This is a genomic window from uncultured Streptococcus sp. (assembly GCF_938036805.1).
Lineage (GTDB): Bacteria > Bacillota > Bacilli > Lactobacillales > Streptococcaceae > Streptococcus.
The window spans coordinates 1-47806 of the sequence record NZ_CALHWC010000225.1; the positions used below are offsets into that span (position 1 = coordinate 1).

General features: G+C 40.6%; 43 protein-coding genes, 1 pseudogene and 1 riboswitch. Of the genes and pseudogenes, 36 read left to right on the forward strand and 8 right to left on the reverse strand.

What is annotated here, in order from left to right:
- Positions 1–302: 50S ribosomal protein L7/L12 (gene rplL, locus Q0191_RS09940; RefSeq protein ID WP_297666112.1), on the forward strand; the 302-nt coding region annotated here is incomplete at its 5' end.
- A gap of 220 nt (positions 303–522) precedes the next feature.
- On the opposite strand, the gene Q0191_RS09945 is transcribed toward rplL, so the two are convergent.
- Positions 523–732, reverse strand: a complete 210-nt coding sequence (locus Q0191_RS09945; protein WP_005589770.1) for a helix-turn-helix transcriptional regulator — start codon at positions 730–732, stop codon at positions 523–525.
- 114 nt (positions 733–846) lie between these two features.
- On the opposite strand from Q0191_RS09945, the gene Q0191_RS09950 reads away from it, so the two are divergent.
- Both Q0191_RS09950 and Q0191_RS09955 read left to right on the forward strand, forming a co-directional pair.
- Entirely contained in the window at positions 847–1881 is a 1035-nt protein-coding gene (locus Q0191_RS09950) for a hypothetical protein (RefSeq protein ID WP_297666113.1), read from the forward strand.
- A 20-nt stretch (positions 1882–1901) separates the two neighbouring features.
- A complete protein-coding gene (locus tag Q0191_RS09955; protein WP_005589772.1) occupies positions 1902–2252 on the forward strand; it encodes a hypothetical protein in 351 nt (116 codons plus the stop codon).
- Positions 2253–2342: 90 nt separating this feature from the next.
- Here the strand turns inward: Q0191_RS09955 and Q0191_RS09960 are convergent, their stop codons facing one another.
- Positions 2343–3881, reverse strand: coding sequence for a helix-turn-helix domain-containing protein (locus tag Q0191_RS09960; RefSeq protein WP_297666114.1), 1539 nt, complete (start codon positions 3879–3881; stop codon positions 2343–2345).
- Between the two features lie 189 nt (positions 3882–4070).
- Here Q0191_RS09960 and Q0191_RS09965 point away from each other — a divergent pair, with 189 nt between their 5' ends.
- The 7 genes from Q0191_RS09965 to Q0191_RS09995 all read left to right on the forward strand — a co-directional run bounded on the left by Q0191_RS09965 (position 4071) and on the right by Q0191_RS09995 (position 13214).
- Complete coding sequence (locus tag Q0191_RS09965) at positions 4071–4418, forward strand: hypothetical protein (RefSeq protein WP_297666115.1); 348 nt, start codon at positions 4071–4073, stop codon at positions 4416–4418.
- Entirely contained in the window at positions 4415–5704 is a 1290-nt protein-coding gene (locus Q0191_RS09970; RefSeq protein ID WP_297666116.1) for an FtsK/SpoIIIE domain-containing protein, read from the forward strand. Before Q0191_RS09965 ends, Q0191_RS09970 begins: the two co-directional genes overlap by 4 nt.
- Positions 5705–5840: 136 nt before the next feature.
- A complete protein-coding gene (locus Q0191_RS09975; RefSeq protein WP_297666117.1) occupies positions 5841–6692 on the forward strand; it encodes a replicative protein in 852 nt (283 codons plus the stop codon).
- A gap of 56 nt (positions 6693–6748) precedes the next feature.
- Positions 6749–6985: a DUF3173 family protein gene (locus tag Q0191_RS09980; RefSeq protein ID WP_297666140.1), complete on the forward strand. Its 237-nt coding sequence runs from the start codon at positions 6749–6751 to the stop codon at positions 6983–6985.
- A 13-nt stretch (positions 6986–6998) separates the two neighbouring features.
- On the forward strand, positions 6999–8180 hold the full coding sequence (locus tag Q0191_RS09985; RefSeq protein WP_297666118.1) for a site-specific integrase: 1182 nt from the start codon (positions 6999–7001) through the stop codon (positions 8178–8180).
- Positions 8181–9695: 1515 nt separating this feature from the next.
- A complete protein-coding gene (locus Q0191_RS09990; RefSeq protein ID WP_297666119.1) occupies positions 9696–11432 on the forward strand; it encodes an ABC transporter ATP-binding protein in 1737 nt (578 codons plus the stop codon).
- A gap of 9 nt (positions 11433–11441) precedes the next feature.
- Positions 11442–13214 (forward strand): ABC transporter ATP-binding protein, encoded by a 1773-nt coding sequence (locus Q0191_RS09995; RefSeq protein ID WP_288932763.1) that lies wholly within the window; start codon positions 11442–11444, stop codon positions 13212–13214.
- Positions 13215–13303: 89 nt separating this feature from the next.
- Here Q0191_RS09995 and Q0191_RS10000 read toward each other — a convergent pair whose 3' ends face one another.
- Positions 13304–13987 (reverse strand): B3/4 domain-containing protein, encoded by a 684-nt coding sequence (locus Q0191_RS10000; RefSeq protein WP_288932774.1) that lies wholly within the window; start codon positions 13985–13987, stop codon positions 13304–13306.
- Positions 13988–14060: 73 nt separating this feature from the next.
- Complete coding sequence (locus tag Q0191_RS10005) at positions 14061–15044, reverse strand: YdcF family protein (protein ID WP_297666120.1); 984 nt, start codon at positions 15042–15044, stop codon at positions 14061–14063.
- A 239-nt stretch (positions 15045–15283) separates the two neighbouring features.
- Between Q0191_RS10005 and brnQ the strand changes: the two genes are divergently transcribed.
- The 12 genes from brnQ (at position 15284) to sdbB (ending at position 28775) form a co-directional block, all read left to right on the forward strand.
- The gene (gene brnQ / locus Q0191_RS10010; RefSeq protein WP_297666121.1) at positions 15284–16615 is read left to right on the forward strand and encodes a branched-chain amino acid transport system II carrier protein; all 1332 of its coding nucleotides are present in this window, start codon (positions 15284–15286) and stop codon (positions 16613–16615) included.
- Between the two features lie 239 nt (positions 16616–16854).
- Entirely contained in the window at positions 16855–19884 is a 3030-nt protein-coding gene (locus tag Q0191_RS10015; RefSeq protein WP_297666122.1) for an SSURE domain-containing protein, read from the forward strand.
- 80 nt (positions 19885–19964) lie between these two features.
- A complete protein-coding gene (locus Q0191_RS10020; RefSeq protein WP_297666123.1) occupies positions 19965–20663 on the forward strand; it encodes a response regulator transcription factor in 699 nt (232 codons plus the stop codon).
- Positions 20660–21694 carry a HAMP domain-containing sensor histidine kinase gene (locus tag Q0191_RS10025; RefSeq protein ID WP_297666124.1) on the forward strand — a complete coding sequence of 345 codons (1035 nt, stop codon included), beginning with the start codon at positions 20660–20662 and terminating at the stop codon, positions 21692–21694. Before Q0191_RS10020 ends, Q0191_RS10025 begins: the two co-directional genes overlap by 4 nt.
- A 143-nt stretch (positions 21695–21837) precedes the next feature.
- Positions 21838–22548: a thiol-disulfide oxidoreductase-associated membrane protein CcdA2 gene (gene ccdA2 / locus Q0191_RS10030; protein WP_297666125.1), complete on the forward strand. Its 711-nt coding sequence runs from the start codon at positions 21838–21840 to the stop codon at positions 22546–22548.
- 27 nt (positions 22549–22575) lie between these two features.
- Complete coding sequence (locus Q0191_RS10035; RefSeq protein WP_297666126.1) at positions 22576–22899, forward strand: hypothetical protein; 324 nt, start codon at positions 22576–22578, stop codon at positions 22897–22899.
- Between the two features lie 68 nt (positions 22900–22967).
- Positions 22968–23531, forward strand: coding sequence for a TlpA disulfide reductase family protein (locus tag Q0191_RS10040; RefSeq protein WP_297666141.1), 564 nt, complete (start codon positions 22968–22970; stop codon positions 23529–23531).
- A gap of 15 nt (positions 23532–23546) precedes the next feature.
- Positions 23547–24665: a peptide-methionine (R)-S-oxide reductase MsrB gene (gene msrB / locus Q0191_RS10045; RefSeq protein ID WP_297666127.1), complete on the forward strand. Its 1119-nt coding sequence runs from the start codon at positions 23547–23549 to the stop codon at positions 24663–24665.
- Positions 24666–24724: 59 nt separating this feature from the next.
- Positions 24725–25459 carry a response regulator gene (locus tag Q0191_RS10050; RefSeq protein WP_297666128.1) on the forward strand — a complete coding sequence of 245 codons (735 nt, stop codon included), beginning with the start codon at positions 24725–24727 and terminating at the stop codon, positions 25457–25459.
- On the forward strand, positions 25456–27159 hold the full coding sequence (locus Q0191_RS10055; protein WP_297666129.1) for a sensor histidine kinase: 1704 nt from the start codon (positions 25456–25458) through the stop codon (positions 27157–27159). Before Q0191_RS10050 ends, Q0191_RS10055 begins: the two co-directional genes overlap by 4 nt.
- Before the next feature lie 344 nt (positions 27160–27503).
- Entirely contained in the window at positions 27504–28211 is a 708-nt protein-coding gene (gene ccdA2 / locus Q0191_RS10060) for a thiol-disulfide oxidoreductase-associated membrane protein CcdA2 (RefSeq protein WP_045496866.1), read from the forward strand.
- A 12-nt stretch (positions 28212–28223) separates the two neighbouring features.
- Complete coding sequence (sdbB, locus tag Q0191_RS10065) at positions 28224–28775, forward strand: thiol-disulfide oxidoreductase-associated lipoprotein SdbB (RefSeq protein WP_015604721.1); 552 nt, start codon at positions 28224–28226, stop codon at positions 28773–28775.
- A 48-nt stretch (positions 28776–28823) separates the two neighbouring features.
- On the opposite strand, the gene Q0191_RS10070 is transcribed toward sdbB, so the two are convergent.
- From Q0191_RS10070 to Q0191_RS10080, 3 genes are read right to left on the reverse strand one after another with little or no spacing between them, the layout of a single operon-like run.
- The gene (locus Q0191_RS10070; protein WP_048764234.1) at positions 28824–30056 is read right to left on the reverse strand and encodes an NAD(P)H-dependent oxidoreductase; all 1233 of its coding nucleotides are present in this window, start codon (positions 30054–30056) and stop codon (positions 28824–28826) included.
- A gap of 22 nt (positions 30057–30078) precedes the next feature.
- Entirely contained in the window at positions 30079–30687 is a 609-nt protein-coding gene (locus Q0191_RS10075; RefSeq protein WP_005589803.1) for an NADPH-dependent FMN reductase, read from the reverse strand.
- 19 nt (positions 30688–30706) lie between these two features.
- Positions 30707–31636 carry an FAD:protein FMN transferase gene (locus Q0191_RS10080; protein WP_297666130.1) on the reverse strand — a complete coding sequence of 310 codons (930 nt, stop codon included), beginning with the start codon at positions 31634–31636 and terminating at the stop codon, positions 30707–30709.
- A 229-nt stretch (positions 31637–31865) separates the two neighbouring features.
- Between Q0191_RS10080 and nox the strand changes: the two genes are divergently transcribed.
- The 12 genes from nox to Q0191_RS10140 all read left to right on the forward strand — a co-directional run bounded on the left by nox (position 31866) and on the right by Q0191_RS10140 (position 45707).
- A complete protein-coding gene (gene nox, locus Q0191_RS10085; RefSeq protein ID WP_000036764.1) occupies positions 31866–33245 on the forward strand; it encodes a H2O-forming NADH oxidase in 1380 nt (459 codons plus the stop codon).
- A 204-nt stretch (positions 33246–33449) separates the two neighbouring features.
- Positions 33450–34268: a PrsW family intramembrane metalloprotease gene (locus tag Q0191_RS10090; protein ID WP_297666131.1), complete on the forward strand. Its 819-nt coding sequence runs from the start codon at positions 33450–33452 to the stop codon at positions 34266–34268.
- A gap of 181 nt (positions 34269–34449) precedes the next feature.
- Positions 34450–36006, forward strand: coding sequence for a ClC family H(+)/Cl(-) exchange transporter (locus Q0191_RS10095; RefSeq protein WP_297666132.1), 1557 nt, complete (start codon positions 34450–34452; stop codon positions 36004–36006).
- Between the two features lie 126 nt (positions 36007–36132).
- The gene (gene efeO / locus Q0191_RS10100; RefSeq protein WP_297666133.1) at positions 36133–37005 is read left to right on the forward strand and encodes an iron uptake system protein EfeO; all 873 of its coding nucleotides are present in this window, start codon (positions 36133–36135) and stop codon (positions 37003–37005) included.
- Positions 37006–37009: 4 nt separating this feature from the next.
- On the forward strand, positions 37010–38218 hold the full coding sequence (gene efeB / locus Q0191_RS10105; protein WP_297666142.1) for an iron uptake transporter deferrochelatase/peroxidase subunit: 1209 nt from the start codon (positions 37010–37012) through the stop codon (positions 38216–38218).
- Complete coding sequence (locus Q0191_RS10110) at positions 38196–39893, forward strand: FTR1 family protein (protein ID WP_297666134.1); 1698 nt, start codon at positions 38196–38198, stop codon at positions 39891–39893. The genes efeB and Q0191_RS10110 overlap by 23 nt, the downstream gene beginning before the upstream one ends.
- Positions 39886–40593 carry a twin-arginine translocase subunit TatC gene (gene tatC / locus Q0191_RS10115; protein ID WP_297666135.1) on the forward strand — a complete coding sequence of 236 codons (708 nt, stop codon included), beginning with the start codon at positions 39886–39888 and terminating at the stop codon, positions 40591–40593. The genes Q0191_RS10110 and tatC overlap by 8 nt, the downstream gene beginning before the upstream one ends.
- Positions 40593–40778, forward strand: a complete 186-nt coding sequence (locus Q0191_RS10120) for a twin-arginine translocase TatA/TatE family subunit (RefSeq protein WP_045496898.1) — start codon at positions 40593–40595, stop codon at positions 40776–40778. The genes tatC and Q0191_RS10120 overlap by 1 nt, the downstream gene beginning before the upstream one ends.
- Positions 40779–41103: 325 nt before the next feature.
- Positions 41104–42087, forward strand: a complete 984-nt coding sequence (gene guaC / locus Q0191_RS10125) for a GMP reductase (RefSeq protein ID WP_297666136.1) — start codon at positions 41104–41106, stop codon at positions 42085–42087.
- A riboswitch (purine riboswitch) is annotated at positions 42082–42179 on the forward strand. It overlaps the preceding gene by 6 nt.
- 100 nt (positions 42180–42279) lie before the next feature.
- The gene (locus Q0191_RS10130) at positions 42280–42861 is read left to right on the forward strand and encodes a xanthine phosphoribosyltransferase (RefSeq protein ID WP_037616986.1); all 582 of its coding nucleotides are present in this window, start codon (positions 42280–42282) and stop codon (positions 42859–42861) included.
- A 1-nt stretch (position 42862) separates the two neighbouring features.
- Positions 42863–44128, forward strand: a complete 1266-nt coding sequence (locus tag Q0191_RS10135; protein ID WP_297666143.1) for a nucleobase:cation symporter-2 family protein — start codon at positions 42863–42865, stop codon at positions 44126–44128.
- Positions 44129–44366: 238 nt separating this feature from the next.
- Entirely contained in the window at positions 44367–45707 is a 1341-nt protein-coding gene (locus Q0191_RS10140; RefSeq protein WP_297666137.1) for an MATE family efflux transporter, read from the forward strand.
- Between the two features lie 54 nt (positions 45708–45761).
- Here Q0191_RS10140 and Q0191_RS10145 read toward each other — a convergent pair.
- Positions 45762–45950, reverse strand: a pseudogene (locus Q0191_RS10145) (4-oxalocrotonate tautomerase); the annotation flags it as partial.
- Between the two features lie 161 nt (positions 45951–46111).
- Between Q0191_RS10145 and Q0191_RS10150 the strand changes: the two are divergent.
- Both Q0191_RS10150 and prfA read left to right on the forward strand, forming a co-directional pair.
- Positions 46112–46684, forward strand: coding sequence for a thymidine kinase (locus tag Q0191_RS10150; protein ID WP_297666138.1), 573 nt, complete (start codon positions 46112–46114; stop codon positions 46682–46684).
- 35 nt (positions 46685–46719) lie between these two features.
- Positions 46720–47799 carry a peptide chain release factor 1 gene (gene prfA, locus Q0191_RS10155; RefSeq protein ID WP_297666139.1) on the forward strand — a complete coding sequence of 360 codons (1080 nt, stop codon included), beginning with the start codon at positions 46720–46722 and terminating at the stop codon, positions 47797–47799.
- Positions 47800–47806 lie beyond the last annotated feature (7 nt).

Consider the following 47806-nt stretch of genomic DNA (forward strand, 5'->3'; position numbering starts at 1 on the left):
TTGTAAAAGCTATCGAAGAAGAATTTGGTGTAACTGCAGCTGCTCCTGTAGCTGTTGCTGCAGCTGGTGCTGCTGACGCTGGCGCTGCTAAAGATTCATTTGACGTTGAATTGACAGCTGCTGGTGACAAAAAAGTTGGCGTTATCAAAGTTGTACGTGAAATCACTGGTCTTGGCCTTAAAGAAGCTAAAGAACTTGTTGATGGTGCACCAGGTGTCATCAAAGAAGGCGTTCCAACTGCAGAAGCTGAAGAAATCAAAGCTAAATTGGAAGAAGCTGGAGCTTCAGTTACTCTTAAATAATAAGGGTACGCAATTTGATTGCGAAAGCCTAGTAAATCAAGGTTTTCAAGTCGCTTAGGGCGATTAAAATAGTGGGGAAATAGTTTCATTCCCCACCAAAACCCCACTAAGATTTATTCTTGGTGGGGTTTATTTATAACCATCAAAGGTTAGATTGCGGAGTAAACCAATTTGCAACAATGAAAAGAGGAAATCAGTGTTTTGTTGACTTCCTCTTTTTTTATTCCTCAGTATTAATGTATTCAATTATATCTTCAACATCGCACTCCAATATTTCACATAATCTATCAATGGTTTTTGTCGTAATAGATTCTCCATGCTTCATTCTATAAAGTGTGTTAGCAGATATTTTTTCTATTTTAATGAGATAATACTCACTCACATCTTTTCGTAGTAATGTTTGATAAAAAGGTTTGTAAGAAATTGCCATAGTTACTCTCGCATATAATAATTTTATTATATAAAGACAATATCACAACCAATCTATTGACTATACTCAATTTATTGAGTATAATTATGAAAAAGATTTTAAAAAGGAGTTTTTATGAAAAACAAAATAGTAACCGCAAGTCTAGCCCTATTCTCGGTTTCTCTGCTGTTGGGAGCATGTTCAAATAGTAAAGAAAAATCAGAAAGTAAAACTACTGAAAACACTGAAAAGAAGGTTGTAGAAAAGAAAGAAGTAGGTCTGGGTGAATATCTGAACCAAAGTGATAAAGAAGCACAAATCTGGTATGCAGTAGATAGTGTTTCTCAAGACGGGAAAGTGAAGGAATTGTTTTTAGTACAAGATAGAAAGACAACTTATTACAATACGTCTACAGAGACTAGTCTCTCATCAATATCTGCGAAGGACTATGAAAAAGATTATCTAGGAAGGAATCTTTATTCTTCAGGAAATATCGCGCAAGGTTTATTAGATGATTTCAATGAGACTGATACCATCACTAAAATTACGATGGATAATTTAATAGATGTTATAAAGAAATACGATACAGAAGATGGAAATCAAGATGGTGTTATTCAAGTGCCATCAATAAATGCTTTGACACTTGCTGAAGTCGCAAAATCCTCAGATTCAGAGATTATTAATCTAGCGAAAAAAATAGAGAGTGCAAAGATACATTATACAATTTTAAGAGCTAAAATTAATTTAGAGATGCAGACTTTAACAGATGGTTCTGATAAAACTCATGCGTTAAAAAAATTAAGTCAGTTAGAGGAGAGACTTGTCAATAAAAAAGGTGACGAATATTTGTTAGAATCTTACACTGATGAAGATTTTGAGAAGACAGAGTATGAAGTTTTACAGTTTAAAACTTATAATCTAATTTATGAAAATAAAGTTTATGATGACTTTATGATAAAAGAAGACGGATTTAACTTAACTACAAATCAAATACCGCTTGCTACAAAAAAGGTAGGTAATACTAATTTCATGGGATTTGTAGGTACTGCTTCTCTATCTTTTGTGACTAAGCAACCAGAAAATAATATGGAATTAACGGTAGATACGTATGTTAAAAAACCAAAAAATGTTAGCTTTTATCAAGTAGGACATTCAGATAATAAAGAATAAAATAAAGGTGGCTGTAGAGAATGAATAATTTCAAGAAAATAGTAGTATTTGTGGTAACAATGCTGATGGCGATTTTTTTAGTTGCCTGCTCATCTAAAAGCGATTTAGATGGGACTTATACCTACAAAGAAGACGGAGCAAGTATGATGATTACAATTAACGGGAACAAGGGGCGTGTGAAAATTCAGGCTGGCGATGATAACGCTGCACTAAATCTTGCTTTAAATAATATAGAATTTACTATTGATAGGGAAAGTAAGACATTTAATTTTGCAGGTAGAGAAGATTCACAATTATACTACTCTGTTTCGGGAAATTCGTTAACAGTTCGGGGTGGTGGATTTGGTTCAGTGACCTTACAGAAAAAATAACTATCTATACTAATTAAAGACTTACTAAAACAGCTCTATAAATTTATAGAGCTGTTTTTGTGATATTTTCATTCATACATTTATTGTTCGTTACAATTCAAGTATTTCAGCACACAGTTTCTGATACTCATCTAATAATGAAAAATCTAGTTTGGTTTCTAGCATAATATTCCAATTTTGAATATTATCTATATTTAGTAGTTTTTTAAATAAAGGGGTTGCTAAATTTAGATAGTTTAATTCGACTTCATTACCAATGATGTAATTTTCAATAAAATCTGACAATAGTTGAAAATTGGCTTGTAATTGTTGAGATATAACGTCTGTTTCCAGAGATAGGGATGTGGGAATTAAATTTTCAAGATATTTAGGAGAATAATCCCTATATAACAATAAGTCCCTGAATTCTTTAAAGAATTGTTCAACAGCATAATAATCATTTTCAAAATCTAACTCAATGAATAAATTACATAAATTGTTTAGATTATCATGTTCTACATTTAGTTGGTCTTTTAAACATATTTTAATTTCTTCTTCTTCATTGCATGGTTCTTTTTCTTTTAAATACTTAACAACTAATTTTAGGAAAAAAGGGGATTCTAACCATTTTTCTAACTCTGATGTTCTATTATCATCTAGTATTTTAAAAGCATACTCAATTTTATCTGCAATATCCTTTAAATCCTTAACATTTTTAATTTCTTCATTTAAATGTAAATCAAATTTTCTATATTTAGCGATTTTTTGGAATAACCATTCTATAAAAGAGATAGAATTATTTGTTAAACATTTATTGAAAGCCTTGTTTAGAAAAATTATATTTTTAGCAAAGATTCTATTTCGAATATTATTTAAAGCTTCATCTTTATTAGTTAGTAAACAGTGATTTTGTTCAATGGCAGAGCTGAAATCACCAATATGCTGCGATTTTATAATAAGTTCTTTTATAAACTTTAAATAATTCTGTTTAAATTCTGTTAAGTGTCTTTCGTATTCTAGACTTTTTAAAAATAGAGGGCGAAAGTCTTTTTTGGGAATATCAACTAAAATAAAGGTAGTATCACTTTGCAGGTTGCAGAAATTATGAATTTTTTGTAGATTCTTTAAAGTCGGAAAGGTCTTTCCATTTTTCCAATTAGAAATTTGAGATTCACTAACTTTCAATTCAGATGCTAACCATTTTTGGATAGAGTCTATTTCATATTTATTTGGTAAATTTGATTCTAATTCTTGCTTTTGTAAATCAGTTATATTATAGATAGATGAGTGAAAATTTAGACCACTATTAAGAAAGTCTATTAAGTTATTAAAGTTTGATTTAAAAGTTTCCTTATTTTTTTGTATATTCGTTTTATTATATTTCTTCTGTTGTTCTATCTCATCATCTGGTGTAAATAAAATCAAAAAATCCTCTAATTCCTCATTATATCCTATTCTATCTTGTAAACTTTCAACATATGAAAGAAATTTAATCAGTTTAGATTTTTTAGGTATTGTCCCATTTTTCCAATTTGTTAGGGTGTTTTTAGAAAATCCTAGTTCAGTTGTAATCTGTTTTGCAGTTATACCTACCTCACATTTAATTATCTTTAGTAGTGAGCTTAATTTTTCTTCAAAAATATTTTTCATATATTAATTATATCAAAAAATCCCAAAATCTTTAAGAATATAGAATTGATGAATTTTTTCTTTGATAAACTATTTATGAATTGAAGTTCAGCAAAATTTCAATGGTTGTCAGAATGAGTTGCAAATCATTCTAAATCTATAAAGTAAGAAATTGCTGTTTCTTACTTCGATTTTGAAAGGTAAAATAATATGCTAAAAAATTTACGTAGTTTTCTAGTTTTTAAACATCAAGATTTTTTTGAAAAGAAGAAATTATTCTTCTTAAACGCAAAACAAACAGAAAGTGGTGCTGTAAAAGTAATACTGTTGATTTTAGAAGATAAAACAGATTATCAAAATTCTAATACTAATATAGGAGAGCAAATTATTGTAACTGTAGCAAATAAATCTATAGCTGATTTTGAAAAATTTGAATCGTTGCGTACTGAATGTAAGATAGTAAATGTTGTCAAAGCGACAATTTTTGGAGAGTATCAAAATCAACTATCAATTCACGCTGATGTAACATCTACAAATGCTGAAGGAGATAAGAAATGAGACGTGTTAGTGCAAAATGGAACTACCCGTTCTGGGCAAATCTCTCGTTCATGCTTTGTTCATATATTGTTATTTTTCTGTTTTATAAGTATTTTAACCCTATTTTTATCAATTTTTTCGGAAATGCTTATAATCTCTATTTCTACAGTATCGTAGCAATCTTGAGTTTACTTTATATTTTCGGTTTATATAGACATAAAGTCTATATAAATCGAAAAAAATTAAAGGAATTCATTTTGAAAAATCACTTATATGAAACAGAAAAAACATTCAATGGTAAAGAAGTGATAACAGATTCTCTAGAACTAGATTGGATAGATAAAAAAGATTGCATAGTAATAAGAGCTTATAAAAATGGTGATTTAATAGATGATTTAGTCGGCGAAATCGGCGAGGGTCTTCAAGCATTTCTTAAATTGAAACTAATTAGAACAAAAGAAGAAGCTTTTCAGACTGATTATGTTTTTGAAGTTAGCTCTGATAACCGTCTAATTTTTTCAAAGTCTCAGAGACAGAAATACATTAATGATACGGTAGTCCAATTGACAGAAAAAATCAGGTATGATATTTCAAAAGTAAGTCATGGATTGACTGTTGGTTCAACTGGTTCTGGTAAGACTATGTTTATTAATTCAAAAATCTTAGCTTATGCTAAGATGAAAGCTGACATATTTATTTGTGACCCTAAAAATGCTGATTTAAGTTTACTTCAATATGCTGAGGGTTTTCCGCCCTCTCATATTGGTGTATCACATGCTCAAATTTGTAAAATATTGCGATTAGTGAATGAACAAATGGAGCAGAGATATGAACAATATTTTTCAGATAAAACTGCCTTTGGAAAAAAATTTGTTGATTTTGATTTACCCCCAATTGTCATATTTTTTGATGAAGTAACAGCATTTATGAAAACCGCTGATAAAAAGGTACTTACAGAAGCTAAGGAATATCTATACGCTCTCATTATGAAAGGACGTCAAGCAGGTTGTTTTGTTGAGTTAAGTATGCAAAGGGCAGATGCTGAAATTTTAGATGGGGCAATCCGAGACCAATTAGGGTGCCGTGTAGCGCTTGGGAAGATGTCAAAAGATGGCTATAGAATGATTTTTGATACTGCTGATTTTAATTACTATGATTCAGTCAGTGTTGGTAGTGGCTACATTTCAATTACAGGTCAAACAACTGAGCCTATCTATTTTGAAACACCTTTTTTTGATGATGATTTTGATTTTATAGCCGAGCTAGAAGACTATTATACGGGTAACATCTTTGAAAGCGAAGAATAGAGATGCTTGGCTCGGAGAGCTAAAGCAAACGGAGTGTTCGTCTTTCTTCGCTTGATAAGATGTGCGCAAGCAGAAGCAAGCTTCTGCTTGCTATTAACTTGATAAGCGTCAAACATTAGAGAAGGATAAGGATTGTATGACTGAAATAAGCAATGCAAAAATTGTAAAATCTTATATTTATGGAGGTACAGTTGAAATTACTACCGCAAATGGTCAACAAAAACAAAAAATTAAAGTTATTAGTGGACGGCGCTATGTAAATCTTGAAACTGGAGAGATTCATGACATGCAGACTTCAAATAGTACACGGTCTGATAATTTGAAATCTGTTCAACAAACGATGAAGAAATTAAGAAGACTGGTGGCTCATAATTTTAAAGGAGGCATGAACCAACTTTGGGTAACACTGACATATGGAAAGCATGTTATCGAAGCAGAAGAGGTTTATAAAGATTTTAAAGCTTTCATTAGGCGAGTTCGTAAAAAGTATGGTCGCATTGATTATATTGCAGTAATTGAACCACAAGCAAGTGGGCGATGGCATTTACATGTATTGATGAAGAATGATTCAATTTTGATGATTCCGAATGCTATTCTTGCAGACTTGTGGGGAAGAGGTTTTACTAAGACCAAGAGATTGAAAAGTGCGGATAAGATTGGAAATTATCTAATATCATACTTATCAAATCTTCAACTGGGAAATGATGATTCAAATAGCAAGGCAATTGTTAAAGGTGCAAGATTATACATGTATCCTAAAGGGATTAGAGTCTATCGAACTAGTAGAGGAATAGAGAAACCCTTAGAAATAACAGCGACCAAAGGAGAACTGATGAAAGCTTTTAAAATTTATAGGCCACCCAATTTTTCTAAGACAACAACACATGAAACACCCTATGGAATAAAAGAATATACTACAGAGTTTTACGACAAAGTAAAAAGCTTGTCAGATACTTTTAGCGGAGCAGCCGACAAGCCAAATGAATAACAAAAGATAAAATGGAATACCTTTTGGTAATTCCATTATATCATAGAAAGGTTAAGATTATGAAGACAGTTAATCATAAGGATATTATGGAACTTGGTTTTCCAAAACACACAGCAAGGGATATTATAAGAAAGGCTAAGGCGATAGCAGCAGCAAAATTTGAAAATGCTAGAAATTCTTCAGATAATTTGGTAGAATTAAGAAAATCGCCCTTTGATAATTCAAGACTTGACCTTGCTCCGACTTATATCGTAGAAGATTTGCTAGGTTTTCAGTTACCTTTTGATGAATAGAAAGGAACTGAAAATGGCAAGTAAAAGATATCGTGGTGTATCTCGTGATAAACAAGGAAGAATTTACTATCAAACAGAGTTTAAGGCTAACGACTTAACTGGCAAGCGACAACGCAAGAAAAGCTATAAAGACCAGTTTGGAAATCCGTTTAAGAGTGAAAAGCAAGCTTATGATGAATTGTGTCGAGTAAGAGCAGAATTTCAAATGTCTCAAAATAGGAACGGAGATTATATGACCTTTGCTGATTATATGGAAGAAATTTATCTTCCTTATTACAGGCAAACAGTCCAATCGGTGACTTACAAAACGGCTCTAACTCATCATAAAATGTTTATTGAAGTTTTCGGACAAAAGAGGTTATCAGCTATAACCGTTAGGGATTGTGAGCAATTCAGAGTACATTTGATTGATACATACTCCCCCAATTATGCTAAAGGTGTGTGGATTCGCTTTAAGCAATGTTTGGGTTATGCTGAACGCCTGCAAATCATTGAAGAATTTCCGTGTAAGATGTTAGATAATCCTAAAGGTTCAAGACCAGATACAAAATTTTGGACATTGGACGACTTTAGAAAAGTTATTGGAACCTTTGACTTAACAGATTACGAAGAACTGCATAGATTTACAGCGATTTGGCTTTATTTCTTCACGGGTCTTCGAGTATCTGAGGGGCTAAGTTTGATATGGTCTGATATTGATTTTGATAGAAAATTGCTCCATGTTCAGAGTACACTAGAGTATGAAGGTAAAGGTGTTTATACTCGTAAAAATCAAACGAAGACAGAAGCGGGTTTTAGGTGGATTGAGCTTGATGATGAAACAGTTGAAGTGTTACAACGGTGGAAAAAGATGCAAGTAGAAAATGGTGATAACAGTTATATTCTTGCACGATTTGGCAAACCGTTAAGCAAATGCACACTAAGTCGTATTCTAAAAAGACAAGCGAAAAAGGCAGGAGTTGAAGTAATTACTGGAAAAGGATTGCGACACTCCCACGATAGTTTTTTGATAAATGTATTAGGGAAAGATGTTCTTTATGTGTCGCAACGCTCTGGACGAGTTGATAAGGCGACAACACTTAACACCTATTCCCATTTGTATGATAGTCAAAAAGCGACTGGTGGAAGAGAGATAACTCAAGCCCTTTATAAATTTGGGGTATCGTCAAACCCCACCAAGAGCCCACTAAACTAACTAAGGATAAGAAAAAACTGATTATATCAGCGTTTATAGGCATTGTGTAACTGTTACTCTTAAATAATAAGGGTACGCAATTACATTGCGAAATCCTAGCGTAGCAAGGTTTTGAGCAATGTCAAAAAGCGAAATAGGGTGGTAAATGATTTCATTCCCCACCAAGAGCCCACTAAACGAAAGTTTGGTGGGCTCTTTGATTTTTTGTGAATTGTAGTGAGTTAGGGAAATCTATCCTTGCTTTGATGAGTCTATAGATGGTTTTTTTCATTGAAAATGAAAGAGTAAGAGTCGATAGAATCATTATGCTCACTGAGGTCTTGAGAGTAGAAGAGAACCTTTTGTACAATCTCATGATTTGTCAAAGGTAAACAATTAAATAGGCTTCATAATTCCTACAGTGATTTTGCCCACTATATAATTTTTAGAAGCTAATATTTTTTGTCTAACTTTTGGGGTGCATTTCAGGCAGGACAATCCTGTATTACTGGAGGCCCTCAAGCTTACTTGATTTGCGCAACAGGGGGGCTATCGTAGGTGGCTTTGTAGTTTATGGATTGAGGCCCCCAAAATAGTTAAAAAAAGGAATGGATGTTAATATGTTAAATGAAACTATGATTCAACTTATACTCATTGCAATTTGTTGTGTGTACATCATTTTTAACACTAAGGCTGATAAAAATCCAAAGAGAGGATATCGTACAGCTTTGTACCTTTTCGTTATGGCTGGTATTATATCCTATGTTATGAATTATCTAAATTGGTTAGATTTTTTCTTACTGATAACTCCGATAATGTGTCTATTTAAATTTGAAGATAAGTGGAGTTAGCAACATTTGACACTTCATTAGGTTATTAGCTCTTTTAATATTAATGTATTTTAAAAAGTTTTGAGCATGTTACATAGAGGCTAGGCACAACCCCACTTCTAACTATCAAAAAAACGAGTATTCCATAGTTGGAGATGCTCGTTTTCTTATCGTGATGAAAATCGTACATTTAAAGACTTTGCAGTAAAAATCTCTTTTGTTCTGCTATACTGAACTTGTCAGGGTTACAATCTGACAAAAAATATCTATTATATAGGAGGTACTCATGATGAATACAATGGTGAAACAATTTGAAGTAACTCTTAAATAATAAGGGTATGCAATTACATTGCGAAATCCCAGCGTAGCAAGGTTTTGAGCAATGTCAAAAAGCGAAATAGGGTGGAAAATGATTTCATTTCCCACCAAGAGTCTGGGTCAATAGTCTCTTGGCCACAAAAAAACTGAGACAAAATAGTTCTCGGGTTCTTTTTTGTAATTGTTTTTTTATTAGGGCGTAAGAAATCATTCTAAGTGCTATATTCTTAAAGCATCATATGAGTTGAAAGAAAAGATATCAGTGTCAGTCTTTACGATTTTTCATATTTCTGCTATAATATTCTTAATAAAGCGTGCATTTGCGCGCTCTTTTCTGTATAAAAGTACTCTTCAGTGCTTTTTTATTATTATAGAAAATGGAGGGATTATGCTTTACATTTGGTCATATTTAAAACGCTACCCCAAGTGGCTGGTGCTGGATTTTGTGGCGGCCATCTTTTTTGTAGTGGTCAATCTAGGGCTGCCAACGGTTTTGGCGCGCATGATTGACGAAGGGATTAACCAGGGTGATCAGGAACGCCTGTATTTCTGGGGCTTTATCATGCTGCTGGTTATTATCCTTGGGATTTTAGGGCGGATCGTCCTTTCCTATGCCGCTGGGAAATTAACGACCAGCATGGTGCGGGATATGCGGAATGATCTCTATGACAAGCTGCAGGAGTATTCCCATCATGAGTATGAGCAGATTGGCGTTTCTTCGCTGGTGACGCGGATTACCAGTGATGCCTTTGTCCTTATGCAGTTTGCTGAGCAAACGCTCAAGATGGGAGCTATCACGCCTATCATGATGCTGTCGTCCATCCTCATGATTTTCTTGACCAGTCCGTCCATGGCTTGGATTGTGGCGATTTCAGTGCCTTTTTTGGCAATCGTAGTCTGGTATGTGGCGGTCAAGACGCGTCCCCTGTCTGAAAAGCAGCAGAAGACGCTGGACAAGATCAACCAGTATGCTCGGGAAAATCTGACTGGTCTGCGGGTCATTCGAGCCTTTGCCCGTGAGGAATTTCAGGAAGAGCGCTTCGCTAATGAAAATGAAATTTATGCGGAGAATTCCAACCGTCTCTTTAAATTGACAGGTTTGACGGAGCCTCTCTTTGTACAGATTATTATTGCCATGATTGTGGCTATTGTCTGGTTTGCCCTGAAACCACTAGGCAGTGGCGAGTTGAAAATCGGGGATTTGGTTGCCTTTATCGAGTACAGTTTCCATGCCCTTCTGTCCTTCCTGCTCCTGTCCAGTCTCTTTACCATGTATCCACGGACGGCGGTCTCTAGCGAGCGGCTGAAGGAAGTCATGGATATGCCGATTTCCATCGATCCAAATGAGAATGGGATCACGGAAACTGCGACTCATGGCTATCTGGAATTTGACAATGTAACCTTTGCCTATCCAGGTGAGACGGAAAATCCTGTCCTGCATAATATCTCCTTCAAGGCCAAGCCGGGGGAAACGATCGCCTTTATCGGCTCAACAGGTTCTGGTAAGTCTTCCTTGGTTCAGCTAATTCCGCGTTTCTATGATGTGACCTTGGGCAAGATTTTGGTGGATGGTGTGGATGTCCGCGCTTATAATCTAAAAGCTCTCCGTCAGAAGATTGGCTTTATCCCGCAGAAAGCTCTGCTATTTACCGGGACGATCGCTGAAAATATCCGCTATGGTAAGGAAGATGCTAGCTCTGAGGAGCTCAATCAAGCAGCAGATGTGGCTCAGGCTCGCGACTTTATCGAAAGCAGAGAAGAGCGCTACGAGACCCATTTGGCCGAAGGCGGCAGCAATCTATCTGGTGGTCAAAAGCAACGTCTGTCCATTGCGCGTGCGGTTGTCAAGGAGCCGGATATTTATATCTTTGATGATTCCTTCTCGGCTCTGGACTACAAAACGGATGCGACTTTGCGCCGCCGACTCAAGGAAGTGACTCAGGATGCAACGGTTCTCATCGTGGCTCAGCGGGTCGGCACCATTATGGATGCGGATCAAATCATTGTCTTAGACAAGGGTGAAATCGTGGGTCGAGGCCGACATGAGGAGCTGATGGAAAATAATGCTATCTATCGCGAAATTGCTAATTCCCAGCTCAATAGCCAATCACTAACAGAAGAATAGGAGGAAGAGATGAAAGAAAATAGTTTTGTCCGCTTATGGGGCTATCTAAAAGTCTATAAAGCAGCCGTACTTCTTGCAGTCTTCCTCAAGATTGTCAGCGTGGTCATGAGTGTCCTAGAGCCTTTTGTCCTAGGGCTTGCCATTACAGAACTGACGCAAAATCTGCTGGATATGGCCAAGGGAGTACCCGGTGCAGCCATCAATAGTAGCTATGTTGCTTGGATCATGCTGCTCTACTTTATTCGTGCCCTTTTTTATGAGATTGGTTCATACTTTTCTAACTATTTCATGACCAATGCTGTGCAGAGCACCGTTCGCGACATGCGCAATGAGCTCAGTCATAAAATCAATCAAATTCCTGTTTCGTACTTTGACAAGCACCAGTTTGGTGATTTGATTGGGCGCTTCACCAGCGATGTGGAAACCGTCTCAAATGCTCTCCAACAAAGCTTTTTGCAGGTGGTCAATGCCGTCATGACCCTGATTTTGGTCATCGGGATGGTTTTGTATCTGAATCTCCAGCTGGCCTTGATCGTTATCGTCAGCATTCCTCTGACCTATTTGGGAGCTAGATTTATCCTCAAAAAATCCCAGCCCTACTTTAAGCAGCAGGCGGATGTGTTGGGCGCTATGAATGGCTTCGTCCAGGAAAATCTGTCAGGCTTCAATGTTCTCAAGCTTTATGGTCGGGAAGAGACTTCGGCTGAGGATTTTCGAGCTATTACTCAAAACTTGCAGGAAGTCGGCTTTAAAGCCAGCTTTATCTCAGGGCTCATGATGCCCGTTCTTAATGCGATTTCGGATTTAACCTATCTCATCGTGGCTCTGGTGGGTGGTTTGCAGGTTATTGCTGGTCAATTGACCATCGGTAATATGCAAGCTTTTGTCCAGTACGTCTGGCAGGTCAATCAGCCTATCCAAAACCTTACCCAGCTGGCAGGTCAGCTCCAGAGTGCCAAGTCTTCGCTGGATCGGATTTTCCAGATTTTGGATGAGCCAGATGAAGTCATGGATAATACTATTCAGCTAGATAAGGACTCGACTGGTCAAGTCAGCTTCAAAAATGTAGATTTCCAATATGTGGCAGACAAGCCGCTGATTCGCAACTTTAATCTGGAAGTCCAGCCGGGTGAAATGGTGGCTATTGTCGGTCCGACTGGAGCTGGTAAGACGACTCTGATCAACCTACTCATGCGTTTCTACGATGTGACCAAGGGCTCTATCAGCGTGGACGGCCACGATATTCGTCAGCTGTCCCGCCAAGACTATCGCAAGCAATTTGGTATGGTTCTGCAGGACGCTTGGCTTTATGAAGGAACTATCAAGGAAAATCTTCGCTTTGGTAACCTTGATGCTACCGACGAGGAGATTGTGGAAGCAGCCAAATCAGCCAATGTCGACCACTTTATCCGCACCTTACCTGGTGGCTACAATATGGAAATGAATCAGGAATCTAGCAATATTTCGCTAGGTCAAAAGCAGCTCCTGACGATCGCACGGGCTCTCTTGGCAGATCCTAAAATTTTGATTTTGGACGAGGCGACTTCGTCAGTTGACACTCGTTTGGAGCTCTTGATTCAGAAAGCCATGAAAACTCTCATGCAGGGGCGGACGAGCTTTGTCATTGCGCACCGCTTGTCTACTATCCAAGAAGCAGACAAGATTTTGGTGCTCAAGGATGGACAAATCATTGAGCAGGGCAATCACGAGTCGCTGCTGGCCGACAAGGGATTCTATCATGACTTGTATATGAGTCAATTTTCGGATAAGAAAGAAGCCTAGACATACAAAAAAGGAAACTCAGCTGAGTTTCCTTTTTGATTTATAATTGATGGGTTTTTACCTTAAAAGCTTGTCGGGTGAAAAGTTGCTTAAAGATCGTCTACTTGAATGACATGGGTTTCAAATTCGAGATTTGGCATGGCTGCTGCTAAATCCTGGTGAATGCGTTCGAGGGCGTCTAGTCGCATTTGGACAGATGTATGGGCATTTCCTTGGATAATGAAAATGGCGTTTTTGGTGCTATCATCAAATTTATAAAGGTCGCTGTCACGGACATCAAGCCAAGCAAGGATGCCTTTTTCATCTCGGTAGACATAGTCTGTCGGAGCTACATGCTTCTCCTTAGATAAGATAGGGAAGAAAACATCGTCCTTCTGACTGACAGTAAACTCAATCTCATCACCGATTTTATCAAGGTCATGCCCACCGATAGCCAGAAGAGAATGCAAGGATTCCACATTATAAATATCAATGACACTGTTAATTCTTGGAATGGAGCCGCGGTGTTGGATATTGCGGATCAGAGCTGGTACAGTTGGTGGGTTCTTTTTAACACTGCGCCCCACTTTCTGCAGTAAATCACAGTAGCCCTGGATAGTCGGATGGTCAGTGATTTCCGCTAGATTGCAATTCAAAGCCCAGTTTTCGGCTTCCTTCTGTTTTTGGAGAAAAGCTTCTGATAAAGGTGCTTGAGGATCAACGTTTCTAGCAATGCCAAGGACCACACTCTTAATGCCAAGTTCTGCTAAACTTTTATCAATGGTAAATTTCATCATAGACGGACCTCCATTTTTTTCTTACCTTGATTATACCTTTTTATAAGGATTTTTACAATGAAAATAATGTCTAAAATAGGAAGAAAAGGTAGCGAAGCAGCAGACTTCCGATGATAAAAGCATGCCATTTCCAGTAGATACGGATTAAGCCAGCAGTTTCTCGGATCCAAGCTGAGGGAAGAAAATAGAAGGCCGTGCGAGAACCAATACTGCGGCCTTTGAGACCAACCTGTTTCATATAGATGCCAGCACGTAGCGCATGGAAAGAATTTGTGACAAGGACAACCCGATCTTGCCCTAGTCCATGTGCCAGCATAAGCTGCTTACTGAATGTGAGATTTTCAAAGGTCGTGCGAGATTTATTCTCAAGGAGAATGCTGTCAGCTGGGACTCCTTTTTCCATCAAATATCCTGCCATGGCCTCTGCTTCGGAAATTAACTCGTCATCTCCTTGACCGCCAGAGACAATGATGACTGGCTTCCGATTAAACTTCTCATAGATAGCTAGCCCTTTATCCAAGCGTTGAGCCAGCAGGGGAGGCACCTTGTCCCCAAACAATCCTGAGCCGAGGATAATGATAGTCTGGGGCTCTTTCTTGATTGGAAAGAGATTTAAAAAGAAGGCGTAGATGATATAGGAAAGATAGAGAAAGGTTCCGTAAAATAGGAGCAGATCAGCGAAGGAAATCAAATTTGCAAGAAATGACCGTGGAGCGAAAAAATGCAATAGACCCACCCCCACGATAGCTAGGCCGTAGAGAAGCGATAGTAGATTGGCCAATCTAAGCCCCTCTAGCTGCACCATTTTGCGACCATTAAAAAGTAAATAAACAGTAGAAGCGAAAACACTAAAGGGTATTGCCAAAAACAAGATAATAGCTGGTGTATAGCCAATAAATCGCTCAAGACTAACAATCGTAAGCCCTGCTAAAACAATTCCCATCATCATAAGAGTGAAGGTCAGGAGATAAGCATTGAATAAACTTCTGGGTTCTCGATAACATAATAGAGCAAATATAGCAGCAGGGATAAGCCAGACTAGATGAAGTACCATAATAAAACCTCGCAAATGGACTTTTAACCAGTATAACATAAATATATCCAATAAAAAAGATATTTAATATGAAATAAATCGAATTACAAAAAGAAGGTCTCGAGTTGTTTTGAAATAAATCGCATCAAATCTACCTAATCCTTCCAATACTAAGAAAATGTAGTTTTCATTTCAAAAATCTTGCAATGAAAGGTATTTATCTGTATAATGGATAAATCTTAAAAAGACTGGAGATGATGATGTTAAAAAAAGGATCCCTAACCGGCCTGCTTTTGTTTGGAATGTTTTTCGGAGCCGGTAACCTGATTTTCCCACCTCAGTTGGGCTTGGAATCTGGTCGAAATTTTTGGCCAGCTATTGGAGGCTTTGTCCTATCAGGTGTCGGTATTGCTATTCTAACCTTGATTATAGGTACTTTGAATCCCAAGGGTTATATTGATGAAATTTCGAAAAAGATTGCCCCTTGGTTTGCGGTTGCTTACTTGGTAGCCCTCTACCTTTCAATTGGTCCCTTCTTCGCCATTCCTCGGACGGCGACCACTGCCTTTTCTGTCGGAATTGAGCCTATGTTGCCTGCAGGTTCTCATACTATTTGGCTTTTTGGCTTCACGCTGGTCTATTTCGCTTTGGCCTATCTGATCGCCCTCAATCCCTCAAAAATCCTTGATAGTATCGGTCGTTATCTAACACCAATTTTTGCCCTCTTGATTGTAGTTTTGGTTGTACTAGGTGCTATTAAATATGGGGCTGCGGCTCCTCAAGAAGCAACAGCGGAATATGCTGCTTCAGCTTTCGGAGCAGGCTTTCTTCAGGGCTACAATACTCTGGATGCTTTGGCTTCAGTTGCCTTTAGTGTGGTCGCTGTGACGACACTCAACCAGCTCGGTTTCAAGAATAAAAAAGAATATGTTTCTACCATTTGGATCGTGGGTATCCTTGTGGCGCTGGGCTTTAGCGTTCTTTATATCGGTTTGGCCTTCCTTGGAAATCACTTCCCACTTGATCTAGCGAATTTGCCGAAAGGTGCAAACGTAGGGGCTTCTGTTTTGTCTTCTGCAACTCAGGCTATCTTTGGTCCAATGGCTCAAATTTTCCTAGCGATTATGGTAACGGTGACCTGTTTTACAACTACAGCTGGACTCATCGTCTCAACTGGCGAATTTTTCCACAATACCTTCCCGAAAGTATCTTATAAGGTTTATGCAACCATTTTTACGCTAGTTGGTTTCGCTATTGCAAATCTTGGTTTGAATGCTATTATCCAGTATTCAGTTCCAGTTCTGGAGATTCTTTATCCTATTACTATCACAATTGTCATGATTGTTATGGTTAATCGCTTTTTACCACTTTCTAAACCAGGAATGCAGTTGACCATAGCAGTGGTGACGCTAATTGCTTTTGCTAGCATTTTGGGACGACAATTCAAGCTAACTGCAATTCTCAATCTAGTAAATGCTCTGCCATTTGCTCAAGCTTCTCTGCCTTGGTTGCTGCCGGCTCTGGTTGGAATCTTGCTCTCGCTCCTTTTGCCAAACAAGCAAAAAGGTGAAGCATTTGAATTTGAAGCATAAGAAGAAAATTCATCACGAAAGTGATGGATTTTTTTGATTCATTATCAATTGTAGTAGGTGATCGATGATGAAGCCTAGGAATGTTTGATGAAGTACTTTAATCTGCCTTTTGATGAGTGATAAGACGATATAAGCATTTTATAAGAAGGATTTAAGAAAAATTTTAATTTTTTCTTATTCCTTTTTAATCTTAGGGGATTATACTAGAGTCAATAAAAAACAAACCAAAGGAGAATCCTATGAAATTCAATCCAAATCAAAAGTATACTCGCTGGTCAATCCGCCGTTTAAGCGTAGGTGTGGCTTCCGTCGTGGTTGCCAGTGGTTTCTTTTTGCTAGTTGGACAACCAAACACTGTGCACGCAGATGTTCTCACTTCAACCCCTGCTCAAGTTCTTCAAGTAGATTCATCATCAGTAGAAAAGAATGAGTTGCCTGAGGCAGTTCTGAAAGAAGCTGTAGATTCAGCTCTTCCTGCAAATCAGACGACTCCAACTCCAAAGGAAGTAGTCGATGAGACTAATTCTTCAGACAAGTCTAGCCTAGCTCCTAAGGAAGAAGTTGCAAAACCAAAAGAAGAAGAGTCTGTGTCGGAAGTTAACGAACCAAAAGAAGAAGAAGCTAAGCCAGTGGCAACTCCTGATACAGTTTTAAAACAAGACCGTGAAGCGACTGCTCCTCAATCAGTAACAACTCTAGAGGAAGTTAAAAAAGGCGTTGCTGAGAATACTAAAGATACAGTAGACGTTCCAGCCAGCTACCTAGAAAAAGCGAATGTTCCAGGTCCATTCACAGCTGGTGTCAACCAAGTCATTCCGTATGAAGCTTTCGGTGGCGACGGCATGTTGACGCGTCTCTTGCTCAAATCTTCTGACAAGGCTCCTTGGTCTGACAATGGCACAGCGAATAATCCAGCCCTCTTGCCGCTTGAAGGCTTGGCCAAAGGTCAATACTTCTACGAAGTAGATTTGAACGGCAACACTACAGGTAAAGATGGACAAGCCCTTCTCGACCAACTTCGCACTAACGGAACTCACAGTTACCAAGCTACTGTCAAAGTTTATGGCGCCAAAGACGGCAAACCAGATTTAAGCAATCTTGTTGCGACAAAAAATGTGACGGTTGACATGAATGGCCTTATTTCAAAAGAAGCAGTCAAAGATTCAGTCACAAAAAATATCAAAGACCATATTGATGTCCCAGCTAGCTACTTAGAAAAAGCGAATGTTCCAGGTCCATTCTTGGCAGGTGTTAACCAAGTCATCCCGTATGAAGCTTTCGGTGGCGACGGCATGTTAACGCGCCTCCTGCTCAAATCTTCTGACAAGGCAACTTGGTCTGACAATGGCACAGCTAAAAACCCAGCACTCTTGCCGCTCGAAGGCTTGGCCAAAGGTCAATACTTCTACGAAGTAGACTTAAACGGCAACACGACAGGTAAAGATGGACAAGCCCTTCTCGACCAACTTCGCACTAACGGAACTCACAGTTACCAAGCTACTGTCAAAGTTTATGGCGCCAAAGACGGCAAACCAGATTTAAGCAATCTTGTTGCGACAAAAAATGTGACGGTTGACATGAATGGCCTTATTTCAAAAGAAGCAGTCAAAGATTCAGTCACAAAAAATATCAAAGACCATATTGATGTCCCAGCTAGCTACTTAGAAAAAGCGAATGTTCCAGGTCCATTCTTGGCGGGTGTTAACCAAGTCATCCCGTATGAAGCTTTCGGTGGCGACGGTATGTTGACGCGCCTCTTGCTCAAATCTTCTGACAAGGCTCCTTGGTCCGACAATGGTACAGCTAAAAACCCAGCACTCTTGCCACTTGAAGGCTTGGCTAAAGGCCAATATTTCTACGAAGTGGATTTGAATGGCAACACGACAGGTAAAGATGGACAAGCCCTTCTCGACCAACTTCGCACTAACGGAACTCACAGTTACCAAGCTACTGTCAAAGTTTATGGCGCCAAAGACGGCAAACCAGATTTAAGCAATCTTGTTGCGACAAAAAATGTGACGGTTGACATGAATGGTCTTATTTCAAAAGAAGCAGTCAAAGATTCAGTCACTAAAAATATTAAAGACCATATCGACGTTCCAGCCAGCTACCTAGAAAAAGCGAATGTTCCCGGTCCATTCTTGGCGGGTGTCAACCAAGTCATTCCGTATGAAGCTTTCGGTGGCGACGGTATGTTGACGCGCCTCTTGCTCAAATCTTCTGACAAGGCTCCTTGGTCCGACAATGGTACAGCTAAAAACCCAGCACTCTTGCCACTTGAAGGCTTGGCTAAAGGCCAATATTTCTACGAAGTGGATTTGAATGGCAACACGACAGGTAAAGATGGACAAGCCCTTCTCGACCAACTTCGCACTAACGGAACTCACAGTTACCAAGCTACTGTCAAAGTTTATGGCGCCAAAGACGGCAAACCAGATTTAAGCAATCTTGTTGCGACAAAAAATGTGACGGTTGACATGAATGGTCTTGTTTCAAAAGAAGCAGTCAAAGATTCAGTCACTAAAAATATCAAAGACCATATCGACGTTCCAGCCAGCTATTTAGAAAAAGCGAACGTTCCCGGTCCATTCTTGGCAGGTGTTAATCAAGTCATTCCGTATGAAGCTTTCGGTGGAGATGGTATGTTGACGCGTCTCTTGCTCAAATCTTCTGACAAGGCTCCTTGGTCAGACAACGGCACAGCGAACAATCCAGCCCTCTTGCCACTTGAAGGCTTAGCGAAGGGTCAATACTTCTACGAAGTGGATTTGAATGGCAATACTACAGGTAAAGATGGACAAGCCCTTCTCGACCAACTTCGTGCTAACGGAACTCACACTTACCAGGCTACTGTCAAGGTCTATGGTGCCAAAGATGGCAAACCAGATTTGACAAATCTTATCGCGACTCGTCAAGTAACGATTCAGCTTCGTGGAAAAGGAATGGCTACAATACCATCTCAAGAAGGTCAAATGAATATGAAACCTTCTACAACACCATCTCAAGAAGGTCAGATGAATAAGAAGCCTTCTGCAACAGAATCTATGAGTACAGCTGAGGGTACGAAGGAAGTAGATCATCGCATGACTGATGTGAAGGGGGAACACCCAACTTCTAAGCCGATGGCAGATACGATGAAAAAAAATGATAAGCCTACGTTACCAAAAACTGGTGAAGCTCAAACAGCTACAGCTACCATTGGTTTCTTAGGACTAGCTTTGGCAGGAATTCTTAGTCTTCTAGGTCTGAAAGAAAAACAAAAAGATTAAGGTTCAAATCATTTAAAAATTACTAAAAATAGTGTTATACTAAAGCCAGTATAACACTGTTTTTATCAGGAGATTGGCAAATGGGAAAGACAATTTTACTCGTTGATGATGAGATGGATATTCTAGATATCCAAAAGCGCTATCTTATGCAGGAAGGCTACCATGTTTTAGTGGCTCGAGATGGCGTGGAGGGGTTGGATCTTTTCCGAAAGAAATCTGTTGACCTGATCATCACGGACATCATGATGCCGAATATGGACGGTTATGACTTTATCAGTGAGGTTCAGTATATAGCACCTGATCAGCCTTTTCTTTTTACAACGGCTAAGACTAGCGATCAAGACAAAATTTACGGTTTGAGCTTAGGAGCAGATGATTTTATAGCCAAACCTTTTAGTCCGCGTGAGCTAGTTCTAAGAGTCAATAACATTTTGCGCCGACTGCATCGTGGAGGCGAGATCGAACAAATTGAACTCGGTGATTTGGTGATGAATCATGCGGTTCATGAGGCTCGCATCGGAGAGCATTTTTTGGAATTAACAGTGAAATCCTTTGAACTGCTCTGGATTTTAGCTAGTAATCCTGAGAGAGTTTTTTCAAAGACGGAGCTGTACGAGAAGGTGTGGCAGGAAGACTTCGTAGATGATACCAATACCCTTAATGTTCATATACATGCTCTGAGACAGGAATTGACCAAGTATGCCAGTTCAGACACTCCTGCCGTCAAAACTGTCTGGGGTCTGGGGTATAAAATGGAAGGAGCACGAGGTGGAAAATGAAATTAAAAAGTTACATTCTAGTAGGGTACCTAATTTCTAGCCTACTAACGATTTTACTCGTTTTCTGGGCAGTCCAGCGAATGTTGATTGTAAAAAGCGAGATATATTTCCTAGTTGGAATGACCTTGATTGCTAGTTTTATAGGGGCGGCAGTCAGTCTCTTTCTTTTATCGCCAGTATTTTCTTCCCTTCGGCATCTGAAAAAACAGGCTCAGAATATAGCTGACAAGGATTTTAGTGCAGAGATTGACGCCAAGGGCCCTATTGAATTTCAAGAGTTGGGTCAGGCTTTTAACGATATGTCGCATAATTTGCAAGAAACGTTTGAGTCGCTTGATGAAAGTGAACGAGAAAAGGGAATGATGATTGCCCAGCTTTCTCACGATATTAAAACTCCCATTACCTCTATTCAGGCGACTGTGGAGGGGATTTTAGATGGAGTGATCGAAGAAGAGGAGCAGATTCATTACTTGACCACGATTAGCCGTCAGACAGAGCGTTTGAATAAATTGGTGGAAGAATTGGATGTTTTGACTCTTAATGCCCAGCCTCGAATAGAATCAGATGGAGAAGCTGAAATAGTCTTTCTAGATCAGCTATTGATTGAGGTCATGAGTGAATTTCAACTATTGATTGAGCAAGAGGAGCGAGACATCTACATTCAAGTGTCTCCTGAGTCAGCGAAAATTAAGAGCCATTACGATAAACTTTCTCGTATCTTGGTCAACTTGCTAAATAATGCCTTTAAGTATTCAGACCCTGGAACTAAAATTGAGGTCGTGGCTCAATTAACTGAGCAAATCTTGACAATAAGTGTAAAAGATGAAGGACAGGGTATTGCTCCTGAGGATTTGGATAAGATTTTTAAACGCCTTTACCGTGTGGAAACTTCTCGAAATATGAAGACAGGTGGGCATGGTCTGGGCCTTGCTATTGCGCGTGAATTGGCTCATCAGCTGGGTGGAGAAATAACGGTTGAAAGTCAGTGTGGCCTAGGAAGCACTTTTACATTTGCTCTTAACTTAACATAAATCCCCAATAAGTGATAAACATTTTTGACTCTTGATTTAGCAAAGATAAAACCAAATTCAAGTTTTTTCAAATCGATCTCCCTATTTTTAGGGGGATTTTTATTTTATACTAGAGTCAGAAAAATGATCGAGAGGTTTTTGAAATGGCAACAAGTTTTTTGTTCTTTATTTCTGTTTTTCTGGCGGGGATTCTTTCCTTTTTCTCCCCTTGTATCTTACCGCTGATGCCGGTTTATGTAGGAATCTTGTTAGATGAAGACCAGCCGAGGACGTTCAAGATTCTAGGACGAGAGCTTTCTTGGTATGGGATGGTCAAGACACTCTGTTTTATAGCAGGATTGTCGACTGTATTTTTAGTCTTGGGCTATGGAGCTGGCGCTCTAGGGCAAGTCCTCTATGCCCCTTGGTTTCGCTATATTCTGGGCGGGATTGTCATTCTACTGGGAATCCACCAGATGGGAATCATTAATATCCAGCAGCTGCAAAAGCAAAAGAGCATCCAACTTAAAAAGAATAGTAAAAGAAGTGATTTTCTTAACGCTTTTCTCTTAGGCATCACCTTTAGTTTTGGTTGGACGCCTTGTGTGGGACCTGTTCTGAGCTCTGTTTTAGCAATTGCAGCTTCTGGAGGCAACGGCGCTCTTCAGGGAGGCTTACTTATGTTGGTTTACACACTAGGATTAGCACTTCCGTTTCTAGCCATGGCTTTGGCTTCTGGCTGGGTATTACAGCGCTTTGCCAAACTCAAACCTTATATGGGAACGCTTAAGAAAATCGGCGGTGCACTCATCATTCTCATGGGAATTTTGCTGATGCTAGGAAATCTAAACGCTTTAGCATCGCTATTTGGATAAATATTATATAATTAAAGGAGAAATATCATGAAAAAAATCGCTACCCTTACAATGGCTACTCTTAGTATCTTTGCCTTGGCTGCATGCTCTAGTCAAAAGTCAAATTCAGACATGAAAAAGATGGATGACAGCAGTACGATGAAGAAAGAGGATGTGAAAAAAGACGACATGAAGAAGGAGGATATGAAAGACTCTAGCATGTCTGATGATAAGATGAAAAAGGATGACATGAAGGACTCTTCTATGATGTCCGACAATAAATCCGAAATGAAAAAAGATGACATGAAATCTAGTGATTCAAGTATGAAGGATGATATGAAAGATTCATCTGAAATGTCATCTGAAAAATAAAGTTATCAATAAGGGTGGAAGTCGTCAGTTTTGTCGGCTTTCTCCTTATTTTGAAAGGAAAGAAAATGATGAAGAAACTATCGATTTTGACTGCCAGTCTGCTTTGTGTCGGCTTATTGGGAGCTTGCTCAAATCAGCAAATGAATTCGGAAGCTTCTAAAAATGATAAAAGTTCCATGACTAGTAAGGCAAATTCTAATCAAGCTACAAAGATGGCCAAGGACTTTAGTCTGCGAGGAGTGGACGGCAAGACCTACAAGTTGTCTGATTTCAAAGGCAAGAAAGTCTATCTAAAATTTTGGGCTTCTTGGTGCTCTATCTGTCTATCCACTCTTGGAGATACCAATGACTTGGCTAAGGAGCAGTCTGGAAAAGATTATGTTGTCCTGTCGGTAGTGTCTCCGACTTTTAACGGAGAAAAGTCTGCTGATGATTTTAAGAAATGGTACAAGTCTTTGGATTACAAAGACTTCCCAGTTCTCATGGATACCAAGGGAGAATTACTGAAAGAATACGGTATTCGCTCGTATCCATCTGCTCTCTTTATCAATAGTGATGGCTCACTTGCTAAAACTCATGTGGGCTATATGAGCAAGGAAGATATTGAAAAAACACTGAAAGAAATCAAGTAGAAAGGAGCAATGAACATGGAAGGCAAATGGAAGATTTTTCTGGTTTTGTTTGGCTTGCTTGCCTGTTTTGGTCTATTTTTCTTAATCAAGGGCTCCATGTCTATTAACCCATCTCAGGCCAATATTGAGCAAATTAAGAAAGCCTCTATGAGCAAGACAGAAGTGACTAAACAGAAGAAAGAAGATGTCAAGGAAGAGGACAAGCGGGAGATTTATTTGGCTGGCGGCTGTTTTTGGGGAGTAGAAGAGTACTTTTCTCGCGTGCCAGGTGTAATTGATGCAGTATCAGGCTATGCAAATGGTAAGGGCGACACGACCAAGTATGAATTGGTCTCCCAAACTGGCCATGCCGAGACTGTTCACATCACTTACAATGCCAAGAAAATTTCGCTAAAAGAAATTCTGCTGCATTATTTCCGCATTATTGATCCAACTTCTAAAAACAAGCAGGGAAATGATCAGGGTACCCAGTACCGGACAGGTGTTTATTATAAGGACGAAGCAGATTTGAATACCATCAATCAAGTTTTTGATGAAGTTGCTAAGAAATATGATAAGCCTTTGGCTGTTGAAAAAGAACCTCTAAAAAACTTTATCAAAGCAGAAGATTACCATCAGGATTACCTAAAAAAGAATCCTAATGGATATTGCCATATCGATGTCAATCAAGCTGCTTATCCTGTTATCGAAGCTAGTCGCTATCCTAAGCCTAGCGATGAAGAGATTAAGGCTAAGCTCTCGCCAGAAGAATATGCAGTCACACAAAAGAATGATACTGAGCGGGCCTTTTCTAATCGCTATTGGGATAAGTTCGATGCTGGTATCTACGTGGATGTGGTGACAGGCGAGCCTCTCTTTTCATCAAAGGATAAATTTGATTCAGGCTGCGGTTGGCCGAGTTTCACACGTCCTATCAGTCCGGATGTTGCAACTTACAAAGAAGACAAGAGCTTTAATATGACACGGATTGAAGTTCGCAGTCGTGTTGGAAATTCTCATCTGGGCCATGTTTTCACAGACGGTCCTAAGGACAAGGGCGGCTTGCGCTATTGTATCAATAGTTTGTCAATCAAGTTCATTCCAAAAGCTGAGATGGAGGAGAAGGGCTACGGTTACCTTTTGGATTATGTTTAAGAGCTTTTTTTGATAAAATTTGCTATAATAAATCTAGCTAAAATAAGGAGTTGAATCTTGTGTATTCAATTATGATTGTAGAGGATGAGTATCTGGTAAGACAGGGAATTGCGTCCTTAGTAGACTATGAACAGTTTGGTATGCAGGTCATTGCCCAGGCTGAAAATGGAGTAGAAGCTTGGCAGAAATTTCAGGAAAATCCTGCTGACATCCTGCTGACCGATATCAATATGCCACAGATGAATGGCCTTGAACTGGCCAAGCTAGTCAGGGACCAGGCTCCTAAGTGCCATATCGTTTTCCTGACAGGCTATGATGACTTTGACTATGCTCGGACGGCTATTAAGTTAGGTGCAGATGACTATCTTCTCAAGCCGTTTTCCAAAGATGATGTTGAGGAAATGTTGGCCAAGCTGCAGACCAAACTTGATAAAGAACGCAGAAAAGCCCAGATTCAAAACTTGGTCGATCAGGGGCAGCGCTCTGAGATGGAAGAAGCTATTCATGCACAACTGGCTGATCCAGAATTAAGTCTGAAAAGTTTGGCATTTCAATTGGGGTTTAGTCCATCCTACCTCAGCGTTCTTATCAAAAAAGAGTTAGGCTTGCCCTTTCAAGATTATCTGATTCAAGAGCGGATGAAAAAAGCAAAACTCTTACTCCTGACTACAGATTTGAAGATTTATGAAATAGCAGAGCAGGTAGGTTTTGACGATATGAACTATTTTTCTCAGCGCTTCAAGCAGGTGGTCGGGCTGACGCCTCGGCAGTTTAAAAAAGGAGAGGAGAAATGAAACGCTATCCGCTTCTTATCCAGTTGATTGTCTATATTTTTCTGCTGGTTCTTTTACTCTTAGGGTTTGTTGGAAGTCTTTACTATCAGACTAGCTCGGGGACTATTCGGCAGCTGACAGAGCGGACGACGCGCAATAGCATGGAGCAAAGCGGGCAGTTCATTGCTTCCTATTTGCAAAAATTAAAACAAACCACCTCTACACTGAGTAAGGAAGAAACGATTCGTGAATTTGCTCAGAATCAAGAAAGCAGCGAAACGTCAGTACAGGCTTTGATGAAAACCATTATTGAGACAGATCCGGATTTGGTGTCGGCAGTACTGGTTACCAAGGACGGGCGCGTGGTCTCAACAGATTCTCAAATTAGTATGCAGACATCTTCTGATATGATGAATGAAAAATGGTATCAGGAAGCTGTTCATACCAAAGCCATGCCTGTCTTGACTCCTGCTCGCAAGGAATCTCTGTCATCTGAGAAGGAGAAGTGGGTTGTTTCTGTCACTCAGGAAGTAGTGGATGAAGCAGGGCAGAATCTCGGGGTTTTACGTCTGGATATCGGATATAAGAGTCTCAAAGCCTATCTGGATCAGCTTCAGCTAGGGAAGAAAGGCTTTAGCTTTATTGTCAACAGCCAGCATGAATTTGTCTATCATCCTAAGAAGAGTGTTTATTCCTCTAGTCAGGAAATGAAAGCTATGCAGCCCTATATCTCGGTCAAGGATGGTTACGCAGACCAGAAGCAGGCTTTTGTCTACCAGATTGATATTGCGGAGAGCGACTGGACTTTAATTGGCGTCGCCTCATTAGAGCAATTACAGATGCTTCAGTCACAGATGCTTTATTCTTTTGTGGGAATGGGCGTTTTAGCACTCCTGCTGTGCTTGACTGGTATTTGGTTTGTTCTACGTTTGTGGATTAAACCTCTGCAGAATCTACAGGCTGTTATTCTAAAGATTGGGGCAGGTGACTCAAACCTTCGGGCAGAAGCAAAGGGTTCTCCAGAGTTGGTTGACTTGGCTCAGCAGTTCAACAAAATGCTGGATCAGATTGAACAATTGATGGAAGCTGTCAAGACTGAAGAACAAAATGTCCGACGCTATGAGCTCCGAGCTCTCTCAGCTCAAATCAACCCCCATTTCCTTTATAATACCTTAGATACGATTGTCTGGATGGCTGAGTTTAACGATAGCAAGCGTGTTGTTGAGGTAACAAAATCACTTGCTCAGTATTTCCGCTTGGCGCTTAATCAAGGGCATGAACAGATTTCTCTTAGAGATGAGATTGATCACGTTCGTCAGTATCTCTTTATCCAGAAGCAGCGCTATGGTGACAAGCTCCAATATGAGATTGAAGAGGATGAATCTCTAGCTGATTATAAACTGCCCAAGCTAGTACTTCAGCCTTTGGTCGAAAATGCCATCTACCATGGTATCAAGGAAATTGACCGCCAAGGCATGATTCGGGTGACGTCAGCAGTAGAAGAAGGACAACTGATATTGTCTATCTATGATAACGGCCGTGGCATTGAACTTCAAAAATCAGTGGACAAGACTCTCCCTCGCTTAGGTGGTGTCGGTCTGAAAAATGTCGATCAACGTTTGAGGTTGCAGTTCGGAGACGACTACCATATGGAAATCCACTCCGAACCAGATAAATTCACCCAAATCAGTCTTTACTTGCCGCTAGTAACAGATGCTTAAGTTCGCTAACCTTCAATATTAAAGAGGCTAGGACGAAAGTCCTAGCCTCTCAATTGTCTTTGGATTGTCGAGCAAGACGCAGTGGTTGAGTGGGCTCTACTACGCTGATTTCATCAGCTTTTACAGCCCTACTCAACTGTGCGGAGGTGGGACGATGAAATCGAATTCTAACGAATTACCGATTTCTGTCCCACTCTCTTTTTTACTGTTTAGGAGTAAAATAGTGTTTTTACAGACGGCTTCTCCGATAAATGATACAAAAATGAGGATAGTGTAGCAAAATGTGGAAAAATTTAAATCGTTTGTTATAATAATATTGAAAACACATCTTAAAGGAGGTTGGGATGGAGTCTGGTTTATTTTTTGTTTCGGTCTTTTTGGCTGGAATTCTCTCGTTTTTCTCACCCTGTATCTTTCCCTTGTTACCAGTCTACATAGGGATATTGCTGGATGAAGAAGAGCCTAGAGAAGTCAAGTTTCTGGGCAGAAAGATCGCTTGGACTGGTCTGATCAAGACCTTGTGTTTCATTGCTGGAATTTCTTTAGTTTTCTTTCTACTAGGCTTTGGTGCAGGATTCTTAGGCAGGGTGATTTACGATGAGAAATTCCGTTATCTGATGGGGATTATTATCATTTTGCTCGGAATTCACCAGATGGAGCTGATTAATATCAGGCAGTTACAATTCCAGAAAAATGTGGAATTTAAGAAGAACAGTCGTCGGAATGATTTTCTGTCAGCCTTTTTGCTTGGTATTAGTTTCAGTTTTGGTTGGACGCCCTGTATCGGACCTGTCCTTAGTTCGGTTCTGGCTCTAGCTGCCTCTGGAGGAAATGGAGCTATCCAAGGAGCGCTCCTAACATTGGTTTATACTTTGGGAATGGCTTTACCATTTCTCATCTTAGCTTTAGCTTCTAGCTTCGTTATGCGGTATTTTTCAAAAATCAAACCCTATATGGGGCTAATGAAAAAAATTGGAGGAGCCTTAATCATTTTTATGGGAATCCTTCTCATGCTCGGGCAGTTAAATGCTTTATCAGGAATTTTTGGATAAAAGGAGAAAAAGATGAAAAAAATTCTTTCGCTAGTTGTTGCTTCGATAGCTTTTCTGACACTATCAGCTTGTTCATCTGATGAAAAGGGGATGGATAGTCAAAGCCAGTCCAATACAAGTGTCCAATCGCTGGTTGCGGTTGGACAGGAGGCACCAGACTTTACTCTTCAGTCGATGGATGGAAAAACTGTCAAGCTTTCTGATTACCGTGGGAAAAAAGTCTATCTGAAGTTCTGGGCTTCTTGGTGCGGACCTTGTAAGCGAAGCATGCCAGAATTGGTCGAGTTAGCTGGTAAAAAAGACCGTGATTTTGAAATATTGTCTATTGTAGCACCGGGTCTCCAAGGAGAGAAGTCTGTTGAGGACTTCCCAAAATGGTATCAAGAACAAGGATATAAGGATGTGCCCGTCCTATTTGACACGTCTGGTGCAATCTTCCAAGCCTATCAGGTTCGCAGTATTCCAACTGAAATCCTCATTGATAGCCAAGGAAAAATTGGGAAGATTCAATTTGGAGCAATCAGCAACGAAGAAGCAGAAAAGGCCTTCAAGGAAATGAAATAAAATAAAAAAGAATGGATGTAAAAATCCATTCTTTTCATTCTGTTCTGATTAAGCACTAGCGCCAGATGTTGCATCGGCATCTCCACCGCCATGACCACCGCCAGTATCTGAAGCACCAGAAGTAGCATCGGCGGCTGCAGCTGCAGGAGCAAAAGGACCGCTTCCTCCAACCAAGCGTTGACCAGTTGTTTTTAGATACCAATCTAGCCAAGGCTGGAAGTTGAAGACGATTTCGTTGATACCAGCGTAAGATCCATCAGGATAGTACATTGCTTGGTAGTTGTGGGTATTGATAACACCTGCTGGTGAGCCAGGCACGATTGTACGAACGTACTCTTGATCACCATTACGAAGAACACCAACTACCCATTCTACGTTCTTCATGCGGGCAGCGGGAAGAGAGTTGTGTAGAGTTGAGAGACGACCACCTGATTGGGATGGGACACGTTTGGCAAACATAGTGTCTGGATCTTGATGAGCGTTGTTATAGTAAAGGAACTGGTTGTTATCATCTGCGTAAGTCAACTCAAACGGCATAGCCTTTAAGAACATGTCGATTTGGTTAACAGTCAGGATACCATGGTCAAGCTTGACATACGTATCGCCAGAAACAGCACCAACAGCTTTTGCAGCTTTTTCTACCCATTCTGGATCGTCAGGGTCAACTTCTGTGATGGTTGTTGCGATTGGGTTCGTGACATCTAAGTCTTCAGGAGCAATTGGTTTAGGTTTTTTCAATTTTGAGACTACCTCAACATATTTAACAAAGTTATCTAAGCAAGATTCAAGGAATTTAACAGTTCCTTCGTTTGTGATGTTGCCTTTATTATCAAAAGCTTCTTTCGCTTTACCAAGAAGGAATTCATTTCCTGGTAAAGTATAAGCATTGACACCTGGAGCATCCAAGATCTTACGCAAATGCACTTGGGCACGAGACGTTCCTTGGTCGTAGTAGGAAGCTCCCACAATCATGACAGGCTTGCTTTCAAATGGGTGAACTTCATAAGAGAGCCATTCAAGGACGCTCTTGAGAGCTGCTGTAATGGTGTGGTTGTGCTCAGGAGTGGCAATGATGACACCATCAGCGCGCGTGATGCGGTTGTACAAAAGGCGCAGCTGGAAGGATTCGTCCCATTTCTCATCTTGATTAAAGAGTGGAACTTCATCAATTTCCAAGACTTCTAATTCAAATTTCAGCTTAAATTGTTTTCTGATGAATTCTAGTAATTTACGGTTGTATGATTGGTCTGCATTTGAGCCGACAAGTCCAACAAATTTCATGTGATTCTTTCCCTTCTAGTTCTTACAATTTTTCCCAGTCAAAGTTTTCAGCTTCTTGATGAAGAAGTGCTTGGGCACTTGATAACTTTTCTGTAATTTTAACAAACAAACGGAAGTCATCAAAAAGAGCGTCTAATTTTTGAATGGTTTCGAGGTCAATCAAGTCTCCATTTTTATCAAAGGCTTGAAGTGAGTGAGAAAGTAGGAACTCAGAACCTGGCATAACAGAAGCCTTGAGTTCTGGCGAATCCAAAATTTGACGGAGTTGTAGTTGGGCGCGAGATGAACCCAAAGTTCCATAAGAGGCTCCTGTAATCATCACTGGTTTACCAAGTAATGGATAGATACCGTAAGACAGCCAAGCCAAGGCACTCATAAGAACAGCGGGAATAGAGTGGTCATATTCAGGCGTTCCGATGATAACACCATCAGCAGCTTCGATTTTCGCAGCGATTTCTTTAACGATCTCTGGAACTTGCATATCAGACGGTTTGTTGAAAATAGGAATATCTTTGATTTCAATCAACTCGATTTCTGCTTTATCAGCAAAATGCTTTTGCATGTACTGAAGGAGTTGGCGGTTGGTTGATTTCTTTGAGTTTGTACCAACTAGACCGATAAATTTTAACATAGTAGGTTCCTTTCTGGATTTAGGATAAGATTTCTGGGCTGAGACCAGATGAATAAAAAATTTGATGATTTTCTGTAATAACGAAGGCTTCGATTCCATTTTCTTGTTCGACTTTCTCTAAGATGGAAGTAGGGCTCTCCCCAAATAAACGGGTCGTCCATATTTCACCATCTACGGACTTTGATGAAATAATCGTGAGACTAGCTAGTTGATTGTCGATTGGGTAGCCTGTGGTACGGTCAAAAATATGATGATAAACCCTGCCATCTACCTGCAGTTTTCTTTCATATATTCCTGAAGTCACGACAGACTGATTTTGAACGGACAGAAGAGCTAGGTTGTTTCCACGTGGCAAGATTGGATTTTGAATGCCAATGCGCCAGCAACGATTATTCTTTTCATTTAGACCAATGGTTAAGATATTTCCACCAAGATTGATGAGGGCAGAAGTAACACCTTGTCCCTGCAAGAAAGCAGCGATTTTATCCGCAATATAACCCTTGGCAAGGGCGCCTAAGTCGATTTTCATGCCTTCCATTGTCAGAAAAACACTGGAGGCGGTTGCATCTAACTCGATACACTCAGGGTCAGTGAGTGACAGCGCTCGCTTGATTTCTTTTGGACTGGGAACTTTTGCATCTGCAAAGCCAATCCGCCAAGTTTGAATCAAGGGTCCCAAGGTAATATTGAGATGACTGTTCGGAGCGAGACTATGTTTTTTTCCCAACTCAATCAACTCAAACAAATCAGGATGGACACAAACGGGATGTTTACCGGCAGCGTGATTGATTTGCATGAGCTCAGAGCTGTCATCATTTGCACTAAAACGCTTTTCATACAATCTTAGGAGAGAAAATACCTGGTCTAAAAGACTGTCGGCCTTTTCATGGAGAATCGAAATAGTGATAGTCGATCCCATTAAATGGATGGATCTAGAAATAAGATCCACTTTTATCACAACCTTCCCTATTAAATTTTCTAATCGTCACCATTAGTATACCAAAAAGATACCGTTTTCACAATTGTAAATATATAATATTTTCAGAAAAATTGAAATTTTTTGTCTAAAATCAAAGTTATTTGCCAAATTTTAAATAATTCTGAGCATATATCTTGTAAACGCTAACAGATACATGGTATACTAGTTTGGTAAATTAAATTTAAAGGTGGATTATTCTATGAGTAAAATCGTTGTAGTTGGTGCTAACCACGCTGGTACAGCTTGTATTAATACGATGTTGGACAACTTTGGTCATGAAAATGAAATTGTGGTATTTGACCAAAACTCAAATATTTCATTCCTTGGTTGTGGAATGGCACTTTGGATCGGGGAACAAATCGATGGTCCAGAAGGACTCTTCTATTCTGATAAAGAAAAATTGGAAGCTAAAGGCGCTAAAGTTTACATGAACTCACCTGTTCTTTCAATCGACTATGACAATAAAGTTGTGACTGCAGAAGTGGAAGGCAAAGAACACAAAGAGTCTTACGATAAACTGATCTTTGCAACTGGTTCAACTCCAATCTTGCCTCCAATTGAAGGCGTTGAAATCGTTAAGGGGAACCGCGAATTTAAAGCGACTCTTGAAAACGTCCAATTCGTTAAATTGTACCAAAATGCTGAAGAAGTTATTGAAAAACTTGAGGATAAGAGCAAACACCTTGAACGTATCGCTGTTGTCGGTGGTGGTTACATCGGTGTAGAACTTGCTGAAGCCTTCGAGCGTCTTGGAAAAGAAGTTGTACTTGTTGACATCGTAGATACTGTCTTGAACGGCTACTACGACAAAGACTTCACTCAAATGATGGCAAAGAACTTGGAAGACCACAACATCCGCTTGGCGCTTGGTCAAACAGTTAAAGCAATCCAAGGTGATGGTAAAGTTGAACGCTTGGTAACAGACAAAGAAACATTTGATGTGGATATGGTAGTTCTTGCTGTTGGTTTCCGTCCAAACACAGCTCTTGCTGACGGTAAGATTGAACTCTTCCGCAACGGTGCCTTCCTTGTAGACAAGAAACAAGAAACATCTATCCCAGGTGTATACGCTGTTGGTGACTGTGCGACTGTTTATGACAATGCTCGTAAAGACACTAGCTACATCGCCCTTGCATCTAACGCTGTACGTACTGGTATCGTGGGTGCTTACAACGCTTGTGGTCATGAACTAGAAGGAATCGGTGTGCAAGGATCAAACGGTATCTCTATCTACGGTCTTCACATGGTTTCAACTGGTTTGACACTTGAAAAAGCAAAAGCGGCTGGCTACAACGCAACTGAAACTGGTTTTAACGACCTTCAAAAACCTGAATTTATCAAACATGACAACCACGAAGTTGCCATCAAGATTGTCTTTGACAAAGACAGCCGCGAAATCCTTGGTGCGCAAATGGTGTCTCGTGACTCTGCAATTAGCATGGGAATCCATATGTTCTCACTTGCTATCCAAGAGCATGTAACAATTGACAAGTTGGCCTTGACAGATCTCTTCTTCTTGCCACACTTCAATAAACCATACAATTACATCACAATGGCTGCACTAACAGCTGAAAAATAATCTATCAAAAGTCCCGATAAGGGACTTTTTTGTCGCTTGTTTTATCAAGTTGAATTGTCAATACAATACAGAATGAGGCATATATATTATATGTTTATCAACTAGTACAATAATTAATAATCATTCTAATGAGTCTTAAAATTAGTTCTATTTTAGATTTTTTTGTTATACTAAGATGAAAATAAAATTTTAGAAAGTTGCTATATGAAGAAAAATATTGTTCTTTTCACTTTTCTCCTTCTGAGCGCGATTGGCTTGGAATACGAGACACAAGTTTATACCACTGGCAGTATGTCAGGTACTGGTTATGGAATTGTCGGACTGTCAGCCCTCTTGGCGCTGCTTTATATCATCCCAGCTCTGCTTTTGATTCGCAGTTTGGGTAAAAAATGGCAGACGCCTGCATCTAGCCTAGGTGTAGCTCTGTTGGGTGGTCTTTTCATTTCTGGCTGGACTTCTGGCTTGGCCAATACCTATATCCACGAGTGGGTTAGTACGAGCTTTCCAAATACAGTGATTAGTTATCTAGAGAATGCCCTCGCAGCTCCGCTGGTTGAAGAGCCGCTTAAGCTTTTTGCGGTTGCTTTCGCTGTCTATCTAGTGCCAGTCAAAAAAATTAAAGGCTTTTTACTATTGGGAATTACAGCTGGCATAGGTTTTCAGATTAGTGAGGACTTTTCTTATATCCTTTCCGACCTACCTGAAGGATTTTCCTTCACGATCTCTGGTATTTTAGGCCGTATCACAGGCGGGGTAGCTTCTCACTGGCTTTACACTGCTTTGACCACTATCGGATTAGCTCTGATGTTCCGATTTGCTAAGACTCAAAAAACCTATTTTAAAGCTGGTCTATTTTACTTCTTATCAGCTTTTGTTCTCCACTTCTTCTGGAACTCTCCATTGACTTCTATTGAAACGGATATCCCAGTCATCGTTCCTGCCATGACTGCTGTGGCTGTCTTCATTTTCTACCAAGCTTATCGAACAGCTCACAAGATTGATCAGGAAGACTTGTCAATCTAAGCGCGAAACGACCTTCAGGGTCGTTTTTTTTGATGTCCAAACTGCATTTTTGGCATTCTTTTAACTCTGAGGGAGTTGATATTAAAAGTTTTACATTCAAAAGTAAAATGTTCATGGCTATCGCCTTGTTTCTGGCCCATATTTTGTGCTAAAATGTTGCTATAAGGTCTTTGGGAGAGAAATGATGATCAAACAAAAAGAACAAATTTCTGATACGAAAAAAGAATTTAATTTTATATCCAGCTCTATTATTTCCCAAGTATCTAGGGGGATTCTGGTAGGTATTTTTGCTGGACTAGTAGTGGGGGCATTTCGTTTTTTGATTGAGAAAAGTTTCCACTTGATTCAGGCGGCTTATGTGAGGGGTAGAAGTGAGTGGTTTTGGCTAGTAGCCTTGCTTTTCTTCTATACTTTTATTGTCTTTATAAATGCTAGATTGGTAGCTACAGAAAAGGATATAAAGGGTTCAGGGATTCCACAAGTTGAGGCCGAGTTGAAAGGCTTGATGTCACTTTCCTGGTGGAGCATCCTCTGGAAAAAATTCTTAGTTGGTATTTTAGCGATTTCCAGTGGCTTGATGCTGGGACGTGAGGGGCCGAGTATTCAGCTAGGAGCGATGAGTGGGAAAGGCATATCTAAGTGGCTGAACTTGAGTCCGGTAGAGGAGCGGACCTTGATTGCTAGTGGTGCAGCTGCGGGCTTGGCCGCGGCTTTTAATGCGCCAATTGCAGGTTTGCTCTTTGTTGTTGAGGAAGTGTACCATCATTTTTCTCGCTTCTTTTGGGTTTCAACCTTGGCGGCAAGTTTGGTGGCGAATTTTATTTCGCTGTCTATATTTGGCCTGACCCCCGTTCTGGATATGCCGGATAATATTCCTTTCATGGGGCTGAATCAGTACTGGATTTATATCTTGATGGGCCTGTTTTTAGGCTTGGCTGGTTTTCTCTACGAAAAAGCAGTTCTCAATATTCATTTGGTTTATGAAGCTCTGGGAAAGATATTTAGGCTACCGAAAAACTATTATCCGATTTTTGCCTTTGTTTTAATCATTCCGATTGGCTATTTGCTGCCTCATTTGCTGGGCGGCGGGAATCAGCTGATTTTGTCTTTGACGAGTGCTCATTACACAGTTGGAACCTTGATTCTCTTTTTCTTACTCCGTTTTGTATGGAGCATGATTAGTTATGGTAGTGGCCTGCCTGGTGGTATTTTCCTGCCCATTCTGGCTTTGGGTTCTTTACTAGGCGCAGCAATTGGAGTCCTTTGTGTGGAGGCTGGTTTTATCACGCAGGAACAATTTCCAATTTTTATCATCTTGGGAATGAGTGGGTATTTTGGTGCTATTTCCAAAGCTCCGCTAACCGCTATGATTCTCGTGACGGAGATGGTGGGAGATATTCGAAACCTCATGCCGCTGGGCTTGGTTACACTGATGGCTTATATTGCTATGGATCTGCTAAAGGGAGCGCCTGTCTATGAAGCTATGCTTGAAAAAATGTTGCCTCATCGGATTGAAGATGACGGTGAGACAACCCTGATTGAAATTCCTGTTTCAGAAAAGATTGCGGGTCGGCAGGTGCATGAATTGGAGCTACCGCATGGCGTTTTAATCACGATGAATATCCATAAAGGCAAGACCCAGACGGTCAACGGAGCCAGTCGTCTCTACCTAGGAGATACGATTTATGTTGTCGTTAAGAAGTCAGAAATTGGCAAAATTAAGGATATCTTGCTTTGAAATGCTCATTTTTTACTCAGAAAGGAAAGTTTCATTATAATTATCTGACAATTTATTGAAATATGAGAAATAAATTGTTATAATTTATATGAATTCGCCCCTTTTAGGGAAAATAAAGGAGTCAAGATGAAAAAACTTGGAATTGTCTTATTGTCAACAGCTATTTTACTGATTGGTTGTGCTGCTAATCAAAAATCGAATACAAGTGCCAGTAGTTCGGAAGCTAAAACAAGTCTATCGGCCTCTGACCAGAAAGCTTTGGATAAGGCAACAGCAGAGTATAAAGCCTTTGTACAGAAAGAAATCGACCAATTACTGACGGATACGGAGAAGTTCAGAGATACGCTCAAAGAAGGCAAGCTTGACGAAGCGAAGAAAATGTATCCGTTGATTCGTATGAGCTACGAGCGTTCAGAGCCGATTGCTGAGAGCTTCGGAGAGTCTGATGTGAAAATCGACTTCCGCTTAGCTGACTATCTGGATGAAAACAAGACCGAAGAAGGTTGGTCAGGCTTCCACCGGATTGAAAAAATTCTGTGGGAAAATAATACAACGACTGGTACAGAGAAATATGCAGACCAGTTGGTCAATGACATCAAAGAATTAAAGGCTAAAATCGCGACGGTTGAGGTCACACCAGACATTATGCTGACTGGTGCAGTAGACCTTCTCAACGAAGTGGCGACCAGCAAGATTACTGGTGAAGAAGAAATCTTTTCACATACGGATTTGTATGACTTCCGTGCCAATATTCAAGGGGCAGAAAAGATTTTTGAACTCTTTAAACCTTTGATTGAGAAGAAAGATGAAAAACTGGTAAAAAGTATAGAAACTGAGTTCAAGAATGTCAATAGTCTGCTAGACAAGCAGATGACGGACTCTGAAAATTATAAACTTTATACCGAATTGAGCAAGGAAGATACCAAAGAGCTAGGCGAAGCTGTCACAAAACTGGGCGAACCTCTCTCGCAAATGGGAATCATCCTAGATGGGAAGTAAGAAGATGACCAAGGACGAAAAATGGTTTAATAAAAAAATGGATCGTCGGGAATTTCTTAAAAAAGCAGGGATTGGAGGTGCAGGCTTAGCGCTGGGTGTCTCCAGTGCATCTGCTTTTTTCGCTAATCAAGCGAAGGAAGATAAGAAATTTGCTGACGGTAAGGAAGAAATCAGTTTTTACGGTGAACATCAAGCTGGCATCACAACAGCCATGCAAAAGAATATCTATTTTGTCATTCTGGACTTGCATACGACGGATAAAGAGACCATTATCCAGATGTTCAAAGACTGGACAGTTTACAGTGAAAAGTTGGTCAATGGAGAGCTGATCAAAAAAGATGGTTCTAATGCTCTCTTGCCACCTACGGATACTGGAGAAACGCTCGGCCTCAACCCTTATCGACTGACCTTGACCTTTGGCGTCTCCGCCTCTTTTCTGAAAAAAATGGGCTTGGAGGATAAAAAGCCCAAGGAATTCCGCGACCTGCCTCCTTTCCCTAAGGAACAACTAAAAGAGAAATATACTGGCGGGGATATTGTCATTCAAGCTTGCGCGGATGATGAGCAGGTGGCTTTTCATGCTGTTCGCAATCTGGTTCGTAAAGCGCGAAATGCAGTTACCATGAAATGGAGTCAGGCTGGTTTTGCTGCTATAGGCGATCGTATGTCCACTCCCCGCAATCTATTTGGTTTTAAAGACGGCACGGCCAATGTCACCAAGGAGAAAGATTTTGACAAGGTGGTTTGGTGTGACAGCAAGGACTGGATGAAGGGTGGCTCTTATATGGCTGTCCGTCGAATCCAGATGTTCCTTGAGACTTGGGATCGGACCAATTTGCAAGAGCAGGAAAACACCTTTGGTCGTTATAAAGAGAGCGGAGCGCCCTTTGGCAAGAAGAATGAATTTGACGAGGTAGACTTGGACTTGCTTCCAGTTGATGCACATGTGCGGCTAGCTAAAGAAGTGGACAAGCCTCTCTATCGCCGTTCCTATTCTTATTCGGATGGGATTGACGAAACAACGGGTCAATTTGATACAGGACTGCTTTTTATCTCTTTCCAAAAGGATCCCGACAGTTTTATCAAAGTCCAGACCAATCTTGGAGCACAGGATAAGATGAATGAATATGTCACCCATGTGGGCAGTGGCTTGTTTGCTTGCTTCGGCGGTGTCAAAAAAGGAGAATATCTTGGTCAGAAATTATTTGAATAAAGTCCTGTTTTTGCTCATGACTCTCTTGCTCCTAGCTCAGCCTGTATCAGCTGAGGATTCTTACAGCAGTCTTTTTATCAAGATCACGGATGCTAGCATCGCTGTTCAAAAGGGTGATCAAGCCAGTGCCAAACAATTGCTGGAGGAAATACAGACTGAATTTGAGGCTTTAAGCAACCATGACTCAGCTGCAGGAAAAGAAGTCAGCAAGGCATTGACTATCTCGGGCGATGTAACAGAGGACAAGTTGACCAAGGTTTCAGCCGCTCTTTTAGCTTTTGAAAAGGAGCAGAATCCCGTTGATCTAGAGGCGGAAAAAACCAAGCTGGTCAATAAACTAGAATCAAAATTTCAAGCTCTTCAGGCAGCGATTGAAAGCAAGGATCTTGAAAAGATTCGGGAAGCCTATAAAAAAATGAATTCGACTTGGACCGCCAATGAAGGCGTGGTGCGGGATCATAGTACGGCTCATTATGGCAGGGTGGAGACGGCCATTTCCTTTTTACGGAGTGCCATCGAGACGGAACCAACGGATTTTGAAGCCATTCAAACTTCCTATGATGACCTGACAGCAGCCATTGATAGCTTTATCAAGGGAGAAGAAGCGACAGCTAGCAGTGAAAATCTTACGCTGGCAGATGGTATAGGCCTGCTAAAAAAGGCTCTGCTTGCTTTCCAAAAAGGGGACGAAAAGCAGGGCAAGGCAGCTATGAAGAAATTTATCACGATTTGGCCAAGCGTTGAGGGAGATGTTAGCACTAAAAATCCTTCCCTCTATACCAAAGTAGAAAGCCAGTCGCCTGTCATCATGGTGAAGGGCAAGGATAAGGACTATCAAGACCAGCTAGAATCCTTGATTAGTGAGCTAGAGCAGATTGATACTAGCGGAGCTTATACTTTCTTTGATGCCATGCTAATTTTGCTGCGTGAGGGCGTCGAGGCTCTCTTGATTGTGATGGCACTTGTCACGACGCTCAAGGCATCCAAGATGAAAAATGGTCTCAAATTGGTTTATACTGGTGCTGGCTTGGGCGTACTAGCCAGTGCGGCCATTGCCATTGTGCTGCAGACTCTTTTTCCAGCCGTTGCCTCTGGCTCTAATCGTGAAATCATTGAGGGTGCAGTGGGGATTTTTGCAGTTGTCATGATGATTTTGGTCGGCATTTGGCTCCACAGCAAGTCCTCTGTCAAGAAGTGGAATGACTTCATGGAAAGTCAGATGCAGGCAGTGACAGCCAGTGGTAGCTTTATTTCCATGTTTGCCCTGAGCTTCCTCGCTGTTTTCCGTGAAGGAGCGGAGACCATCTTGTTCTATGCAGGCATTTTACCACGAATTACTACTCTAGACTTCTTTTTGGGACTGGGACTTGCTATTTTGGTTTTAGTTTTTCTCGCAATTCTAATGACCAAGGCCAGCAGTCTCATTCGGCCTCATCGGATTTTCTTTGGTCTGACCTGGTTGATCTATGCCTTGGCCTTTAAGATGCTGGGCGTCAGCATTCATGCCTTGCAATTAACAGCCATTTTTCCTAGTCACTTGCTGTCTCATCTTCCAACCATTGATTGGCTGGGAATTTATCCGAGTCTAGAAGTGCTTCTAAGTCAAGCCATCTTTCTGGTCGTTGTCCTTTATGTGACCTTTAGAAATCGGCAAAAGGAGCGAGCAGATGCCTAGTAAGGAACAGACCGTTGTTGAACACCTGACGGAATTTAGATGGCGTTTTATAGCTGTTTTAATCTGGTTCGGTTTGATTTTTTTGATCAGTCTGCTTTTTGCAGCGGATATTTACAAATGGTTGACCGCTTTTTTTGAGCAGAAGCTGATTGTATTGGGGCCAGACGACATTCTTTGGATTTATATTAGCCTGGCTAGTCTTGTGGCTTTCTCACTGACGCTCCCTTTTATGGTCTATCAGATTTGGGAATTTATCCGACCTGCTCTTAGAAATAGTGAGGCAAAGATGATTTTTGCTTACATACCAGCCACATTTTTCAGCTTTGTCTTGGGCTTGGCCTTTGGTTTTTACTTTGTCAGCCCTGCTATTTTGCAAGTTTTACTCTCTTTAGGAGATGGTTTATTTGCCGTCCAGATGACAGCGCAGAACTATCTGTCCTTTCTGTTTCACACGACCATTCCGATTGCTTGTTTGTTTGAATTGCCTGTCATTGTGAGCTTTCTGACATCAATCGGTTTGCTCAAACCGCGATTTTTGATAAAATATAGACGCTATGCTTATTTCGTTTTATTGGTATTAGCAGTAATCTTGACGCCGGCTGATTTCATCAGTGACTTATCAATGACAGTGCCACTGATATTACTCTACGAAATCAGTATCTTACTGAGTAAAATGATTGAGAAAAGGAGAACATCATAATGGGAATTTTAAAAGACATTGGATTACCAGGGCTTATCGTTATCGTTCTAGGAGCCTTGCTGATTTTTGGACCAAAACGTCTGCCAGAGCTGGGGCAGTCGATTGGAAAAATGTTTTCAGAGTTTAAAAAGGCAGTCGATGGAGGAGCAGAAGATTCTAACTCAGAAAAAGATAAGAAAGATTAGAGGCTGGGACAAAAGTCCTAGCCTCTCAATTGTCTTTTGATTGTCTAGCAAGACGCAGTGGTTGAGTGGGCTCTACTAGGCTGATTTCATCAGCTTTTACAGTCCTACTCAACTGTGCGGAGGTGGGACGACGAAATCGAATTCTAACGAATTACCGATTTCTGTCCTACTCTCTTCTTAATTTCCGAACTTTATGGTCTAATCCAGCCAAAAATTTTACAGAATCTGTACTTTATGATATACTTTTTATGGAAACGTCTGGATAGATGTAGCGATGCTGAACGGCATAGGTAGGTCATTTTTAAGTATTGATAGGGAGTTTTCTATGCTCAATGATTTTCAAGTTTTTGACTATGAAGATATTCAACTAATTCCAGCGAAATGTATTGTGAAAAGCCGTTCAGAGGCTGACACCAGTGTGAAATTTGGTAAGCACACGTTTCGGATGCCAGTCGTTCCGTCTAATATGCAGACAATTATTGATGAATCTGTCGCTGAAGAGCTTGCTCGAGGAGGCTATTTTTACATTATGCACCGTTTTGATGAAGCAGGTCGCAAACCATTCGTCGAACGAATGCACGAACAAGGTCTGATTGCATCGATCTCAGTCGGTGTGAAAGACTATGAATATGACTTTGTTAGCAGTCTCAAAGATGATGCGCCTGAATACATTACCATCGATATTGCGCATGGGCACTCAGACAGTGTGATTCAAATGATTCAGCATATCAAGAAAGAATTACCAGAGACCTTTGTCATTGCTGGAAATGTCGGAACTCCAGAAGCTGTGCGGGAGCTGGAAAATGCTGGCGCAGATGCAACTAAAGTCGGTATTGGCCCAGGCAAGGTTTGCATTACCAAAGTCAAGACAGGTTTTGGTACAGGCGGCTGGCAGTTGTCTGCGCTTCGTTGGTGTTCAAAGGTTGCCCGCAAGCCTATTATTGCGGACGGTGGGATTCGGACACATGGCGATATTGCCAAATCGATCCGTTTCGGAGCCAGCATGGTCATGATTGGTTCGCTCTTTGCCGGCCACATTGAAAGCCCGGGTGAAACCATTGAAGTAGATGGTGATAAGTTTAAAGAATACTATGGTTCTGCCTCCGAGTATCAAAAAGGTGCTTATAAAAATGTCGAAGGCAAGAAGATTTTGCTGCCGGCTAAGGGCCACTTGCAAGACACGCTGACCGAAATGGAGCAGGATTTGCAGAGCTCGATTTCCTATGCTGGAGGCCGCGATTTGCATAGCCTGACCCGCGTGGACTATGTCATCGTCAAAAACTCCATCTGGAATGGCGATGCTCATTAATGAAATAAAATAACTTATTTATCTTGCTAATGATTGGGGCAAGGTCTCTACAAGATGCCAAACATCTAACAATAAGTGAGTCTAATGACTTTCTGGTACTTTCAGTGCCAGGCTGTTTGTCGTTGAAAAGAGGGACTTGCTTATATAGTAGGTCCTTTTTCGATTTATTGGGACTATTAAAAAGGAGAAAATATGAAAAAATTAGAAGAGAGAATTCTGCAAGACGGCAACGTTTTGGGAGAAAATATTCTCAAAGTTGACTCTTTCCTGACCCATCAGGTTGATTTTTCGCTCATGAAAGAAATTGGTCAGGTATTTGCTGAGCATTTCAGGGATACAGGCATTACAAAGGTTGTAACGATTGAGGCGTCTGGGATCGCACCAGCAGTCTACACAGCAGAGGCCTTGAATGTTCCAATGATTTTTGCTAAAAAATCTAAGAATATCACCATGACCGAAGGGATTTTAACAGCAGAAGTATATTCCTTTACCAAGCAGGTCACTTCGACCGTCTCCATCGCTGGCAAGTTTTTGGAGTCAAGTGACAAGGTTTTGGTCATTGATGATTTCTTGGCAAATGGCCAGGCAGCCAACGGCCTGATTAAAATCATTGAAGAGGCTGGCGCTGAGGTAGCAGCTGTTGGAATCGTAATTGAGAAATCTTTCCAAGATGGTCGAAGCTTGCTAGAAGCGCAAGGACAAACAGTTCTTTCTCTGGCTCGAATCGATCGATTTGAAAATGGGAAAGTTGTATTTAGAGAGGCAGACTTATAAGATGAACTACAACGAAGAAAAACATTCACAGGCAGCCGTTTTAGGTTTGCAGCATCTGTTGGCTATGTATTCGGGCTCTATCTTGGTGCCGATTATGATTGCTGGGGCTTTGGGCTATTCGGCTGAGCAATTGACCTATCTGATTTCGACCGATATTTTCATGTGTGGTATTGCAACCCTTTTGCAGCTACAGCTAAATAAGTATTTTGGTATCGGTTTGCCAGTCGTGCTGGGCGTGGCCTTCCAGTCCGTTGCTCCTTTGATTATCATTGGGCAGAGTCACGGTAGTGGTGCCATGTTTGGTGCCTTGATTGCATCAGGGATTTATGTTGTTCTGATTGCTGGGATTTTCTCAAAAATCGCCAACCTGTTTCCTTCGGTTGTGACTGGTTCGGTCATTACGACCATCGGTTTGACCTTGATTCCAGTAGCCATTGGCAATATGGGAAATAACGTAGATAAGCCAACCGCCCAAAGTCTGATTCTAGCAGCTGTGACGGTACTGATTATTCTGTTGATTAACATTTTCACTAAAGGTTTTATCAAATCCATCTCTATTTTGATTGGTTTGATTGTCGGTACGGGCATTGCCGGGGCCATGGGCTTGGTGGATCTGACGCCAGTCGCACAGGCTCCGCTGGTCCATGTGCCAACCCCTTTCTATTTCGGAGCACCGAAGTTTGAATTTTCTTCTATCGTGATGATGTGTATCATCGCAACGGTTTCCTTAGTAGAGTCAACAGGGGTGTACTTGGCACTTTCTGACATTACCAAAAATGAGATTGACAGCACCCGCTTGCGAAATGGCTATCGAGCAGAAGGACTTGCGGTCTTGTTGGGTGGTATCTTCAATACTTTCCCTTACACAGGTTTTTCTCAGAATGTTGGCTTGGTCAAATTATCTGGTATCAAGACGCGGTTGCCGATTTATTATGCCGCTGGTTTCCTGATTCTCCTCGGCCTTTTGCCAAAATTCGGAGCCTTGGCGCAGATTATCCCAAGTCCAGTTCTTGGTGGTGCCATGCTGGTCATGTTTGGTTTTGTGTCCGTTCAGGGCATGCAAATCTTAGCGCGTGTTGACTTTGAGCACAGTGAGCATAATTTCCTCATTGCAGCGATTTCTATCTCAGCAGGTGTCGGACTCAATGGTAGCAGCCTTTTCAACAGCCTACCAACCAGTCTTCAGATGTTCTTCTCAAATGGAATTGTCATGGCCAGTCTGATTGCTATTGTCCTAAATGCTATCCTAAATCGAAAAAATAAATAAGAATGAGATTGGGACAGAAATCGGTAATTCGTTAGAATTCGATTTCGTCGTCCCACCTCCGCACAGTTGAGTAGGGCTGTAAAAGCTGATGAAATCAGCGTAGTAGAGCCCACTCAACCACTGCGTCTTGCTCGACAATCCAAAGACAATTGAGAGGCTAGGACTTTTGTCCCAGCCTCTTTTGACTATTGAGCTGGCTTGTAGTATAGTAAAAGAAGATTAAAAAAAGGAATTCGACATGTATCAGACTTATCATTTGAAACAACGCCTAAGCTTGTTTGTTTCAATTTTTCTTCCCATCTTGATTTACCAGCTGGCAAATTTCTCGGCTTCCTTTGTTGACACGACCATGACGGGCCAATACGATACCTTGCATCTGGCAGGCGTGTCTATGGCGACCAGTCTGTGGGGATCATTTTTCTCCTTTCTGACGGGGATTGTGTCTGCCTTGGTTCCGATCATCGGTCATCATTTGGGACAGGGGAAAGATGAAAAAATTGCCTCAGATTTTTATCAGTTCATTTATCTTTCTTTGGCATTATCTCTGATTTTATTTGCGTTGGTATTTTTGGGTGCCCCTTTGGTTTTACAGCGTCTAGGCTTAGACCCTTTGGTAAAAGATGTGGCCCAGCATTATCTTTGCTACTTGTCCATCGGTATCATTCCCTTCTTGCTCTTTAGCGTTATTCGCTCTCTCTTGGATGCTTTGGGGTTGACTCGGCTTTCTATGTATTTGATGCTCTTGCTCCTACCTTTGAATGCTAGCTTTAATTATGTTTTGATTTATGGAGCTTTTGGTTTTCCAGAAATGGGCGGAGCTGGTGCGGGACTAGGCACTTCTTTGGCTTATTGGGTTTTATTAGTCATATCACTATTACTGGCCATCAAACATCCTAAAGTCCGCCAGTACCAACTTTGGAAAATTCGTTCCTTGAGCAAAGCTGGTTTGGCTGAAGGTTTTCGCTTAGGCTTGCCAATAGGAGGGACAGTTTTTGCGGAAGTTGTCATCTTTTCAATCGTCGGCCTAGTGATGTCAAAATTTTCTTCTTTGATTATTGCTAGCCATCAGGCTGCTATGAATTTTTCTACTCTTATGTATGCTTTCCCTATGAGTATCTCTACAGCCATGGCCATCATTGTCTCTTATGAGCTAGGGGCTGAAAGACTTGACGATGTGAAGAAATACTGCACTTTGGGTAGAATTGTGGCATCCATTTTTGCGGTCTTTACCTTGATTTTTCTCTATATTTTTCGAGATAAGGTTGCTAGTCTTTATGGCTCTGATCCAGAGTTTATTCGTCTGACCTCAATCTTTCTGACTTTTAGCCTCTTTTTCCAATTGGCCGATACGATTGCCGCTCCTTTGCAGGGAATTTTGCGAGGCTACAAGGATACGAAAGCTCCATTTTACTTGGGTCTGCTGGCTTACTGGGGCGTTTCCTTGCCTCTGGGCTTGTTTTTAGATCAGGCTACGGACTTAGGACCCTATGGTTATTGGATTGGACTGATTGCAAGTTTGGTCGTGAGCGCAATCCTTTACCAACTACGATTGAATTACATCCAAAAGAAGCGCCGCTGAGAGTTTTCATCATAAAATCAAAAGGCTGAGAAAAGTATCTCAGCCTTTTTGATTTTATTTTTCCCTCATTTCACCTTGAGGGAAGTAAGTGCCTTCTGGCATGTCGTTGATGATGACATGAACAGCAGACTGAGGTGCGCCAGTATTTCTGACAACGGCTTCTGTGACTTCTTTAGCCAAGGCCTTCTTTTGTTCCAAGCTACGACCTTCAAATAAATCAATTCTGACAAATGGCATATGATTTCTCCTTTTCTTTTGCTAATCTTATTTTATCATAAATTAGGTTTTAAAGAGTGGTGAATTGTGGTAAAATAATAGGAAGTACGGTCGGTCTTTTCAGCCGAGTCTATGGATAAAGCTGGAAGTCCTAGAAAGACAATACTTAGAGAGAATGTAGAGATAAAATGGCTCAGTTATATTATAAATATGGCACAATGAATTCGGGCAAGACAATTGAAATTTTGAAAGTAGCCCACAACTACGAAGAGCAGGGGAAAAGCGTGGTCATCATGACATCGGCTGTTGATACACGTGATGGCTTTGGCGTTGTTTCCAGCCGTATCGGCATGAAGCGGTCTGCTATGGCAATTGAGGACCAAACAGATATTTTGGGCTATATTCAAAGTCTGCCTGAAAAGCCTTACTGCGTTTTAATTGATGAGGCCCAGTTTCTGAAACGCCATCATGTCTATGATTTGGCTAGAGTAGTGGATGAGCTAGATGTTCCAGTCATGGCTTTTGGTCTGAAAAATGACTTTCGCAATGAACTCTTTGAAGGTTCCAAGCACCTCTTGCTCTTGGCTGATAAGATTGACGAAATCAAGACCATTTGCCAATATTGCTCTAAAAAAGCAACTATGGTTTTGCGAACGGATAATGGGAAACCTGTCTATGATGGCGAACAAATCAAAATCGGTGGCCATGAGACCTATATTTCTGTATGCCGCAAGCATTATTTCAATCCACCCATTAAGTAAAATGAATTAGAAAATCAAGGAGATAGATTACAAAGATGAATATTTATGACCAGTTACAGGCAGTGGAAGACCGCTATGAAGAGCTCGGAGAATTGCTCAGTGACCCGGATGTTGTTTCAGACACCAAGCGTTTCATGGAGCTTTCAAAAGAAGAGGCTTCTACTCGTGATACGGTAACAGCCTACCGTGAGTACAAACAAGTTCTTCAAAATATCATCGATGCCGAAGAAATGATTAAAGAATCAGGCGGAGATGCGGACTTGGAGGAAATGGCCAAGCAAGAACTCAAAGATGCCAAGACTGAAAAAGAAGAATACGAAGAAAAACTGAAAATCTTGCTTCTTCCAAAGGATCCAAACGATGACAAGAACATCATCCTTGAAATCCGTGGAGCAGCTGGTGGAGATGAAGCAGCACTTTTTGCTGGTGACCTTCTAACCATGTACCAAAAGTATGCGGAAGCTCAAGGCTGGCGTTTCGAAGTCATGGAAGCTTCTATGAACGGTGTCGGTGGTTTCAAAGAAGTAGTTGCTATGGTTTCGGGGCAATCCGTTTACTCTAAACTCAAGTATGAGTCTGGCGCCCACCGTGTACAACGGGTCCCTGTGACAGAAAGCCAAGGCCGTGTTCATACTTCGACAGCGACAGTTCTCGTTATGCCAGAAATCGAAGAAGTAGAATACGATATTGATCCAAAAGACCTTCGTGTTGACATCTACCACGCATCTGGTGCTGGTGGACAGAACGTCAATAAGGTTGCGACTGCCGTTCGTATCGTTCACTTACCAACCAATATCAAGGTTGAAATGCAGGAAGAACGTACCCAGCAGAAGAACCGTGAGAAGGCCATGAAAATTATCCGTGCGCGTGTTGCTGACCACTTTGCACAAATTGCACAGGACGAGCAAGACGCTGAGCGTAAATCGACAATTGGTACTGGTGACCGTTCAGAACGGATTCGTACCTATAACTTTCCGCAAAACCGTGTCACAGACCACCGTATTGGCTTGACCCTCCAAAAACTAGATACCATCTTGTCTGGTAAATTGGACGAAGTTGTAGATGCCTTGGTTCTCTATGACCAAACGCAAAAACTAGAAGAGCTGAATAAATAATGACATT

What these genes read in the sequence shown, in the direction of transcription:
- Q0191_RS09945 (WP_005589770.1), bottom strand. Translation starts at nt 732, where the DNA reads ATGGCAATTTCTTACAAACCTTTTTATCAAACATTACTACGAAAAGAT.
- Q0191_RS09950 (WP_297666113.1), top strand. Translation starts at nt 847, where the DNA reads ATGAAAAACAAAATAGTAACCGCAAGTCTAGCCCTATTCTCGGTTTCT.
- Q0191_RS09955 (WP_005589772.1), top strand. Translation starts at nt 1,902, where the DNA reads ATGAATAATTTCAAGAAAATAGTAGTATTTGTGGTAACAATGCTGATG.
- Q0191_RS09960 (WP_297666114.1), bottom strand. Translation starts at nt 3,881, where the DNA reads ATGAAAAATATTTTTGAAGAAAAATTAAGCTCACTACTAAAGATAATT.
- Q0191_RS09965 (WP_297666115.1), top strand. Translation starts at nt 4,071, where the DNA reads ATGCTAAAAAATTTACGTAGTTTTCTAGTTTTTAAACATCAAGATTTT.
- Q0191_RS09970 (WP_297666116.1), top strand. Translation starts at nt 4,415, where the DNA reads ATGAGACGTGTTAGTGCAAAATGGAACTACCCGTTCTGGGCAAATCTC.
- Q0191_RS09975 (WP_297666117.1), top strand. Translation starts at nt 5,841, where the DNA reads ATGACTGAAATAAGCAATGCAAAAATTGTAAAATCTTATATTTATGGA.
- Q0191_RS09985 (WP_297666118.1), top strand. Translation starts at nt 6,999, where the DNA reads ATGGCAAGTAAAAGATATCGTGGTGTATCTCGTGATAAACAAGGAAGA.
- Q0191_RS09990 (WP_297666119.1), top strand. Translation starts at nt 9,696, where the DNA reads ATGCTTTACATTTGGTCATATTTAAAACGCTACCCCAAGTGGCTGGTG.
- Q0191_RS09995 (WP_288932763.1), top strand. Translation starts at nt 11,442, where the DNA reads ATGAAAGAAAATAGTTTTGTCCGCTTATGGGGCTATCTAAAAGTCTAT.
- Q0191_RS10000 (WP_288932774.1), bottom strand. Translation starts at nt 13,987, where the DNA reads ATGAAATTTACCATTGATAAAAGTTTAGCAGAACTTGGCATTAAGAGT.
- Q0191_RS10005 (WP_297666120.1), bottom strand. Translation starts at nt 15,044, where the DNA reads ATGGTACTTCATCTAGTCTGGCTTATCCCTGCTGCTATATTTGCTCTA.
- brnQ (WP_297666121.1), top strand. Translation starts at nt 15,284, where the DNA reads ATGTTAAAAAAAGGATCCCTAACCGGCCTGCTTTTGTTTGGAATGTTT.
- Q0191_RS10015 (WP_297666122.1), top strand. Translation starts at nt 16,855, where the DNA reads ATGAAATTCAATCCAAATCAAAAGTATACTCGCTGGTCAATCCGCCGT.
- Q0191_RS10020 (WP_297666123.1), top strand. Translation starts at nt 19,965, where the DNA reads ATGGGAAAGACAATTTTACTCGTTGATGATGAGATGGATATTCTAGAT.
- Q0191_RS10025 (WP_297666124.1), top strand. Translation starts at nt 20,660, where the DNA reads ATGAAATTAAAAAGTTACATTCTAGTAGGGTACCTAATTTCTAGCCTA.
- ccdA2 (WP_297666125.1), top strand. Translation starts at nt 21,838, where the DNA reads ATGGCAACAAGTTTTTTGTTCTTTATTTCTGTTTTTCTGGCGGGGATT.
- Q0191_RS10035 (WP_297666126.1), top strand. Translation starts at nt 22,576, where the DNA reads ATGAAAAAAATCGCTACCCTTACAATGGCTACTCTTAGTATCTTTGCC.
- Q0191_RS10040 (WP_297666141.1), top strand. Translation starts at nt 22,968, where the DNA reads ATGAAGAAACTATCGATTTTGACTGCCAGTCTGCTTTGTGTCGGCTTA.
- msrB (WP_297666127.1), top strand. Translation starts at nt 23,547, where the DNA reads ATGGAAGGCAAATGGAAGATTTTTCTGGTTTTGTTTGGCTTGCTTGCC.
- Q0191_RS10055 (WP_297666129.1), top strand. Translation starts at nt 25,456, where the DNA reads ATGAAACGCTATCCGCTTCTTATCCAGTTGATTGTCTATATTTTTCTG.
- ccdA2 (WP_045496866.1), top strand. Translation starts at nt 27,504, where the DNA reads ATGGAGTCTGGTTTATTTTTTGTTTCGGTCTTTTTGGCTGGAATTCTC.
- sdbB (WP_015604721.1), top strand. Translation starts at nt 28,224, where the DNA reads ATGAAAAAAATTCTTTCGCTAGTTGTTGCTTCGATAGCTTTTCTGACA.
- Q0191_RS10070 (WP_048764234.1), bottom strand. Translation starts at nt 30,056, where the DNA reads ATGAAATTTGTTGGACTTGTCGGCTCAAATGCAGACCAATCATACAAC.
- Q0191_RS10075 (WP_005589803.1), bottom strand. Translation starts at nt 30,687, where the DNA reads ATGTTAAAATTTATCGGTCTAGTTGGTACAAACTCAAAGAAATCAACC.
- nox (WP_000036764.1), top strand. Translation starts at nt 31,866, where the DNA reads ATGAGTAAAATCGTTGTAGTTGGTGCTAACCACGCTGGTACAGCTTGT.
- Q0191_RS10090 (WP_297666131.1), top strand. Translation starts at nt 33,450, where the DNA reads ATGAAGAAAAATATTGTTCTTTTCACTTTTCTCCTTCTGAGCGCGATT.
- Q0191_RS10095 (WP_297666132.1), top strand. Translation starts at nt 34,450, where the DNA reads ATGATGATCAAACAAAAAGAACAAATTTCTGATACGAAAAAAGAATTT.
- efeO (WP_297666133.1), top strand. Translation starts at nt 36,133, where the DNA reads ATGAAAAAACTTGGAATTGTCTTATTGTCAACAGCTATTTTACTGATT.
- efeB (WP_297666142.1), top strand. Translation starts at nt 37,010, where the DNA reads ATGACCAAGGACGAAAAATGGTTTAATAAAAAAATGGATCGTCGGGAA.
- tatC (WP_297666135.1), top strand. Translation starts at nt 39,886, where the DNA reads ATGCCTAGTAAGGAACAGACCGTTGTTGAACACCTGACGGAATTTAGA.
- Q0191_RS10120 (WP_045496898.1), top strand. Translation starts at nt 40,593, where the DNA reads ATGGGAATTTTAAAAGACATTGGATTACCAGGGCTTATCGTTATCGTT.
- guaC (WP_297666136.1), top strand. Translation starts at nt 41,104, where the DNA reads ATGCTCAATGATTTTCAAGTTTTTGACTATGAAGATATTCAACTAATT.
- Q0191_RS10130 (WP_037616986.1), top strand. Translation starts at nt 42,280, where the DNA reads ATGAAAAAATTAGAAGAGAGAATTCTGCAAGACGGCAACGTTTTGGGA.
- Q0191_RS10135 (WP_297666143.1), top strand. Translation starts at nt 42,863, where the DNA reads ATGAACTACAACGAAGAAAAACATTCACAGGCAGCCGTTTTAGGTTTG.
- Q0191_RS10140 (WP_297666137.1), top strand. Translation starts at nt 44,367, where the DNA reads ATGTATCAGACTTATCATTTGAAACAACGCCTAAGCTTGTTTGTTTCA.
- Q0191_RS10150 (WP_297666138.1), top strand. Translation starts at nt 46,112, where the DNA reads ATGGCTCAGTTATATTATAAATATGGCACAATGAATTCGGGCAAGACA.
- prfA (WP_297666139.1), top strand. Translation starts at nt 46,720, where the DNA reads ATGAATATTTATGACCAGTTACAGGCAGTGGAAGACCGCTATGAAGAG.